This is a genomic window from Dechloromonas agitata is5 (assembly GCF_000519045.1).
Classification (GTDB): Bacteria; Pseudomonadota; Gammaproteobacteria; order Burkholderiales; family Rhodocyclaceae; genus Azonexus; species Azonexus agitatus.
This window is the reverse complement of sequence record NZ_KI912532.1, coordinates 620956-677577: the sequence shown is the minus strand read 5'-3', so window position 1 is coordinate 677577 and position 56622 is coordinate 620956. Positions and strand designations below refer to the sequence as shown.

Here is a 56622-nt window from a genome sequence, read left to right as displayed (position 1 = left end):
GCGCCTGGCCGAGGAGGCCATCGCCCACCTCGGCCTGGGCGGCGTGCGCTGGCTGCCGGCCGGCCAGCCGCCACACCGTGGCGTGCCGCAGGTGACCGCCGGCCAGCGTCTCGACATGGTGCGCCGGGCAACGGCCGGCAACCCCTGCTTCACGGTCGATCCCGCTGAGGTGGAAGCTGCTGCGCCAAGCTACACGGTCCATACCCTGGAACGCCTGCGCCGTGAACTGGGCGAGGCACAGCCGCTTGTCCTGCTGGTCGGGGCCGATGCTTTCGCCGGGCTCGCTGCCTGGCATCGCTGGCGCGACCTGTTCGCCCTGGCCCATATTGCCGTTTCGCACCGCCCCGGTTTTCCGGTGGAAACGGCCAGCCTGCCGCACGAGCTGGCGACTGAATTCGCCGATCGCCGGCTGGCCGATGTCTCGGCACTGCGCGCGGCGCCGGCCGGCGGCATCGTCACTTTCGCGATGACCCAACTCGCCATCTCGGCGACGCAGATCCGCAAGCTGCTGGCCAACGGCCTGTCGGCCCGTTATTTGCTGCCGGATGACGTTCTCGACTATATTCAAACCCATTCCCTTTACAGAAATCCCTGATGGACATCCGCAAGCTGCAAAAAATCGTCGTCAACGCCCTCGAAGACATCAAGGGCAAAGACATTGAAGTCATCAACACCACCAAGCTGACCTCGCTGTTCGATCGCCTGGTCATCGCGACTGGCGACTCCAACCGCCAGGTCAAGGCACTGGCGCGCAACGTGCAGGACAAGGTGCGCGAAGCCGGCGCCGAGATCGTCTCGGTCGAAGGCGAGGATGCCGGCGAATGGGTGCTGGTCGACATCGGTGACGTGGTCGTCCATGTCATGCAGCCTTCGGTGCGCGCCTATTACAATCTCGAAGAGCTGTGGCAGGTCACGCCGGCCCAGCGTCGCAAGCAGCAGGCGGAGCAGGCCGCCGCCGAATGAAGCTGGCGATACTGGCGGTTGGTCATCGCCAGCCCGGCTGGGTCAGCGAGGGCTGCGCCGAGTATCTCAAGCGCATGCCGCGCGAACTGGCGGCCAGCGTCACCGAGATCAAGCCGGAGCCACGCGGTTCGAAGACCCGCGAACAATTGCTGGCGGCCGAAAGGGCTCGTCTGCGCGAGGCCATGCCGGGCAGTTGCCGCCTTGTCGTGCTCGACGAGAAGGGCGACGACCTGACCACCCTGCAACTCGCCAAGCGGCTGGAAACCTGGATGCAGGACGGCCGCGATGTGGCCTTGCTGATCGGCGGCGCCGACGGGCTGGACGAGGAGTTCAAGCAGCAGGCCGACGACCGGCTGCGCCTGTCCAGCCTGACCCTGCCGCACGGCATGGCCCGGCTGCTATTATGCGAACAGCTTTACCGCGCCGTCAGCGTCCTGAAAAACCATCCGTACCATCGAGAGGGATGATGCGCCTCTATCTTGCTTCCCGCAGCCCCCGCCGCCGTGAACTCCTGCACCAGATCGGCATCGATTTCGACACCGTCGTCTTCCGTCACGGCATGCGCGCCGACCTGGAGACCGATGAAACGGCGCTGGTCAACGAAGATCCGGTCGCGTACGTCGAACGCATCGCCCGCAGCAAGGCGGCGCATGGCCTGAAGATCGTCGAGGAGCGCCGCCTGCCGATGCGGCCGGTGCTGGCCGCCGATACCACCCTCGAGTTCGACGGCGAGATCATCGGCAAGCCGGTCGATATGGCCGATGCAACGCACATCCTGAAGCGCCTTTCCGGGCGGACGCACCGCGTGCTGACAGGCGTTGCAATCAATCATCTGGGCCGCATCGAGTACGTGCTGTCGACCAGTGAGGTGCGTTTCCGTGCCATCGATGACGAGGAAATCCGTCATTACGTGATGAGCGGCGAGCCGATGGACAAGGCCGGGGCCTACGGCATCCAGGGCCGGGCCGGGCTGTTCGTCGAGCACCTCACCGGCAGTTTTACCGGCGTCATGGGCCTGCCGGTCTGTGAAACCGGCGAACTGCTCAAGAAGTTCGGCTTCCGACCGCTCTGATCAGCGCCGCAGCCTGTGCCGCGCCATTGGGCGTCGGCAGCGGCGGGGCTGGTGACTGCCACAGGTGTTCGAGCGCCTTGCCGAGGCGACCCGCATGCAGGTTGTCCTCGGCGATTTCCGCACAGCGCGCATTCTGTGTCAGCCATTCAATCAGGCAATCCTGCTCCGGCCAGTCCACTCGGCGCTGGTAGAGGACCGGTGTGCCATTGCAGGCGGCTTCGGTGAAGGTGCCATAGCCCGGCTTGGTGATCACGGCATCGACCGAGCGCAGCAGGTCGGTGAAGCTCAGTCCGAAGGACTCGAAGGCCAAGGCATCGGGGTGCCGACATTGCCAGGCTTCGGCCACCAGCCAGCGAATGCCGGGCAGGCGGGGCCAGTGGTCGACCGGCAGAAGGTGGGCAATGCCGCCCATGGCGATGAGTACGGCCTTGTCCTGACCCAGCCCCAGATCATGCTTCTGGCCAAGCGCGGCAATCGGGCCGACGGGGGCGATGTTGTCGAGACTTTCCATGGCCATGCTCGGCGTCACGCGCAGGAAATGCCGGGCTGAGCGGTAGGCGTCCTGTATCTGCTCGTGGATGGGCAGAGCCCAGGATTCGCTGCCGAAATAGTGGGCGAACAGATCGGCCCAGTTCAAAGAGCACAGCGAAACCGCCGGGATGCCGGCCTCTGCCGCACCGGCCAGCGGCAGGTAGCTGACGTTGGTCAACACAACGTCCGGTCGCAATTCGTCCAGAAAAGCGCTTTCGCCGGCTACCCGGTTCGTCCAGCCGGCATGGGCTGCACGGTAGGCCAGGGCGCTTGCACCGCGGTCGATGCGGGTGGCATCGACCATCACGAAGCCGAAGTCGGTACTGCCGTGCAGCAGCTCGAACGGGACGTGTATGCGCTGGCGTAGCTTGGCTGGCGGCAGCCCGCTACGCACCGTCAGGCGCAATTCGGGCAGATTGGCCGCCAGGGCATTGAGCACCGGCGCGGTAATCGCGAGGTGCCCGTAGCCGTAGCTGAAGATGTCGACAAAAAGATGCACTCAGCGGTGCTTGAAAGCCGGTTTGCGCTTCTCGACGAAGGCGGCCATGCCTTCTTTCTGGTCCTCGACGGCGAAGGCCGCGTGGAAGACGCGGCGCTCGAAGAGCAGGCCTTCGTTGAGGCTCGATTCGAAGGCGCGGTTGACCGATTCCTTGATCATCATGACCACCGGCAGCGAGAAGCCGGCGATGGTCTGCGCTGCCTTCAGGGTTTCATCCAATAGCTGGTCAGCCGGGTAGATGCGGGCGACCAGCCCCGCCTTCTCGGCTTCCGGCGCGTCCATCATGCGGGCGCTCAGGCACATATCCATGGCTTTGGCCTTGCCCACCGCGCGCGGCAGGCGTTGCGTGCCACCGGCGCCGGGCAAGGTGCCGAGGCGGATTTCCGGCTGGCCGAATTTGGCGGTATCGGCGGCGAAGATCATGTCGCACATCATCGCCATCTCGCAGCCGCCGCCCAGGGCGAAGCCGGAGACGGCGGCGATCACCGGCTTGCGGGCCGTCTTGATGCGTTCCCAGTTGCGGGTGATGAAGTCGGTCTTGTAGGCATGCAGGTAGTCGAAGTCCTTCATGAAGCCGATATCGGCGCCGGCGGCAAAGGCCTTTTCATTGCCGGTGATGACGATGCAGCCGATGTTCTCGTCGGCTTCGAAGGCGTCGATGGCGGCGCCGATACCGTCGACGACCTCGTTGTTCAGGGCGTTCATCGCCTCCGGGCGGTTGATGCGGATCAGGCCGACGCGGCCGTGAATTTCAGTGAGGACGACAGTGCTCATGCGGGTTCTCCTGTATTGCGGGCAAGCGGTTGTGCCGGTCATTCTACGGTTTGGGGTTTGTCCGGCAGGCGACAGTTGACGTTAACGTTAACCTGCTATCCTGTCACCCAAAATCAACACCACAGAGGAGACGAGATGACCTACGCCATCGAAGCCCAGCCGCTCTGGCAGCCCAATCCGAATACCGTCGGCGACACCCGCATGGCCATGTTCATGCAGGCCATGGGCCATGGCCGCTATGCCGATCTCTGGCAATGGTCGATCGACCAGCCGGAAGCCTTCTGGTCCAGGCTGTGGGACTTTTGCGGTGCGGTCGGGGACAAGGGGCAAACGGTGCTGCGCGATGGCGACAAGATGCCCGGTGCCCGCTGGTTCCCCGAGGCGCGGCTGAATTATGCCGAGAACCTGCTGCAGCGGCGCGAGGGCGAGGCCTTGGTCTTCTGGGGGGAAGACCAGGTCAAGCGCCGGATGAGCCGGGCCGAGTTGTATGCCGAGGTGGCGCGCTTCCAGCGCTTCCTGGTTGACGCTGGCGTCGGCGAAGGCGACCGGGTGGCCGGCTACCTGCCCAACCTGCCGGAAACCTTGATCGCCATGCTCGCCACGACGGCACTGGGCGCCATCTGGTCGTCAGCCTCGCCGGATTTCGGCGTGCAGGGTGTGCTGGACCGTTTCGGCCAGATCGCGCCCAAGGTGCTGGTCTGCGTCGATGGCTACTGGTACAACGGCAAGCCGGTCGACTGTCTGCCGAAGAATGCCGAAGTCGTCGCCCAGATGCCTTCTCTGGTCAAGACGGTTGTCGTTCCCTACCTTGCTTCCCGGCCGGCACTGGAGGGCATCGCCGGAGCGGTGCATTGGCAGGACATTGCGTTGCCCGCGCCGGGGGCCGAGGTCAGCATCCGGCGCGTGGCCTTCGATCACCCGTTGTTCATCATGTATTCCAGCGGCACCACGGGCGTGCCGAAGTGCATCGTCCATTGCCACGGTGGTGCGCTGCTGCAGCACCTCAAGGAGCACCAGCTGCACAGCGACGTGCGCCCCGGCGACCGGCTGTTCTACTTCACCACCTGCGGCTGGATGATGTGGAACTGGCTGGTTTCCGGCCTGGCCTGCGGCGCCACGCTGCTGCTCTACGACGGCTCGCCCTTTGCCGACCAGGGCAAGGTGCTGTTCGATCTGGCGCAGGCCGAAAAGATGACCCATTTCGGCACCTCGGCCAAGTTCATCGACGCCGCTGCCAAGATGGGTCTGACGCCGGGCAAGACGCATGACCTTTCCGCCCTGCGTGCCGTGTTCTCGACCGGCAGCCCGCTGTCGCCGGAAGGCTTCGACTGGGTCTATCGCGAAATCAAGCAGGACATCCTGCTGGCGTCGATCTCCGGTGGCACCGACATCATTTCCTGCTTCGTGCTCGGCAACCCGGTGCTGCCGGTCTATCGCGGCGAAATCCAGTGCCGCGGGCTGGGCATGGCGGTCGATGTGTTCGACGACGACGGCAAGCCGGTGCGTTCGGAGAAGGGCGAGCTGGTATGCACCAAGCCCTTCCCGGTCATGCCGGTCGGTTTCTGGAACGACCCGGACGGCGCCAAGTACCGTGCCGCCTATTTCGAGCGTTTCCCGAACGTCTGGTGCCACGGAGATTTCTCGGAGCTCACCGCGCACGACGGCATGATCATTTACGGCCGTTCGGACGCGACGCTGAATCCGGGCGGTGTGCGCATCGGCACGGCGGAAATCTACCGCCAGGTCGAAAAACTGCCGGAAATCCTCGAGTCACTGGTCATCGGGCAGGATTGGCCGCCGGGCAGGAACGACGACGTGCGCGTCGTGCTTTTCGTCAAGCTGCAGGAGGGGCATACGCTCGATGCGGGATTGATCGACCGGGTCAAGAAGCAGATCCGCGACAACACCACGCCACGCCATGTGCCGGCCCGGGTCGTCCAGGTGCAGGATATTCCGCGCACCAAGTCCGGCAAGATCGTCGAACTGGCCGTGCGCAACGTCGTGCATGACCGGCCGGTGAAGAATGTCGAGGCCTTGGCCAACCCCGAGGCGCTGGCTTTCTTCCGCAGCCGCCAGGAGCTGGCGGAGTAGGGCCGGGGTCGACTAGACCCGACGCTACTAGGGGCCGAGCCGGGAGCCGATCAGCGGCATCCGGCCGGCCAGATTCCGGCCGAGGCCGAGCAGGGAGGCGAGTCCCCCGGTGATGCGCCGGCTGGCTTCCGGGCTTTCGATCCAGCGGTAGAAGAGCATCGCGGCGAGCAGGCTGGCGCCCCATGACAAGCCGAGGCCAAGTCCCGTGGCGAGCGGCGAGTCGTAACCGGCCTGGGCGTACAGCGCATTGGCCAGTAGCAGCACGGGGAAGTGCACCAGAAAGATCGAGTATGAAATCTGGCCGAGGAAAGCGAGCGGCCGGACATCCGGCCAGCGTTCGAGCAGGCCGGAGCGCCGTCCGAAACCGAGGAGCAGGGCGACGGTCAACGCCAGCAGGATGCGCAGGCGGAAATCGACGATCAGGGCCGCGACGGTGACGCAGACCATGACGCCCAGCCAGGCCGACATCTGCCGGCGTTCAGAAGCCCACCAGGCGGCGGCACCGAGACCGTAGGAGCCGAAGAAATAGATCGCCCAGTTATCCCAGGTGGCATCGCGGTTGAACCAGAACAGCGAGGCAGTGGCGACGGCGAGCACCAGCGCCGGCGCGACGAGGCGCCGCCGGCCGGCCCAGAGCAGGATGGCCATCAGCGCAAACAGCTGGAAATCGATGGCAATGTACCAGACGCCGGCCGACAGCGCATCGATGCCGAGCAGGCCGTGTAGCAGGGCGGCATGGGCCAGCCATTGCTTGAAGGTGGCGCGGGCGGGAATGGCCTCGTCGTCCAGCCAGCGATCGGCAATGGCGGCGGCAATGATGGCCAGGCCGATGGCAGCCAGGTAAGGCACGACCAGGCGCAGGTAGCGCTTCCAGATCAGGGGCAGGGGGGATGCCGACAGGGCCTGGCCCTGCGCCGCCAGGCCCCGGGCCGCCAGGAAGCCGGCGATCACCAGGAACACCTGGACTGCCATGCGCCCGTAGGCGAACAGCCAGTCGAAGACGGCGGGGAAATGGTGGCGCGCCGATTCGGCCAAGGGGCCGTAGGATGAAAAATGGTGGGTCAGCACCAGCAGTGCCGCGATTGCCTTGAGGGCGTCGATCAGCAGCATACGATTCGAATTGTTGCGCATAGGGGCGGTTGCTTGCCTGGGTGCCGGGCACCCAGGCGGGGGCGGTTTCTGGCGATCTTGTCCTAGTAGAAACGCGCGACGAAGGATTTGGTGTACAAGGCCGGCAAATCAATCCAGACACGATGGCCGCTGCCGGGGGCGATGTCGACCGCTTCGCCGGCTGCGTTCTCCATGCGGCCGATACGCTGAACGTGGTTGCCGGCCGGATGCACGCATTCCACGGTATCACCCAGCGCGAAGCGGTTCTTGACAGCAATTTCCATCAGGCCACGGTCCGGATCGAAGGCGACCGCATCGCCGACGTACTGGCTTTTGTCCGATTCGGAGTGGCCGCGCAGGTAATTCTGGTAGTCGGCATCGTGGTGGCGCTGGTAGAAACCGTCCGTGTACCCGCGATTGGCCAGGTTCTCCAGTTCGCCGAGCAGGCGGGCATCGAAGGGGCGGCCGGCCACGGCGTCGTCGATGGCCTGGCGATAGGCCTGGCAGGTGCGGGCGACGTAGTAGGGGCTCTTGGTGCGACCCTCGATCTTCAACGAATCGACGCCGATCTCCACCAGGCGATGGACATGTTCGATGGCACGCAAGTCCTTCGAGTTCATGATGTAGGTGCCGTGCTCGTCTTCCTCGATGGGCATCAGTTCCCCGGGGCGCTCCTTCTCCTCAAGCAGGATTTCGGCATCGCGGTCCATGAACTGCACGGGCTGCGCGGCCGGGGTGTGCACCTTGTAGTCCCAGCGGCAGGAATTGGTACAGGTGCCCTGGTTGGGGTCGCGATGGTTGAAATAGCCGGAGAGCAGGCAGCGGCCGGAATAGGCGATGCACAGCGCGCCATGGACGAAGACTTCGAGTTCGATATCCGGGCATTGCTGGCGGATTTCGGCCACTTCGTCGAGCGACAGTTCGCGCGACAGGATGATGCGCGTGAGCCCCAGCTTCTTCCAGAAGCGAACGGCGGCCCAGTTGACGGTGTTCGATTGCACCGAGAGGTGGACGGCCTGCTCGGGCCAGGCCTCACGCACCATGTCGATCAGGCCGGGGTCGGACATGATCAGCGCATCCGGCTGCAAGGCGATGACCGGCGCCATGTCGTCGAGGTAGGTGGCGAGCTTGGCATTGTGCGGGAAGATGTTGCTGACGACGAAGAACTGCTTGCCGCGGACATGGGCCTCGGCGATGCCTTCGCCGAGCTTTTCCAGCGTGCCGAACTCGTTATTGCGGACGCGCAGGCTGTAGCGCGGCTGGCCGGCGTAGATCGCGTCGGCGCCGAAATCAAAGGCGGTGCGCATCATGTCGAGCGAGCCGGCCGGGGCGAGAAGTTCGGGCGCCTTGCGCATAGTAGAATCCAAGAAAAACCGCGAATTGTAGAGCGTATGACCGAAGAAATCCTGATCAATTTCACGCCGCAGGAGACCCGCGTTGCCGTCATGCAACAGGGGGTTGTCCAAGAGCTGCATATCGAGCGGACGGCCAGCCGCGGTCTGGTCGGCAATGTTTATCTGGGCCGCATCTGCCGCATCCTGCCCGGTATGCAATCGGCCTTTATTGAAATCGGTTTGGAGCGCACCGCCTTCCTGCACGTCGCCGATATCTGGCAGCCGCGCGAGACGGCTACCGAACGGCCGATCGAGAAGATCCTGGCCGAAGGGCAGAGCATCGTCGTGCAGGTGGTCAAGGATCCGATCGGTACCAAGGGGGCGCGCCTGTCGACGCAGATTTCCATCGCCGGTCGCATGCTGGTCTATCTGCCGCAGGAAAAGCATATCGGCATCTCGCAGCGCATCGAGTCCGAAGCCGAACGCGAGGCGCTGCGCGAGAAGCTGACCAAACTGATGCCGGAAGACGAGAAGGGTGGCTTCATCGTTCGCACCATGGCCGAGAACGCCAGCGAGGCGGAGTTTGCCACCGACATCGCCTACCTCAAGAAAACCTGGGCCGACATCCGCGACAAGGCCCGCGTATCCGGGCCGCCGACCCTGCTTTACCAGGAACTGTCGCTGGGTCAGCGGGTGCTGCGCGACTTCGTCAATCCGGAAACGACGCACATCTTCATCGACTCCCGGGAGAACTTCCAGAAGCTGACGACCTTCGCCGAGGAATACACGCCGGCCGTGCTGCCCTTGCTCGAACACTACACCGGGCAGCGCCCGCTGTTCGATCTGCACGGCGTCGAGGAGGAAATCCAGAAGGCGCTGGCACGCCGCGTCGACCTGAAGTCCGGCGGTTACCTGATCATGGATCAGACCGAGGCGATGACCACCATTGACGTCAACACCGGCGGCTTCGTCGGCGTGCGCAACTTCGACGACACCATTTTCAAGACCAACCTGGAAGCGGCGGTCACCATCGCCCGCCAGCTCCGGCTGCGGAACCTGGGCGGCATCATCATTGTCGATTTCATCGACATGGAAAACGAAGAGCACAAGAAGGCGGTGCTCGATGAGTTCAACAAGGCACTGGCCAGCGACCATACCCGCCTGACCGTCAATGGTTTCACGGCGCTCGGTCTGGTCGAGATGACCCGCAAGCGCACCCGCGAATCGCTCGCTCACGTGCTGTGCCAACCCTGCCCGACCTGCGGCGGTCGCGGTGAAGTCAAGACGGCGCGCACGGTGGCCTACGAAATCCTGCGCGAACTGTTGCGCGAAGCGCGTCAGTTCAATGCTCGCGAATATCGCATCCTGGCCGGCCCGGCGGTTGTCGATCTCTTCCTTGACGAGGAATCGCAATCGCTGGCCATGCTCTCCGATTTCATCGGCAAATCGGTGTCGCTGCAATCAGAGCCGAGTTACTCACCGGAGCAATACGACATTGTGTTGATGTAATACCCCCCACCAACAGAGGAGACAAACCATGAAAACAGAACCCGAATTCGACAGTCTGGTGCCGGCGCAAAGCTTCGACCGGCGCAGCTTCCTGGCGACCAGCCTGGGCGTCGGTTTTGCCGTCGCCACCCAGCCGGTCATCGCCCAGACGGCGATCAGGACCGATGAGATCGGTCTGCTTGCCGGGGAAATCAAGGTGCCGGTCAAGGATGGCGAGCTGGTCGCCTATCGGGCGGCTCCGGGCGGTTTGAGCAAGCCGCCGGTTATTTTGGTCGTGTCGGAAATTTTCGGTGCCCACGAGTACATTCGCGACACCTGCCGTCGCCTGGCCAAGCTCGGCTACTGCGCCATCGCCCCCGACCTGTTTGCTCGCCAGGGCGATCCGCGGCAGATTGCCAGCATTCCGGAAATCCTCGAAAAAATCACCAACAAGACGCCCGACGCGCAGGTGATGAGCGATCTCGATGCCTGCGTCGCCTGGGCTGCCGCCCAGGGCGCCGATACCCGCCGGCTGGCGGTGACCGGGTTTTGCTGGGGCGGTCGCATCACCTGGTTGTACTGCGCCCACAACCCTGCCGTGAAGGCTGGCGTCGCCTGGTACGGCCGCCTGGTCGGCACGGTCAATGCGGTAACGCCGAAGCATCCCACCGAACTGGTCGGTGAGTTGAAGGCGCCGGTGCTGGGTCTCTATGGCGGACTGGATACCGGTATTCCGCTGGAAACGGTCGAGGCCATGGAGCAGGCCCTGCAGCAAGGCAGTGCTGCCGCGAAAGCCTCCGAAATCCACGTTTACGACAACGCGCCGCATGCCTTCCATGCCGATTACCGGCCGAGTTACCGCAAGGCGGAGGCCGAGGACGGCTGGCAACGCATGCTCGCCTGGTTCCGTAAAAACGGCGTCTGAATGCGGGGTGGAGGGGCGAAAACAACGCCCTTCGTGCTAACCTTCGCGCCTCACCCTGATCCTGTTTCATCATGACCACAGAAACCACCCCCGAGAAAGCCGTCGATCCGCGTGCCCTGCTCAAGGACCTGCAGGCCCGTTTTGACGTTTTCCGCTCGTTCAGCCCGCTCGCCATCGGTATCGACAAGCAGGTTTTCGCCCAGTTGCCGGATGTCAGCAAGAAGGCCCTCCGCCTGGCCATGCGCAGCCATACCATCTCGACGCGTTACCTGAAGGAAATGGAAAAGGGGACGGTGCGCCTCAATCTCGATGGGACGCCGGCTGGCGAAGTGACCGACGAGAATCGTCAGCACGCCGCCGAATTGCTGCGCGAGCGTTTCAAGAAGCAGGCTGAGCAGCGCAAGGCTGCTGCTGCCGAGGCCAAGGCCGAACAGCGTCGCCAGGAAAAGCTGACGGCCCTGGCCGAGAAATTCAGCCGGAAATAGGTAATGGCGAGGTAATAGCGCCCGGCAAATGCAAAAAGGCCAGTCGATCGACTGGCCTTTTTGCTGGCATGCTGTGGTTGCGGGGGCAGGACTTGAACCTGCGACCTTCGGGTTATGAGCCCGACGAGCTGCCAACTGCTCCACCCCGCGTCCGGTGGTGATTCGTCGAAACGAACCGGGTACTACTGAAGCAAAAAGCCCCGGCAAAAGCCGAGGCCAGTGCTTGAATTCTGGTGGGTCGTCACAGATTCGAACTGTGGACCTACGGATTAAGAGTCCGCTGCTCTACCAGCTGAGCTAACGACCCAGAATCCTTTGATAATGGTGGGTCGGGCGAGATTCGAACTCGCGACCAACGGATTAAAAGTCCGCTGCTCTACCGACTGAGCTACCGACCCGCTCAAAGGAGCGCGAATTATATAGACCACCCCGGGGGGCGTCAACGAAAACGTCAGATGTTTGCGATTGGCTTAGGTTCGCAAGCCAAGGCGTCGGCAGATTTCGGTCGTCAAACTCGCTTGGTTCATGGCATAAAAATGCAGCCCCGGCGCCCCGCCCTTGAGCAGGCGCTCGCACAGCTCGGTCACCACGTCGAGGCCGAAGGCGCGGATCGAGTCGCTGTCGTCGCCGAAGCTCTCGAATTTCTTGCGCATCCAGCGCGGCAGTTCGGCCCCGCAGGCATCGGAGAAGCGGGCCAGCTTGGTAAAGCCGGCGATGGGCATGATGCCCGGGACGATGGGGATATCGACGCCGAGTGTCCGGGCTTCGTCGACGAAGTGGAAATAGGCGTCGGCGTTGTAGAAATATTGCGTGATGGCCGAATTGGCACCGGCTTTGACCTTACGGGCGAAGGCTTCGAGATCGTCCTGCGGGCTGCGGGCCTGCGGGTGCCATTCCGGGTAGGCGGCAACCTCGATGCTGAACCAGTCGCCGGTTTCGGCCCGGATGAATTCGACCAGTTCGTTGGCGTAGCGAAATTCGCCGGCTTCGGCCATGCCGGAAGGCAGGTCGCCACGCAGGGCGACAGTGCGCTTGATGCCGGCGGCTTTGTATTCAGCAAGGATTTCGCGGATCGATTCGCGGGATGAGCCGATGCAAGACAGATGCGGTGCGGCGTCGAAGCCTTCGGCGGCGATTTCCTTGACCACGGCGAAGGTGCGTTCGCGGGTCGAGCCGCCGGCACCGTAGGTGACCGAGAAGAACTGGGGCTGCAGCTTGGCCAGTTCGGCCCGGACCCCGCGCAGCTTTTCGATGCCTTCCGGGGTCTGGGGCGGGAAAAATTCGATGGAGATTTCGGGTTTCATTTATTCAACCAGATGAAAAATTCGCGGTTGCCGTCACCGCCGGTAATCGGGCTGTCCAGCCAGGCGCGGACGGTCAGGCCGAGCTGCTGGGCGCAATCGTGCAGCTTGCGCTCGACCTCATGGTAGAGCGCCGGGTCGCGGACGATGCCGCCGCGGCCGATGTTGCCGGGGCCGACTTCGAACTGCGGCTTGACGAGCAGCAGCATGTCGCCGCTAGGCGCAAGCAGTGCCGGCAACTGCGGCAGGATCAGGGTCAGCGAAATGAAGGAGACGTCGCCGACGATCAGGTCGAAGCCGCCTTCCGGAAAGGCGGCGCCGAGGTCGGCGACGCTCAGGGCACGGCAGTTGATGCCTTCCAGGCAGGTGACGGCAGGATCGGCGCGCAGTTGGGCATGTAACTGATCATGCCCGACATCAACCCCGACGACGTATTTGGCGCCGTTCTGCAACAGGCAGTCGGTAAAGCCACCGGTCGACTGGCCGACATCGAGACAGACCTTGCCGCTGGCGCTCAGCCCGGTATGGGCCAGGGCACCGGCCAGTTTCTGGCCGCCGCGTGAGACATAGTGGGCGTCCGGGTCGGCAGCGACGATCAGCGGCGTGTCATCCGGCAGGTCCATCGCCGGCTTGCTGATCGGGCCGCCGGCCCAGCTGACGCGGCCTTGCTTGATCAGCCATTGTGCCGCCGTCCGCGATGGCGCCAGTTTCTGGGCAACGAGCAGGGCATCCGCCCGCGATACGCCAGCCGGCCGTTCGTAAGACGGCTCGCGAACCGGGCGCGGCTTTTTCTGCCGCGCGTGGAAGGAGTTCATGCTCATATTGGTTGCTAGTTGGTAGTTGCCAGTTGTTAGCAAAAGCGGGAGGCGCTTTTGACTTCCCGCTAATGACAAGGGACTGGCAACTAACAACGGCCTTAGTAGCGGTAGTGGTCGGTCTTGTACGGGCCATTGACCGGCACGCCGATGTAGCTGGCCTGAGCCTCGGTCAGCGTCGTCAGCTCGGCGTTCAGCGTCTTCAACTGCAGGCGGGCGACCTTTTCGTCGAGGTGCTTCGGCAGCGTGTAGACACCCACCGGGTAGTCGGCGGTCTTGGTAAACAGCTCGATCTGGGCGATGGTCTGGTTAGCGAACGACGAGGACATCACGTAGGACGGGTGGCCGGTGGCACAGCCGAGGTTCACCAGGCGGCCCTTGGCGAGCAGGATGATGCGGTTGCCCGACGGCAGGGTGATGTGGTCGACCTGCGGCTTGATCTCTTCCCACGGGTAGCCTTCGATCGACGCGACGTTGATCTCGGAATCGAAGTGGCCGATGTTGCAGACGATGGCGTTGTGCTTCATCTTGACCAGGTGGTGGTGGTCGATGACGTGGTAGTTGCCGGTGGCGGTGACGAAGATGTCGGCCTTGTCGCAGGCGTAATCCATGGTCACGACGCGGTAGCCTTCCATCGCGGCCTGCAGGGCGCAGATCGGGTCGATTTCGGTGATCCACACCTGGGCCGACAGGGCGCGCAGGGCCTGGGCGGAACCCTTGCCCACGTCGCCGTAGCCGCAGACGACGGCGATCTTGCCGGCGACCATGACGTCGGTGGCGCGTTTGATGCCGTCGACCAGCGATTCGCGGCAGCCGTACAGGTTGTCGAACTTGGACTTGGTGACCGAGTCATTGACATTGATGGCCGGGAACTTGAGTTCGCCACGTTCGTGCATCTGGTACAGGCGGTGCACGCCGGTGGTGGTTTCTTCGGTGACGCCCTTGATCTTTTCCAGACGAGTCGAGTACCAGGTCGGGTCGGTCTTCAGCTTGGCCTTGATCGAGGCGAAGAGCACGGTGGCTTCTTCGCTGTCCGGATTGTCGAGCACCGACAGATCCTTCTCGGCGCGGGCGCCCAAGTGCAGCAGCAGGGTGGCATCGCCGCCGTCGTCGAGGATCATGTTCGAGTAGCCGCCGTCGGTCCATTCGAAGATGCGGTGGGTGTAATCCCAGTATTCCGGCAACGATTCGCCCTTGACGGCGAAGACCGGGATGCCGGCGGCGGCGATGGCGGCGGCGGCGTGGTCCTGGGTCGAGAAGATGTTGCACGAGGCCCAGCGGACTTCGGCGCCGAGCGCGGTCAGCGTCTCGATCAGCACTGCGGTCTGGATGGTCATGTGCAGCGAACCGGTGATGCGCGCACCCTTCAGCGGCTGGGTCTTCGCGAACTCCTCGCGAATGGCCATCAGGCCCGGCATTTCGGTTTCGGCAATGCGGATTTCCTTGCGACCCCAGTCGGCAAGGCTCAGATCGGCAACAACGTAGTCATTGAATTCAGCCACAGTAAGCTCCTAAGTAACTGTGACCGGGGAGGGGGACGGCGTGAAAGCTCACCGGTAACCCCTGCGCCCGGCAGGGTTGAACAGTGAGCGCCGTTTAGAACCGAGCCTGAGAGAAATATCCCCTGCAGCGCCCCTCGGTAGGTTGCGGATTATAAACCGTTTTTCGGCCGGAAATCAGCCATTGTCGCCAGCCCAGTACTGGTCGATATCCTTGATGCCCCACTTGGCGGCATCCTCACGCCCGGCGATCTTTTCCGCGCTGCGGGCCAGATCGATGATTTCCGGCTGGATGTAGGCCTGTGACTTGGTCGAGAAAAACACCTTGACCTTGGGTTTGAGCAGCGATTGCTCGCCCTGCTCAATGACCACGCCGAGTTTGCCGGAGGCCAGCTTGACCAGCGAACCGATCGGGTAGATGCCGAGGCTCTTGACGAAGGCCTGGAAGACCAGCGGATCGAAATGCCCTTTCCATTCGGCCATGCGCTTGATCGACTCGGCCGGATCCCAGCCGGCCTTGTACGGACGGTTGGAAGTCACCGCGTCATAGACGTCGCAGACAGCCCCCATCTTGGCAAACAGGCTCATCGTCTCGCTGTTCAGCCCCTTCGGGTAACCGCTGCCGTCAATCTTTTCGTGGTGATGCAGGCAGACGTCCTTGGTGATATCGCTGACGCTGCTGCCTTCGAGCAGCAGTTTGTGGCCTTCCTCGGGGTGGGTCTTGACCAGGTCGAATTCCTCGTCAGTCAGCTTGCCGGGTTTGTTCAGCACGTCGAGCGGGATCATCGCCTTGCCCAGGTCGTGCAACAGCCCGGCCATGCCGGCTTCGCGGACTTGCGTTTCGTCGAGGCCAAGCTGGCGGGCCAGCGCAATCATCAGGGCGCAAACGGCGACCGAATGCATGAAGGTGTAGTCGTCGGCTGTCTTGAGCCGGGCCAGGCTGATCAGGGCGCCCGGATTGCGCATGACCGAATTCGATATTTCCTCGACCAATGGCGCGGCGGCCTCGGCTTCGATCGCCCTGCCCATGCGCGCTTCCTGGAACATCGACACCACGGCTTCCTTGCCCTTGGCGACGATTTTTGTGGCCCGCTTGATTTCATCGCTGAATGTCGCCCGTTCCTGCACGACGGGCGGTTCTGGCGGGATTTCCAGGGCGGTCAGGGCGGCCTGGCTCCCTTCTGCGTGGGAGGCGGCAACGTCAATCCCTTTGGAAATGTCGATCCATACCTCCCGGATCGAGCTTTCGGCGATCAGGGTCAGGTCGTTGGGGTCGGTCAGAACAAACTTGGTTCGCCAGAACGGGTGGTCCAGCCATGCACCGCAAAAACCTTCCAGATGCATGCCGAGCGTGAGTTGTTCAACAGGAATTTTCTTCAGCATATTTGCCGATTTTAACGAAAAAGGGAGCCGAAATGGCTCCCCTTTTTCAAATCTTCACAGTGCCAAGCAAGTGTTACAGCCTGGCAGCCGTGCTACCGGTTTGTTGTGTGCTTACAGTCCGGCGTCGCCGCGTAGCAGCGCCGCCCGGTCGGTGCTTTCCCAGGTAAATTCCGGCTCGTCGCGGCCGAAATGGCCGTAGGCGGCAGTTTTCTGGTAGATCGGGCGGAGCAGGTTGAGCATGTTGACGATGCCCTTCGGACGCAGGTCGAAATGCTTCTTGACCAGTGCGGTCAGGGTTTCGTTGCTGACCTTGCCGGTGCCGAAGGTCTCGACCATGATCGAGGTGGGGTGGGCGACGCCGATGGCGTACGACACCTGTACCAGGCACTTGGAGGCTAGGCCGGCGGCGACGATGTTCTTGGCGACGTAGCGGCCGGCGTAGGCGGCGGAACGGTCGACCTTGGACGGGTCCTTGCCGGAGAAGGCGCCACCACCGTGCGGTGCGGCCCCGCCGTAGGTGTCGACGATGATCTTGCGGCCGGTCAGGCCGCAGTCGCCCTGCGGGCCGCCGACGACGAAGCGGCCGGTCGGGTTGACCAGATACTTGATATCGCCCTTGATCAGTTCCTTCGGCAGCACCGGCTTGATGATCTGCTCGATGGTCGCCTCGCGCAGGTCTTCCAGGCTGATGTCCGGTGAGTGCTGGGTCGACAGGACGACGGTATCGATCGAGTCCGGCTTGCCATCGACGTAGCGGATGGTGACCTGCGACTTGGCGTCGGGGCGCGCCCACGGCAGGCGGCCATCCTTGCGCAGCATGGCCTGGCGCTCGACGAGGCGGTGCGACAGGTAGATCGGCAGCGGCATCAGCGACGGGGTTTCGTCGCAGGCGTAGCCGAACATCAGGCCTTGGTCGCCGGCACCCTGGTCGAGGTTGTCGTCGTAGGCCTTATTCACGCCCTGCGCGATGTCCGGGCTCTGCTTGTCGTAGGCGACGAGCACGGCGCAACCCTTGTAGTCGATGCCGTATTCGGTGTTGTCGTAGCCAATGCGCTTGATGGTGTCGCGGGCGACCTGGATGTAGTCGACGTTGGCGTTGGTGGTGATTTCACCGGCTAGCACGACCAGGCCGGTGTTGCAAAGGGTTTCGGCGGCGACGCGCGAATGCGGATCCTGCGCCAGGATGGCGTCGAGGATGGCATCGGAAATCTGGTCGGCGACCTTGTCGGGATGGCCTTCGGAAACGGATTCCGAAGTGAAGAGATAATCGCTCAAAGCATGCTCCAGTGGTCCTATGATCCGGCGTTACCTGCCTTGGACCACGAGCGGGCGACGCTTTAGCAGAATTTGTGAATCGCCCCGCAAGTTGTCTGTTTAACTCGGCGATCGGATAATAGTAATCTTTTCTCAGGGGGAATCAACCCCCGGAGCTTCATGGTTTTTCTCTTCCGCCTGCTTTCCCTGTTGCCGCTAAGCCTGTTGCACGCCCTGGGCGGTGCCCTCGGCCGGCTGGTCTATTGGCTGTCGCCGACCTATCGCCGGCATTTGCAGGAAAACATGGCGCAGGCCGGTATCGATGCTGCCCTGCACGGTGCCGTGGCCGCCGAAACCGGCAAGCAGATGATCGAATTGGCGCGCATCTGGATGCGTCCGCTGGAAGAGGCGGTGCCGCTGGTCGCCGAAGTCACCGGCTGGGAGCATGTCGAGGCGGCTCGCCAGGCTGGCCAGGGCATCGTTTTCCTGACGCCGCACCTCGGCTGTTTCGAGATTACGGCCCAGTATCTGTCCTCGTTTGGCGACATCACGGTGCTCTACCGCGAGCCCAAATCGGCCGCCGCCAATGAACTGATCCTGATGGGGCGCAAGCGCGCGCATCTGCATCTGGCGCCGGCTGATCTGTCCGGTGTGCGAGCGCTGATCAAGGCGCTGAAGAAGGGCGAGATGGTCGGCATGCTGCCCGACCAGGCGCCGAAGACCGGCGAGGGTGTCTGGCTCAAGTTCTTTGGACGCTACGCCTACACCATGACGCTGGCGGCCCGACTGACCGAGACGGGCGCCATGTCGCTGCTCACCTGGGGTGAGCGCCTGCCGGGCGGGCGTGGCTACCGTATCCATTTCCTGCCGCCACAGACGCCGTTGTCGGGGACGACTGTCGAGCGGGCACAGCAGATCAATCATGAGGTCGAAACCTTGATCCGCCAGTGTCCGACCCAGTACCTGTGGGGCTACAACCGTTACAAGCGGCCGGGTGGCGCTGAGCCACCGCCGGTGGAGTAAAGCGTGAAGATTGCATTGACCTGGCTGCTGGTCGGCTTCCTGTGGCTGTTGCACTGGCTGCCGCTGCCTGTCCTGCGTGTGCTGGGGGCGGGGCTTGGCCGCTTGCTCTATGCCGTGGGCCGCGAGCGGCGCAAGGTCGCACTGACCAACCTGCGCCTGTGTTTCCCGGAGAAGACGGAAACCGAACGTGAGGACATCGCCCGTCGGCATTTTGTCGCCTTCGCACAAGCCGTACTTGACCGCACCCTGGGCTGGTGGGCGTCGAGAGAGCGGCTGGAGCGGATCATCCGCATCCATGGCGTCGAGCATCTGAAAGATCCGGCTGGCCGGCCGGTGATCATGCTGACGCCGCACTTTGTTGGCCTCGACGCGGGTGGTACGGTGGTATCGATGCACGTCGTTGGCTGCAGCGTCTTTTCCATGCAGAAGAACCCCGTGCTCAACAAGCTGCTTTATGATGGCCGGATGCGGTTCAACAAGGCAGTGTTGCTGTCGCGCCAGGATGGCATGCGCAAGATCGTCAAGGCGATGAAGGAGGGGCACCCCTTCTACTATCTGCCGGACATGGATTTCGGGCCCAAGGAGTCGATTTTCGTGCCTTTCTTTGGCGTTCAGGCAGCGACCATCCCGGCGTTGTCGCGCCTGGTGCGACTGACCGGTGCGCGTGTCGTGCCGGTGATTTGCCGCCAGGTCGCGGATGGCTACGAGATCGAGGTCATGCCGGCTTGGGAAAACTTCCCCGGCGACAGCGTCGAGGCAGATACGGCTCAGATGAACCGCTTTATCGAATCGCAGGTGCTGCGCATGCCGGAGCAGTACTTCTGGTTGCACAAACGCTTCAAGACCCGGCCACCCGGAGAACAGAGGTTTTACAAATGAACAACAACCTGAAGGTGGATATTCGCCCGATCACGCCGCCCGATGTGCCGGCCATCGCCGCGCTGGCCCGTGAAATCTGGCAGGCGACCTACCCTGGCATCATCACCCAGGAGCAGATCGACTTCATGCTTGAGCAGCGTTACGGCCATGAGCGCCTGTACGACGATCTGGAAGACCTGCACAAATGGCTCGACCAGGCTTTCCATGACGGGCGCCGTGTCGGTTTCGCCTTCAGTGAAATCTACAAGGGCGAGTTCAAGCTCGACAAGCTCTACATCCATCCCGATGTGCAGCGCCGAGGTGTCGGCGGGCAATTGATCGCCCATGTTGCCGAGCGGGCGAAGCGTGAGGGTTATCCCTGTCTCATCCTGCAGGTGAACAAGCGCAACGTGAATGCCATCAACTCGTACAAGAAGTATGGCTTCGAGGTGCGCACAGTCACCGTCGATGACATCGGCGGCGGCTACGTGATGGATGATTACGTGATGGAGAAGAAACTTTAAGATTTTGGGCCAAAGTGCTGTCTCTGCTATGATTTTCCGAGTCAAACAGCGGAGCGGCACGTGATATTCAAATTCTCCAAGATGCACGGTCTGGGCAATGATTTCGTTGTCCTCGACGGCGTGCGCCAACAGGTTTCCCTGAGCCCGGAACAGCTGGTTTATCTGGCCGACCGCCATTTTGGCGTCGGCTGCGACCAGATTCTGCTGGTCGAGACGCCGAGCCAGCCCGGCGTTGATTTCCGCTACCGCATCTTCAATGCCGATGGTGGCGAGGTCGAGCAATGCGGCAATGGCGCCCGCTGCTTCGTACGTTTCGTGCACGACCAGGGACTGACCGACAAGCGGCAGATCCGCGTCGAGACCCTCAAGGGCATCATCGAACCGCGCCTCGAAGCCGATGGCAATGTCACCGTCGATATGGGCGAGCCGCGCTTCCTCCCGGCCGAAATTCCCTTCCTGGCCGACGACGACGTGATCATCCATCTGCTCGACGTGGCGGACGAGACGCTGGAAACCACGGTGGTGTCGATGGGTAACCCGCATGCCGTGCAGGTGGTTGACGATGTCGATACCCACCCGGTCGGCGAGCACGGCCCGTTGATCGAACGACACCCACGTTTCCCGAAGCGGGTCAACGCCGGCTTCATGCAGATCATCGACCGCCATGCCATCAAGCTCCGCGTCTATGAGCGCGGCTCGGGCGAAACCCTGGCCTGTGGCACCGGCGCCTGTGCGGCGGCAGTGGCCGGCATCCGCCGTGGCTTGCTCGATTCGCCGGTGCGGGTCATGACGCGCGGCGGCGACCTGAACATCGCCTGGGGCGGCCCGGGGCGTCCGGTCCTGATGACTGGCCCGGCGGTTACCGTATTCACTGGAGAAATTGAATTATGAGCGCCATGTTTCCCGAAGAAATTGCGGACTACCTGAAGAACAATCCAAGCTTCTTCGAGCAGTACGCCGACCTGATGGCGCAGATTTTCGTGCCGCATCCGCACGGCGGGCGCGCTGTGTCGCTGGCCGAGCGCCAGATGCTGACCCTGCGCGAGAAAAACCGCGCGACCGAATCCAAGCTGGCCGAGTTGATCGCCTTCGGCGAGGAAAACGACGCAATCAGCGAAAAGGTACATCGTCTGGCGGTGGCCCTGATCGCGGCCGAGACCTTCCAGGCCGTCATCCACCTGCTCAATTTCCACCTGCGCGACGATTTCTCGGTGCCGCACGTTGCGCTACGCCTGTGGGACAAGCCGGAAGGTGTCGAGGATCTGCCGGAATTCGCCGCAGTAAGCGAAGAACTGCAGGTTTTTGCCGAAACCCTGGCCCGCCCGTACTGCGGCTCGACGGCTGGTTTCGGTACGGCTTCGTGGTTCGGCGAGCATGCCGCACACATCCGTTCGCAGGCGCTGATCGCCCTGCGCAACGGCGGCGGCACGATCGGCATGATCGCGCTGGGCAGCGAAGACAACCAGCGCTTCTATGCCGACATGGGCACCCTGTATCTCGAACGTCTGGGCGAGATGGTTTCCGCCGCACTGGCCCGGGTGACCAAGAGCGTGCTGTGACCGATCCGGCGGCCGATTCCCCGCTGGCTGCCTACCTGGCCGAGTTGTCGGATCAGCGGCGGATGTCGCCGCACACCATCAGCAATTACCGGCGTGACCTGGAGAAGCTGCTGGCCTTGTCGGGTGATATCCCGTTGGCCAGTTTGCAGGTGCATCACATCCGGCGCTTCGTCGCCCAGTTGCATGGCCGGGGGCTGTCCGGCCGCTCATTGGCCCGTTTGCTCTCTGCCTGGCGTGGCTTCTTCCTGTGGCTCGGCGAGCGCGGGCTGGTGAAAGCCAATCCCTGCGATGGCATCCGGCCGCCCAAGTCGCCGCGTCTGCTGCCCAAGGCGCTGTCAGTGGACGAAACGGCCCGTCTGCTGGACGCGGTGGAGGATGGCGATCCCGTTCAGGCGGCGCGCGATCTGGCGATGTTCGAGTTGTTCTATTCCTCCGGCCTGCGCCTGGCCGAACTGGTCGCCCTCGATTGCGATGTGCTCGATACCGTCCTGCACGAGGGTGAAATCCGCGTCCTCGGCAAGCGCAGCAAGTTGCGTCTGGTGCCGGTGGGCAGCAAGGCGCGCGAGGCGCTCGCCGTCTGGGCCGCCATGCGGGGCGAATTAGCCTTGCCGGGCGAGAGGGCGCTCTTCGTTGGCGTGCGCGGGGGGCGGATCAGCCCGCGCATGGTCGAGTCCCGGCTGGAACGGCGCGCCCAGCGACTGGGGTTGCCGACCCACGTCCATCCGCACATGCTGCGCCATTCCTTCGCTTCGCATGTCCTGCAATCCTCAGGCGACCTGCGCGCGGTACAGGAAATGCTCGGCCATGCCAGCATCGCGTCGACGCAGGTTTATACCCATCTCGATTTCCAGCATCTGGCCAAGGTCTACGACGCCGCGCATCCGCGGGCCAAGGCCAAGCCGCGTGGGTGACTTTGGCTGGAGCGGGAAAGGCGGGAGAATGAAACTTCGTCACCTCTCAGGAGCTCCCTCATGGCTGCAACCTCGCAACGCGCGCTGATTGTCATCGATCTGCAAAACGACTATTTCCCGGACGGCAAATTCCCGTTGTGGAATACCGAGGCGGTGCTTGGCCAGGTCGAATCGGCCATTGCCCGGGCGCGGGCGCAAGGGGTGGCGGTCATCCTGGTGCAGCACATTGCGGATGCCCCGAACGGCGCGGCACCGTTTTTCAATGCCGGAACGCGCGGTGTCGAACTGCACCCCCGCATCCTCGCCGCCGCGCCGGATGCCGTGGTGGTGACCAAGGCGCAGGCTGACAGTTTTCTGAATACCACGCTGGAAGAAAAGCTGGCCGCACTTGGTGTTGAGGAACTGCTGATCTGCGGCATGATGACTCAGAACTGCGTCACCCATACCGCCATCTCGAAAGCGGCTGAAAAATACCGGGTGGCGGTGCTGGGCGACTGCTGCGCATCGGTGAGCCAGATGATCCATGTGATCGCCTTGAAGGCCCTGGCGGCGCGTGTCCCGGTCGTGGAATCGGCCGGTGTTCTGTAGCGTGGTGGCAGGCAAGAGCAAAATTCCCGAAAAATCAAGGCTTCGTTGACGATTTTTCCACCAGCCTCTATGATTCACGGTTTCGAAAAATCGCCGGATTCAAGGAGTTTTCATGGCCATCAACCGTAACCGCCGTTCTTCCCTGGAACGCCGCTGCGTTTCCAAGTCCACCAAGCGCCTGTTCAAGGGCGACGGCAAGACCATGTTCAAGACCATGTACGCTGCCGAGTGCCACCAGCGCAACCGCAAGGCCCTGGGCGCCTAAGCGTTAAAAGGTTTCAGCGGGCCCCGGTTGCTGCAAGGTAACCGGGGCTTTGTACTTCTGATTTCAGGAAAAACATGGCTCAGCTGATTTTGCTGCCGGGCAAGGAACGCTCCTCCTTCAAGCGCCATCCGTGGCTGTTCGCCGGCTCGGTCGGCCGGCTGGAAGGGCGGGCGCGGCCGGGCGATACCGTCGAGGTGCTGTCCGACGACCTGAAGGTGCTGGGGCGGGCGGCCTATAGCCCGCGTTCGCAGATTCGGGCGCGCTTCTGGACATTCGACCCGGAAGAGTCGGTCGACGATGCCTTCTTCAAGCGCCGCATCGCCGCTGCGGTCGCGCGTCGCCAGGCCTTGCCGGAGCTGAAGGGGCAGCAGGGTCTGCGCCTGATTCACGCCGAATCGGACGGCCTGCCAGGCATCGTCGCCGACCAGTACGGGGACACGGTGGTCGTGCAATTGACGTCGGCCGGTGCCGACAAATGGCGCAAGGCCATCGTCGCCGGGCTGGTCAAGGCGACCGGCTGTGCCCGCATCTATGAGCGCTCTGACTCCGACGTGCGCGGCCTGGAAGGCCTGGAGCCGACGACCGGCTGGTTGTACGGTGAGCCGACGACCGCGGGGTTGAGCATCGACGAGAATGGTGTGCAGCTGGCGGTCGACGTCGTCGGTGGCCACAAGACCGGTTTCTATCTCGACCAGCGCGACAACCGCGCCTGGTTGCGCAGCGTGGCGGCCGGCAAGGACATCCTGAACTGCTTCTGCTACACCGGCGGGTTCTCGCTACAGGCGTTGGCCGGTGGCGCGGCGCATGTGCTGTCCATCGATTCGTCCGGTCCGGCGCTGGCCCAGGCGCGGGCTAACCTGGGGCTCAATCCGCAGTTACCGGCCGAGCGTGCCGAGTGGCTGGAGGCCGACGTCTTCCAGGCCCTGCGCGATTTTCGCAAGGCCGGGCGGACGTTCGACCTGATTGTTCTCGATCCGCCCAAGTTTGCTCCGTCGGCGGCGCATGCCGATCGTGCCGCACGCGCCTACAAGGATGTCAACCTGCTCGGCTTTCGCCTGCTCAAGCCGGGTGGCCTGCTGATGACCTACTCCTGCTCGGGCGGCATCGGGCTGGAACTGTTCCAGAAGATCGTCGCCGGTGCGGCGCTGGATGCCGGGCGCGAGGCGCGCATCGTGCGCCGCCTGTCCGGCACGGCTGATCATCCGGTAGCCTTGAACTTTCCGGAAGGCGAATATCTCAAAGGCCTGCTCGTCCAGGTCGACTGATCCCTTTTTCCCGTGAATCCGCTGCGTCACCTTCTTCTCGTTGTCGCTCTTGTCCTTGGTCAGTTGCTGACCGGGGTGCATGCCGTCGAGCATGCGGCGAGCCGGGAGGAGGGGCTGCCGACGCACACCTGCCAGCTTTGTCTGGCGGCACACGACCTCAGCGCCGCGCTGCCTTCGGTCGCCAGCTTGCCGCCAGTCGTGCTGCCTGCCTGGCTGCCGGAATACCTGACTTCGCCCGGTCGGGCGGACTGGCCGTCGCCCGTCGCCTGCCAGCGCGGTCCGCCCCGCACCTGAAAATTGCCTCTTGTTTCCGAGTGGATGCGACCGGATGGTGGCGTCCGCTCGTCATGCAATTTTCAGGAGTATTCCATGCAAAAACGTATTGCCATGGCTGCCATGCTGGCTGCCACCTTTGGCGCGCAGGCCGCCGATCATTCCGAACTCGCTGCCATCCGTGCCCAGATCGACGACATGAAGCGGGCCTACGAGCAGCGCATCGCCGCTCTCGAACAGAAACTTGCCCAGGCCGAATCCCGCCCGGCAGCCAAGCCGGCACCTGCTACGGTGCAGTCCGAGCGTACCGACAGCCGCCGCCCGGCGGCCGGCCCGGCGAGCGGTTTCAACCCCGAGGTTTCGCTGATCCTGCAAGGCCAGTACAAGAACATGAAGGATGTCCCGGAGCGCGGCATCACCGGGTTCTGGCCGGCCGGTGGCCACGATCACGGCGAGGGGGCGATCGAGGGCATCAGCAAGCGCGGTTTCTCGGTCGATCACACTGAGCTGGTGCTGGCCGCCAATATCGACCCTTACTGGCGCGGCCAGGCCATCATTGCCGCTATCGATGGCACGGCGGAGGTTGAGGAGGCCTGGTTCCAGTCGCTTGGCCTTGGTCACGGCATTGGCCTGAAGGGCGGCCGTTTCCGTTCCGGTATCGGCTATCTGAACGAGCAGCATCCGCATATGTGGGATTTTGCCGATGCGCCGCTGATGTACCGTGCGCTGTTCGGCAATCACGGCAGTTACACCAACGACGGCGTGCAGCTGAAATGGCTGGCGCCGACCGATACCTTCATCGAACTGGGGGCCGAAATGGGGCGTGGCGCCAATTTCCCGGGCACCGACCGCAACAAGAACGGCAGCGGTGCAGCGGCCGTGTTTGCGCATGTCGGTGGCGAAGTCGGTGTTTCGAACAGTTGGCGGGCCGGAGTTTCCTACCTGACGACGCAGGCCAAGTCGCGTGCCGCCCATTTTGCGGGTACCGTGGATGACGAAGTCGAGGGGCTGTTCGATGGTCGATCGCAGAACTTCATCGCTGATCTTGTCTGGAAATGGGCGCCGAACGGCAATCCGAAATACCAGAATTTCAAGTTCCAGACCGAGTATTTCCAGCGCCGTGAAAAGGGCGATCTGACCTGCGCAACCCCCGAAGGTGCTGCTGCGACGGTTGCGTGCGATGGCATGCTATCCGCCTACCGTACCCGTCAGTCCGGCTGGTATGCCCAGGGTGTCTATCAATTCACACCGAACTGGCGGGCCGGCTTGCGCTACGAGCAGCTGGACAGCGGCCGGCGGGATTTCGGTGACAACGCAGCCTATCTGGTTGTCGACAGCTATCGTCCGAAGAAGGCCTCGGCGATGATCGATTACAGCTGGAGCGAGTTTTCGCGTGTCCGTCTGCAGTACGCCCAGGACAAGTCGATGTTCGGCATCACCGACAATCAGGTGACGGTGCAGTACATCATGAGTCTCGGTGCCCACGGCGCCCACAAGTTCTAGGAGGCTGCATGAGACATTTCGTATTTTCCCTGTTCACCCTGCTGCTGGCATGCGGGGCGCAGGCTGAACTGCGGGTCTTCGCCACGGTGCCGGAGTGGGCCGCGCTGGCCCGCGAACTCGGCGGTGACCGGGTCAAGGTCTACAGTGCGACCAGCGCATTCCAGGACCCGCATCGCATCGAGGCCAAGCCTTCCCTGCTCGCCCAGGCGCGGCAGGCGAACCTGGTTGTCGCGGCCGGTGCGGAATTGGAGGTTGGCTGGCTGCCGTTGGTTTTGCGCGATTCGGGCAATGCCGCGATCCAGCCCGGGCGACCGGGGTATTTCGAGGCGGCGGCCTGTGTCGATCGTCTCGAGGTACCGAGCGTCGTCGATCGGGCGCACGGTGATGTGCATGCCGCCGGCAATCCACACATCCACCTCGATCCGCACCGGGTACAGAAGGTGGCCGAGGCACTGGCGGCCCGCCTGGCCGAGGTTGACGCGCCGAACGCCGCCACCTACCAGGCCAACCTGAAGGCCTTTTCCGGCAAGTGGCAGGCCGCCATTGCCCGCTGGGAGCGTGAGGGCGCGCCCCTGAAAGGAGTCGGCGTGCTGGTGCATCATGCCAGCTTCACCTACCTGACCCACTGGCTGGGCATGAAGGAGTTGGGCACGCTTGAACCGAAACCGGGCATTGAACCGACCAGCGGCCAGTTGAGCGGGCTGCTCGCCCGCCAGCAGGCGGCGCCGGCCCGTATGGTGTTGCGCACGGCCTACAACCCGGAGGGACCAAGCCAGTGGATCGCCGGCAAGAGCGGCACGCCGGCCGTGCTGTTGCCTTACACGGTGGGCGGCACGCCAGCGGCCAAGGATCTGGTTGGCCTGTTCGACGACACGCTGCAACGTCTGCTGCAGGCGGTTCGGTGAGCGTCCTGCTGCATCTGGAGGGCCTGGTGGCCGGCTGGCAGCAGCCGGCCACCAGGCCGGTCGAGCTGTCCCTGGCGGCTGGCGAGATCGTCGGCCTGACCGGCCCGAATGGCGTTGGCAAGAGCACCGTGCTGGCCGCCATTGCTGGCCGCGCCCGCGTGTTTTCCGGTCGCCTGACGCGCCCGGCCGGGCTGCGCCTCGCCCTGCAGACGCAGGACGTTCCGCCGGTCGTCGGTGTGCCCTTGTCCGGCCGCGAATTGCTCGCCCTGACCGGGGCCAGTCCGATCGGCCTGCCGCCCTGGCTGGCCGACCGCCTCGACCAGCGACTCGATCGCCTGTCCGGCGGCCAGCGCCACTACCTGGCGCTGTGGGCAGTTCTCGACACGCCGGCCGACCTGGTTCTGCTCGACGAGCCAACCAACAATCTCGACCGGGCTGGCGTCGCCCACCTCGCTCGCCACCTGCGCGATCTGGCGGCCGGCGGGCGCGGCATCCTGGTCGTCAGCCACGATGCCGGCTTCGTCGCGGCAGCCTGCGACCGTGTCGTCACCCTGGAGCCCTGCGATGTGGAATGAGCTGTTTCTGCTGCCTTTCCTGACCGGCCTGGCGTTGGCCATCGTTCTGCCCTTGCTCGGCGCCTACCTGCGCTTGCGCGACGAATGGCTCGCCGCGCTTTCCTATGCCCACATCGCCGCGGCTGGCGCCTTGCTCGCCTTGGTATCCAGTCTGCCGCCCGCTGCCGGTGGCATCGGCACCGCGCTGGCGGCAGGCGCCGGCAAGCGGTTTTTCGCCGCCCGCCTGAGTGGCGGCGCAAGCTATGCCCTGCTCCTGCTCGGTAGTTGGTCGGTCGCCGTCCTGCTGGCTGCCAACCATCCGCTGGCCGAGCGCCTGGGGCATGCCCTGTTCGATGGCCAGCTCTATTTTGCCGATGGGGCTACCCTGGCCCTGGTTGCCATCGGGGGGGCCATCTCGCTGCTGGCGCTGCGCGCCTTGTCGCGCAGTTTGCTGCTGGCCCATCTCTACCCGGATTTCTTCCGCATTCGCGGCCTGCGCGCCTGGCCCATACAACTTGGCTTCGATGTGCTGGCGGCCCTATGCCTCGCCCTCGCGACCATGAGTCTCGGCGTGATGGGGGCCTTCGCCCTCGTTTTCATCCCGCCCTGGCTGGCTTTCCGGCGGGCGGCCAGTTGGCGGGGCGGCTTGTGGCGCGCGCTGGTCATCGGTCTGGCCGCCTACCTCGGTGCCTTTGGCGTGGCCTTGTGGCTGGATCAACCCTTCGGGCCGATTCTTGCCCTCCTGCTCGTCGGGATCGGCTTGATCATTGCATGAAGCGGGGCGGCATGCTAAAAGTTCGACTCTGCATGCGGAGTAGTCATGGTTTTTTCGTTTTTCAAGAAGCAGCCCAACAAGATGCCCGAGCGTCCGGCCGCCAAGCCGCGCCCGGTTACGCCGGTATCCGAGGCCAAGCCGCAGCAGACGGAAGCCGAAGAGCAATCCAGGCCCTTGCCGGAGCCGTTGCCAGACCTTGAGTTCACGGCCAGCCGTCCCCTCGCCGAGGCACCCGCCGAGAGCCGTCCACCGGCACCGGTTGCTGCTGCCGCACCGACCCCGGTGGTACCCGCAGACGATTTCACCTTCGACGATTTCGACAGCCAGTTCACCAACTCCAGCGTCATGGGCATCGATGTCGATCATGACGTCGACCCGCTGCAGGCCTGCGTCGAGCAGGTCGTCGTCCTCTATGCCAATGGTCAGGATGGTGCCGCCCGTTCGCTGCTTGAGACCTTTGTCCGCTCCTACCACGGCGTAGAAGGCAAGCGTTTCTGGCTGCTGCTTTTTGATTTGCTGCAGATCAGCGGCGACCGCGCCGCCTTTGAGAAACTCGGCGTCGACTATGCCGAGGCCTGCGAAACCTCGCCGCCGACCTGGTCGACGCATCTGCCCGCAACCCAGCCGATGGCCGGGGGGCTCGGCCCCAACAAGATTTTCCTGCAAGGGGTGCTGACCTCGGAAAGCGCGTTACCGGTCGCCGAACTGACCCGCCTGGTCGGCCAGAAGGCCGATGTCTGCGTCGATTGCACCAAGCTGATCGGTTGCGATGACGAGGTGGCTGCCCAGTTGGCCGACCTGTTGACCAGGGCGCGCAAGCTGCGGCTGGGTGTCAGCCTGCTCGGTGTCGAGCCTTTCATGGAGCGCCTGAATAGCCGCCTGGTGGCTGGTGACTCCAGTCATGAAGCGAGCTGGCGCCTGCTGCTTGAATTGCTGCAGCGGCATGGAACACAGGAGCAATTCGAGGAGCGGGCGGTCGATTACGCCATCACCTTCGAACTGTCGCCGCCCTCCTGGGAGCCCTTGCCGGCCGCGCCGGCCATGGCGGCTGCCGGGGGCAACGGGAAGCAGGACGATGCCCATTACTTGGTGGGCGAACTGAAAGGCTGCCGCTTCGAGGATTTGCCGCAGATCGTCGAGGGCATGGCGCAGCCGGTGCTCGATTTCTCCCGGGTCACGCGCCTCGATTTCATTTCGGCCGGGCAACTGGTCAATCGCTTGGCGCCGATCAAGGCGGCCGGGCGCGAAGTTGTCATCCGCAGTCCGAACCATCTCGTTGCCGAGCTGATGGCCGTCGTCGGTCTCAACAAGCAGGCACGCATCATCGTTCCCAAGTCTTAAGGTAGAAACATGGAGCAATATCACGGCACCACGATCCTGTCGGTGCGCCGGGGCAATCGCGTCGCGATGGGTGGCGACGGCCAGGTCACGCTCGGCAACATCGTCGTCAAGGCCACCGCCAAGAAGGTGCGCCGCCTCTATCAGGGGCGCATCCTGGCCGGTTTTGCTGGCGGCACGGCCGATGCCTTTACGCTGTTCGAGCGTTTCGAGGCCAAGCTGGAGAAGCACCAGGGCAATCTGGTGCGCTCGGCCGTCGAGCTGGCCAAGGACTGGCGTTCCGACCGCGCCCTGCGCCGCCTGGAGGCCATGCTGTCGGTCGCTGACCGTGAATCCTCGCTGATCATCACCGGCAACGGCGATGTGCTGGAGCCGGAGCAGGGTATCGTCGCCATCGGTTCGGGGGGGACCTATGCGCAGGCTGCAGCCCGCGCCTTGCTCGAAAACACCGAGTTGCCGCCGCTCGACATCGTCACCAAGTCGTTGGAAATTGCCGGCGACCTGTGCATCTACACCAACCGCAACTTCACGCTGGAGACGCTGGAATGACGACCATGACGCCGAAGGAGATCGTCTCCGAACTCGACAAGCACATCGTCGGCCAGAACAACGCCAAGAAGGCCGTGGCCATTGCCCTGCGCAACCGCTGGCGGCGCGCCCAGGTGGCCGAGCCGTTGCGCCAGGAAATCACCCCCAAGAACATCCTGATGATCGGCCCGACCGGCGTCGGCAAGACCGAGATCGCCCGCCGCCTGGCCCGCCTGGCCAATGCGCCCTTCATCAAGGTCGAGGCAACCAAGTTCACCGAGGTCGGTTACGTCGGCCGCGATGTCGAGACCATCATCCGCGACCTGGTCGAGATGGCCATCAAGTCGGGGCGGGAACGGGCCATGAAGGGCATGCGTGCCCGGGCCGAGGATGCCGCCGAGGAGCGCGTGCTCGATGCCCTGCTGCCGCCAGCCCGCAGTCCCGGTTTCTTCGCCGAGAACAATGCGGCGGGCGGCGAGGAGAACGCTACCCGTCAGAAGTTCCGTAAGAAGCTGCGTGAGGGTGAACTGGACGACAAGGAAATCGACATTGACGTTGCCATGCCGGCGATGCAGGCGGAAATCTTCGCACCGCCCGGCATGGAGGAACTGACCCAGCAGATCCAGGGCATGTTCCAGAACATGGGCGGCGGCAAGAAGAAGTCGCGCAAGCTGAAGATCAAGGAAGCGCTCAAGCTGCTCACCGACGAGGAAGCGGCCAAACTGGTCAATGACGAGGAAGTGAAGCTGGAGGCAGTCAAGGCCGTCGAGCAGAACGGCATCGTCTTCCTCGACGAGATCGACAAGGTGACCGGGCGCTCCGATGCACAAGGTGCCGACGTGTCTCGCCAGGGCGTGCAGCGCGACCTGCTGCCGCTGGTCGAAGGGACGACGGTATCGACCAAGTACGGCATGATCCGCACCGATCACATCCTGTTCATCGCCTCGGGCGCTTTTCATCTCTCCAAGCCGTCCGACCTGATCCCCGAACTGCAGGGCCGTTTTCCCATCCGCGTCGAACTGGATTCGCTGTCGGTGGCTGATTTCGAGTGCATCCTGACCCAGACCGATGCCTGCCTGACTAAGCAGTATCAGGCTTTGCTGGAGACGGAAGGCGTTGCCGTCGAATTTGCCGATGACGGCATCCGCCGCATGGCGGAGATCGCCTATCAGGTGAACGAAAAGACCGAAAACATCGGCGCCCGCCGCCTGCACACGGTGATGGAGAAACTGCTCGAGGAAGTCTCCTTCGAGGCCGGCAAGATCGGGCTCGACAAGGTGGTGGTCGATGCCGCCTATGTCAATGAGAAACTCGGCGAAGTCGCGGCCGACGAGGACTTGTCGCGCTACGTGCTGTAATTTGCGGCGGCCGGGCTAGGGGAAGCCCCTACAGTCCGGCCGGCGGCACCCCGCTACAATCCGGCCACTTCTATTCCCCAGAAAGCGCCCATTGGACGAGCAAAGCCTGAGCTTCCGCCTGCTGGCCATCCTGTTTCCCATTTTCGGCATCGTTGCGGCCGGCTATTTCTATGGTCGCAAGCACAAGCCGGAAATGGCGGTCGCCAACCGGCTGAACATGGATGTTTTCGTGCCAGCCCTGGTTTTTGCAGCAATGGCCGGCAAATCCTTCGATCTGGCAGCCTACGCGCCCTTGGCGCTGGGCGGTTTCCTGCTCCTTGCGGCCTGCGGTCTACTGGCCTGGCCCATCTCGCGCCTGATCGGCATGCAGCCGAAAACCCTGGTGCCGCCGATGCTGTTCAACAACTCCGGCAACATCGGCCTGCCGCTCGCCGTGCTGGCCTGGGGCGAGGATGCGTTGCCGGCCGCGGTCATCCTGTTTATGGTCGAGAACACCTTGCACTTTTCCTTTGGCGCCCGCCTGCTCGATCCGACGACGCGCTTGTTGACGCTCTGGCGCATCCCGGTTGTCGCCGCCGCCATCGCCGGGCTGGCTGTGGCCTTGCTGAAGATTCCGGTATGGCAGCCGCTGGTCATCGCGATCAAGATGCTGGGCGACGTATCGGTGCCGCTGCTGCTCTTCTCGCTCGGCGTCCGGATGACCGATGTCAATTTCCGCGAATGGCAGGTAGCCGTCGGGAGTGCCCTGCTACGACCGCTCGCCGGCATGGCTATCGCCTATGGTGTGATCGCCCTGCTCGGGCTGCAGGGGCGCGATGCAGCCATGCTGCTGGTGTTCGGCGCCTTGCCGCCGGCTGTGCTCAATTTCCTGTTTGCCGAACGCTACAAGCAGGAGCCGCAGCGTGTGGCGTCCATCGTGCTGATCGGCAACCTGGCGGCGCTGATCTTCCTGCCGCTCGCCCTGGCGCTCGTTCTTTAGCGGCTGAAACGGTCCATTTGCCGGCGGTCGCGCTTGGTCGGCCGACCGTGAATGTCGGCAGCCGGCTCGACCTCGAACTTGCGGCGCATCTGCTCGGCCTCGCGCGCTGCGCGGCTCTCCGCCGTTTCCTCGTAGAGCAGACGCGCCTCGCTGGCCGGACCGCGTTTTTCGGAAAGGGCCAGGACGATGACTTCCCAGCGCGTATCGCCGTTGAAGATGTCGAGCCGATCACCGGCCTTGATCTCGCGCGCCGGCTTGGTCGGTGCGCCATTCAACTTGATCTTGCCGCCACTGACGGCATCGGTGGCCAGGGAGCGCGTCTTGAAGAAACGCGCCGCCCACAGCCACTTGTCGAGCCGGATGCCGCTCACTGCGGAAGGATGGATTCGCCGGCGTAGAGTTGTTCGACGGTTTCGCGCTGGCGAATGACATGCACGGCATCGCCATCGACCATCACTTCGACCGCACGCGGCCGGGTGTTGTAGTTGGAGGCCATCGCCATGCCGTAGGCGCCGGCCGACATGACGGCCAGCAGGTCGCCCGGCTGGACGCAGAGCGGACGGGCCTGGCCGAGGAAATCGCCCGTTTCGCAGACCGGACCGACCACGTCGTAGTCACGGGTCGCCCCGTCGCGCGGTTCGACCGGCTCGATGTCGTGCCAGGCTTCGTACAGCGCCGGGCGCATCAGGTCGTTCATTGCGGCGTCGATGATGGCGAAATTCTTGCCTTCGCCTTCCTTCAGGAACTCGATGCGGGTCAGCAGCAGGCCGGCATTGCCGACCAGGCGCCGGCCCGGTTCGAGCACGACCTGCAGGCCGCGGCCCTGGAGCTTGTCGAGCAGCGGGTTCAGGTAGGAGGCAACGGTGGGTTGCACCTGCTCGGCCTTGTACTTGATACCCAGGCCGCCGCCAAGATCGATGTGGTGCAGCGTGATGCCTTCATCGGCCAACTGGTCGATCAGGGCGAGGATGCGCTCCAGTGCCTCGACAAAGGGCGACGGATCGAGCAACTGCGAACCGATGTGGCAGTCGATGCCGGCCACCGCGATATGGGGCAGGGCGGCGGCACGGCGATAGAGATCGAGTGCATGCTCGTAGGCGACGCCGAACTTGGCCTCCTTGAGGCCGGTCGAGATGTAGGGGTGGGTCTTCGGATCGACGTTCGGATTGACGCGCAGGCTGATCGGTGCCTGCTTGCCGCACTGGCCGGCGACTTCGTTCAGGCGCTCCAGTTCCGGGATCGACTCGATGTTGAAGCAGAAAATCCCGGCATCCAGTGCCAGCTTCATTTCCGCAGCCGTCTTGCCAACGCCCGAGAAGACCACCTTTTTCGGGTCGGCGCCCGCCGCCAGCACGCGCTGCAATTCGCCGCCGGAGACGATGTCGAAGCCGGCACCAAGGCGGGCGAACAGGTTCAGGATGGCGAGGTTGGAATTGGCCTTGACGGCATAGCAGACCAGCGCGTCCTGGCCGGCCGGGTGCGCGGTCAACACATCCTGGAATTCGCGCAGCGAAGCGGTCAGTGCGGCCCGCGAATAAACGTAGGCCGGCGTGCCGAATCGTTCGGCGATGGCGGACAGGGCAACGGATTCGACGTGCAGGACGCCGTTCTTCAGGGCAAAGGAACTCATGGCTTCGGGGTCTGGGTGTCCGTGCTAACATCCTGGCCAGTTTTGACCGGCTGGACCTTGGTCGACGGAGCGGGTTTCGGGTTGCCGAACAGCGGTTCCGGCGCCGGGCCGGACGGTCGTTCGAGCGGGCCTTTCATGCCACAGGCGGCAAGGCCTAGAGTGATCAGTAAGGCAGCGATTCTGGACATGTTCGGGGCGCTGTCGGCGAAGAGCGGGATGGTAGCACACCATGGAAGACAGCGAATTCAACACTCTGGCCGGCCAGACCCTGGCGCGGATCGAGGCGGCCCTTGAGGCCAGTGAGGCGGATATCGACTTCGAATTGGCCCCGGGCGGCATTCTGGAAATCGAATTTGCCGACGGGAGCAAGATCATCATCAATCGCCATGGCGTTTCCCAAGAGATCTGGGTTGCGGCCAAGGCAGGCGGCTTTCATTTCCGCTGGGATGGTGCTGCCTGGCGAGATACCCGCGACAACGCCGAACTGCTGGCCAAACTCTCCACCCTCGCCAGCCAGCAGGCAGGCGAGGCCATTTCGCTCGCCTGATCAGTCGCTGGGCGGTGTGCTGAGGTCAGGCTTGGGTAGTGGGCTGGTGTCGGGCGCCTCGCCTTCGCCGTCCGGCTGCGTGCGGACGTTCTCAGCGTAAACATACGTCCGTTCGCGTCCTTCGCCGTAGGCGACCAGTCCTTCCGGCATGGACGGCAATTGGACCGGAACATCCTTCAGGGCACGCCCCATATAGCCGATCCAGATGGGTAGTGCCGCGGCACCGCCGGTTTCCCGGTCGCCCAGTTTGCGCGGCTGATCGAAGCCGATCCAGGCGCAGCCGGCGACTGTCATCTGGTAGCCGCAGAACCAGGCATCGACATATTCGTTGGTCGTTCCCGTCTTGCCGGCCAGATCCTGACGCTTCAGGAGGGCCGAGGCCTTGGCGGCCGTACCGTAAATGGTCACATCGCGCAGCATGGAGTCCATCATGAAGGCGTTGCGCGGGTCGATGCTGCGAATTGTCTCGTTGCCGGCCTCGATTTCAGCCGAGCGGGCGACGACCTGATCGCGTTCGTCGCGGATTTCGCGCACGACGAAGGGATTCACCTTGTAACCGCCGTTGGCGAATACGGCGTAACCGGTCACCATCTGCCAAGGCGTGACCGAGCCGGCACCCAGTGCCATGGTCAGGTAGGGGGGGTGCTTGGCGGGGTCGAAACCGAAGCGGCCGGCGTAGTCCTGGGCGTAATGCGTACCGATCGACTGCAGGATGCGGATCGACACCATGTTTTTTGACTTGGCCAGCGCCGTCCGCAACTTCATCGGCCCTTCGTACTTGCCGTCGTAGTTATGCGGCTCCCAGGCCTGGGAGCCGGTCTGGCTGGCCGGGATGACGATCGGTTCGTCGGCGATGACGCTGCCCGGGTTGTAGCCCTTTTCGAGCGATGCGGAGTAGATGAAGGGTTTGAAGCTGGAACCTGGCTGGCGCCAGGCCTGGGTGACGTGGTTGAACTTGTTGCGGTTGAAATCGAAGCCGCCGACTAACGCCCGGATGGCGCCATCCCGCGGATCGACGGCGACGAAGGCGGATTCGACTTCCGGCAGCTGGCTGATCTGCCAGCTGCCCTTGTCGTCCTTGAGCAGGCGAACGATGGCGCCACGCTTCAGACGCTTGTTGGGCGGCGCCTTGTCGTCCAGCATGCGGGCTGCGAATTTGATCGCATCGCCGGTCAGCGTCACGACTTCTCCACCCTTGCGGTAAACCTTGATCTGCTTGGCATCGGCCGCCAGGACCAACGCGGGAATCAGGTCGCCGGCATCGGGAAATTCCTGCAGCGCTTCGTCGATGGCCTCGTCCTGGTCGGACTGGATATCCTTCATGTCGAGATAGGATTCGGCGCCGCGATAGCCGTGGCGCCGGTCGTAATCCATCACGCCCTTGCGCAGGCTGAGGTAGGCCGCTTCCTGCTCAGCCTTGATGATGGTCGTGTAGACCTTCATGCCGCGCGAGTAGACTTCTTCCGGAAAGCGCTCGGCGGTAATCTGCCGGGCCATTTCCGCGACGTATTCGGCATGTACCGCATAGCCCGCCAGTTCGCGCTTGACGACCAGCGGTTCCTTCAATGCAGCGGCATGCTGCGTGTCGTTGATGTAGCCGAGCTCGTGCATGCGCCGCAAGACATATTGCTGCCGGATCCGGGCCCGGTTCGGATTGACGACTGGGTTGTAGGCCGATGGCGCCTTGGGTAGGCCGGCCAGCATGGCAGCCTCGGCAATGGAAATATCCTTGAGCGGCTTGCCGAAATAGATCTGAGCGGCGGCGGCAAAGCCGTAGGCGCGCTGGCCGAGGAAGATCTGGTTGATGTACAACTCGAATATCTGGTCCTTGCTCAGGTTGCTCTCGATCTTGAAAGACAGCAGTGCCTCGTACAACTTGCGGGTGTAGGTTTTTTCACCGGTCAGGAAGAAGTTGCGTGCCACCTGCTGGGTGATAGTCGATGCGCCCTGCCGCTTGCCGCCACCGATCAGGTTGGCTCCGGCTGCCCGCAGGATGCCGGTGTAGTCGATGCCGCCATGTTGATAGAAGCGATCATCCTCGGCAGCCAGGATGGCATTCTTGAGGACGGTAGGAACGTCCTGGAAGGCGACCACGGCCCGGCGTTCCTCGCCGTATTCGCCAATCAAAAAACCGTCCGAGGTATACACGCGTAGCGGAATCTTTGGTCGGTAATCCGTCAGTACCTCGAGCGAGGGCAGGTTCGGATAGGTCAGGATCAGGACGATTAGCACCATGGCCACCCCGATTGCTGCCAGCCCGAAAAGGAATATGACAGGATAGAGAATCAGGCGTAGCGTAAGGGGCAGTGAAGGCACGATCAGCGTGGGGTGAAATTGACGTTGTGGCGATTATACGCCGGGCCATTTTCCGGTCGTGAAAATGCTTTACATGCCTATAGGTTGTTGCTAGCATCTGAAGTGAATTATTGGTTGTTTTTGTAACTTCGTAATCCGTAAGGACTTTTTGGGGGTCTGGTGGGCTTCGATATCTCGGCGTTGTTAAATCCTAAGGCACGCTCCCTGTTCGGCCTGGACATCAGTTCCTCTGCCGTCAAAATGGTTGAGCTGACTGCCAATGGGAAAGACGGCTATCGCGTTGAGCGCTACACCATCGAGGTGTTGCCCAAGGATGCGGTGTCCGATGGCAATATCGCTAACTTGGACGGGGTCGTTGATTGCGTCAAGCGTGCCTGGAAGCGCATGGGCACTTCGACACGCAACGTGGCCATGGCGCTCCCGGGGTCTGCGGTCATTACGAAAAAGATCATCGTCCCGGCAGGCTTGCGCGAGGAAGAACTCGAGGGGCAGGTTGAGACAGAAGCCAATCAGTACATTCCCTTCGCCATCGACGAAGTCAATCTGGATTATCAGGTCTTGGGTCCGGCGCCGGCTGTACCAGACGAACTCGAGGTGCTGATCGCGGCGTCCAAGAAGGAGCGCGTCGAGGATCGTGTGGCGGTTGCTGATGCGGCAGGGCTGAAGGCCGTTGTTATCGATGTCGAATCCTTCGCCTCACTGGCTGCGTTCGAGTTGATCGAGCGCCAGTTGCCCGAGGCAGGCAAGAATCAGGTCGTCGCACTGATCGATGCCGGGGCCAACGCGATGAATCTGACGGTTTTACGTAACGGCCAGCAGGTTTATGCCCGAGAGCAGGCTTTCGGTGGCGGCCAACTGACGCAGGATATCGCGCGACACTACGGCATGAGCATCGAGGATGCCGAAGCCGCCAAGCGGGCGGGTAATTTGCCTGAAGGTTACGAGGTCGAGTTGCTCAATCCGTTCATGGAAAACCTGGCGCTGGAAGTGTCGCGTGCCTTGCAGTTCTTCTTTACGTCGACCCAGTACAACCAGGTCGATCACATTGTTCTGGCGGGTGGTTGTGCCGTCATTCCCGGCATCGATGAAGTGGTCGCCACCCGGACACAGGTCAATACCCTGATCGCCAATCCCTTCGCCAACATGGTGTTGTCCGATCGTGTTCGCGCCAAGAGCCTGCTGGCTGACGCCTCCTCGCTGATGGTGGCGTGCGGCCTGGCACTGCGGAGGTTCGATCCATCATGATTCGCATTAACCTCCTCCCGCATCGCGAGGAAGCCAAGAAAGCCCGGCGTGAACAGTTCATGGTTCTTGCCGGCCTTGTGTTTGTGCTTGCCGCACTCGTCGTTTTCGCCGGCTACACGCTGATCGGCAATGCGATCAGCAACCAGGAGAACTCCAACGAATTTCTCAAGCGGGAAATCGCCGTCCTGGACAAGCAGCTGGATCAGATCAAGCGTCTGAAGGAGCAGACACAGGCTTTGCTGGCACGCAAGCAGGTCATTGAAAATCTGCAGCGTGACCGTGGTGAAACAGTTTATCTGCTGAACGAACTGGTCAGGCAGGTACCGGAGGGTATCTATCTGAAGTCGTTGAAACAGGACGGGCTGAAGGTCGGCGTTGTCGGTCATGCCCAGTCGAATGCCCGGATTTCCGCTCTGATGCGCAATCTGGAAGCATCGCCATGGCTTGAGCAGCCGCAGTTGGTCGAGAGCAAGGCGGTGGTCGTCAACGGGCGCCGTGTCTACGAGTTCGGCATGAACTTCGTACTGACCCGGGTTAAGCCAGATGACGTGAAGGAGAAAAAGTAGTGAACGCGAAATCCATCTCCTTGCCGAAAGTGGACTTCCAGTCCATCGCGGATGATTTCCGGTTCATGAACCCGAATGATCCGGGTGCGTGGCCGCTGATACCCAAGATAACGGTTCTGGTCGGGTTGTTCGTCGCCATCGTCGCTGCCGGTTGGTGGTTTGTCTGGAGCGATCAATTACTTGATCTCGAAACCAAGGAGCGGGAAGAGGAGACGCTCAAGCAGCAGTATCTCGACAAGAAGCGTCAGGCCGTCAATCTTGACCTCTACGTGCAACAGTTGGCGGAAATTGATCGCTCATTCGGCGCGCTGCTCAAGCAGCTGCCGGACAAGTCCGAAATCGAGGCGCTGCTGATCGAGATCAACCAGGCCGGCCTGGGTCGTGGCCTGCAGTTTGAATTGTTCAAGCCGGGACAGGAGCAAATCAAGGACTTCTATGCCGAGTTGCCGATTGCCGTCAAGATCAACGGGGGCTATCACGATTTCGGGGCATTCGCGGCTGATATCGCCAAGCTGCCGCGCATTGTGACTCTGAACAACATATCCATAGCGCCCATCAAGGATGGGGGGCAATTGTCTCTCGATGCGACAACCAAGACCTTCCGGTATCTCGATGAAGAAGAGGTGGCCCGGCAGAAGAAAGCTGAGCAAGAGAAGAAGGCTGCGCAAGGAGCGAAAAAGTGAAACGTCTATTGCTCATTGCTTTCTGTGGTGCGCTGGGGGCATGCACGGGTGGAGATCACGAAGATCTCAAACAATGGATGGCCGACAACACCAAGGATATGCGGGGAAGCGTTCCGAAGTTACCTGATGTCAAACCCTACGAGCCTGTTCCTTATGAAATGGACGGGACGCTTGATCCCTTCAAACCAAACAAGATCGAGCCGGAGTCGAGGTACAAGCAACTGGCCGGCAAGGGCGGTGCGTTCATGCCAGATTTCGAAGCACGAGAGATTCGCAATAGCTTGCTGGAGAAGTACCCGATCGAGTCGCTGAAAATGATCGGTTTCATGAATGTCAACCGGAAACCGATGGCTGTCATTCAAGTTGAAGACAAGATCAAGCAGGTCAAGGTGGGGGATTACATGGGGCTCGACTTTGGCATGGTGACCCAGGTCACGGATACCGAAGTGCAGTTGCGGGAATTGATACAGGATTCTGCCGGAGACTGGACTGAACGCAAGAGTTCGCTCTACCTGCAGAGCAAGGAGGGAAGCAAGAAATGAAATTCATCAAACACGCAATGGCCGCTTTTGTAGTGTGTCTTGCTTTGTCGCCAAGCGTTCGCGCCGAGGCGCAGCCTTCAAATGCGATTGAGGCCGTCAATGTAGCTCAGCAAGGAAATGATATTTCGTTGCGCATCGACATGAAGGAACCGCTGGCATCTCCTCCGCCAGGCTTCAGTGTTGCCAACCCGGCCAAAATTGCTCTGGATTTTCAATCGACAGCCAATGCGCTGGGGAAAAATAGTCAGGTAATCAACCAAGGTGATTTGCGCAGCCTGAATGTTGTCCAGGTGGGTGACCGTACTCGCTTGGTTCTGAACCTGGTGAAAAATCTCAATTTCAAGACGAGGCTTGAGGGAAAGTCGCTGTATGTGACTCTGTCCCCCGTTGAGCGCGTTTCCGATACGACAGCAACCCGTTCAACTCGTTTCGCCGAAGAGAGCCTCGTGGGAACGAGGCATTCGGTGAATGACGTGATGTTTCGTCGTGGTAAGGATGGCGAGGGACGCATCATCGTCGATTTGAGTGATTCCGGGACGGGGATTGATATTCGGCAACAGGGCTCGAATCTGATCGTCGATTTCATGAAAACGACTGTGCCGGATCGTTTGCGCCGTAAATTGGATGTCACAGATTTCGCGACGCCGGTAACTGCCGTGGAAACCCGCGCCAACGGAGATAACGTACGCATGGTAATCACCCCGAAGGGCTTGTGGGAGCACAATGCCTACCAGAGTGACAACCAGTTCATCGTCGAAGTGAAGCGTATTGTCGAGGATCCGAACAAGCTCGTTCAGGGAGCCAAGGTTGGCTATCAAGGGCCGCGAGTCAGCATCAATTACCAGAATGGGGATGTGCGTGCCCTGTTGCGCCTGATGGCCGAAGAGTTGGGATTGAATGCGGTTATCAGTGAAACCGTAACTGGAACAACGACTCTGGTTCTGAAGGATGTTCCTGCCGATCAAGTGATCGACATCATCTTCCAGCAGAAGGGGCTGGATATGCGCAAGAAAGGCAATATCATCATGATTGCTCCTCGTGATGAAATTGCGACTCGTGAAAAACTTGAGTTTGAATCGAAGCAACAGATCAATGAATTGGAGCCGCTCAAACTGGAGCAGTTCCAGCTGAACTACCAGAAATCAGCTGATGTGGCGCGCCTGCTGGCTGGTTTGCCACCACTGGGACCCGGAGGGATGCCGGTTCCTGCTACGCCGGGCGTAAACGTCGCTGCCCAACGGATCCTGAGTAAGCGAGGCAGCGCAGTAGCCGATCCTCAATCGAATATCCTGTTTGTGAACGATATCCCGAGCAAGTTGGAGGAAATTCGATCCTTTATCGGGGCAATCGATATCGGTGCGCGTCAAGTCTTGATCGAGGCGCGTGTGGTTGAGGCCAGCGATAGTTTCAACAGGAGTCTCGGCGCAAAGCTTAATTTCTTGAATCAAAAGACCAATGTCCTTGGTGGAAGCGGCTGGAATATCACCGGTGGTAGGGTAACCCCATCGACGAGTACTTCGTCTACCTCGAATGGGACGACGACAACCAGCTTCACTCCCGCAACACAGGCGACGCCGCAGACCATCGGGGTGAATTTGCCTGCCTTTTCCTCATCGGGAGGCACCTTGGCCTTGTCGCTCTTCAATTCCAATCTGACCAAGTTCCTCAATCTTGAATTGGCCGCATTGGAATCGGATGGTATTGGAAAGATAATTTCCAGCCCGCGCGTCATTACGGCAAATAACGTGAAGGCCAAGATCGAGGATGGCACCGAAGTGCCCTATATCACGGCCAGCTCGTCGGGCGGTACAACAACCACGACTGTTAACTTCAAGCCAGCCAAACTTTCGTTGGAGGTCGTGCCGCAGATTACCCCCGAGGGTTCCGTCAGAATGGCGTTGATTGTCAAGAAGGAGGAGCCGGATTGGACCAAGGCGGTGAGCGCAAACGGTTACCTCAATCCACCAATCAAGAGTTCAGTGGTTGAGACTAATGTTCTCGTCGAGAACGGTGGCACCGTCGTGATTGGTGGAGTTTTCATGACCAAAACGGAAAATACGGTCGAGAAGGTTCCGTTCCTTGGTGATATTCCCTTCCTTGGCTGGCTGTTTAAGGTCAAGGGGGATAAAGGCGAACGCCGCGAACTTCTGGTCTTCATCACTCCACGCGTGATATCCGACAAGATGCGCATTGATTGATGCAACCCTGAATCCTTGAAAAGGCCGGCCTAGTGCCGGCTTTTTTTGTCTCAATCGCACACTCGGCTAGAATTCGGTCGTGGAAGAACATCGAAACATATATCTGGTCGGTCTGATGGGGGCTGGCAAGACGACAGTTGGGCGGATGCTGGCCAAGCGGCTCGGGCGTCAGTTTCTCGATTCCGATCATGAAATCGTCGAGCGTACGGGCGTCCCGATTCCGACGATTTTCGAGATTGAGGGAGAGGAAGGGTTTCGGCGTCGTGAGGCGCAGACCATCCATGACCTGACCGGCGGTTCTGACTTGGTGCTGGCGACGGGGGGCGGAGTTGTCATGAATCCGGATAACCGGAGTCGCCTGCACGATACGGGGTGGGTTGTTTACCTGAATGTGCCGCCGAGGTTGTTGTATGAACGTACCCGCCATGACCGGAATCGCCCCTTGCTGCAGGTCGGTGATCCATTGGCGAAGCTGGAGGAGCTACATGCTGCACGAGATCCGTTGTATCGTGAGACAGCCCACCTGGTGGTTGATGGCTCCCATCTGGTGGCGGCCGGCATCGTTCAGCATCTAATGAGGGAATTCAACCGCTTATGCAAAGCATGATCGAAACGCTGGAGGTCGCTCTGGGTGAGCGTTCCTACCCCATACATATCGGCCCTGACCTGCTGGCAAGGGCGGATCTGCTGTTGCCGCATTTCAGTCAGAAGAAAGCGGTCGTGGTGACCAATGAAACGGTGGCGCCTCTCTATCTCCAGCGCTTGTGCGCAACCTTGTCCTCGGGGAGTGTTGAAGTACTGCCGGTCATCCTGCCGGATGGGGAGCAATTCAAGAACTGGGAGACCCTGAACCGGGTATTCGATGCCCTGCTGGGGGCCCTTTGTGAAAGAAACACGACGTTGATTGCCTTGGGAGGTGGGGTAATTGGCGATATGGGCGGTTTCGCGGCAGCCTGCTATCAGCGGGGTATGCCTTTCATCCAGGTGCCAACCACCTTGTTGTCGCAGGTGGATTCTTCCGTCGGCGGCAAGACGGCGATCAATCACCCGCTGGGCAAGAACATGATCGGCGCCTTCTATCAACCCAAATTGGTCCTTGCCGACATTTCGACGCTCGATACATTGCCGGATCGCGAACTGAAAGCCGGTCTGGCGGAAATCATCAAATATGGCTTGATTCGTGATCCGGAATTCTTCGACTGGCTGGAAATCAATCTCGATAAGCTGCTAAAGCGGGATCGGATGGCGATGGTTCATGCGGTGCAGCGCTCCTGTGCCAACAAGGCGGCGGTGGTGGCGGCCGACGAGCGGGAGAGTGGTGAGCGCGCCTTGCTCAACTTGGGGCATACCTTCGGCCATGCCATCGAGACCGGCTTGGGCTATGGTGAATGGTTACATGGCGAGGCGGTAGCGGCCGGCACGCTAATTGCTGCGGAACTCTCCTGTCGCCTGGGATGGATTGACGCCGGGACCGTGGCCCGTATCGAAAGGCTGTTCGTTCGGGCTGGTCTGCCGGTAATGGGACCCCACCTTGGCGTCAATCGCTATCTTGAGCTGATGAGTCACGACAAGAAAGTGCTGGATGGAAAGTTGCGTTTGGTGCTCTTGCAACGCATAGGCAAGGCCGTGGTCTCTGACGTGGCGACGGGGGCGCAAATTGCCGAAGCCATTGAGGTGCGATGCACCAAAATGGGGAATATCTGAGGTCTTGCCGGCGAGATTGGTGCGTTGCAGCATCTTGATTCAACAGGGGTTTGCCAGTATATTTAATGGTTGCCTCTAATTTTCGTACAGGCCGATTCGTCGAATATGACGCTCGGCTTTTTTCATCGTTGACCCTGATGCAGGAGGGTCATGTTCTTTGAAGGAATGCGTGTGATGGAACCGGCAGTACCTGAACGGCAGGGTTTGTACGACCCCGCCAACGAGCACGACGCTTGCGGCGTTGGCTTTGTCGCCCACGTCAAGGGCCAGAAGAGCCACAATATCGTCGAGCAGGGTTTGTTGATCCTGAAAAATCTGGATCACCGTGGTGCCGTCGGCGCCGACCCGTTGCAGGGCGATGGTGCCGGTCTCCTGATCCAGATCCCGGATCAGTTCTATCGTGAAGAAATGGCCAAGCAGGGCGTCGAATTGCCGCCGAGCGGCGAGTACGGCGTCGGCATGGTTTTCCTGCCGCAGGAAGCCGCTTCCCGCCATGCCTGCATCGAGGAAATCGAGCGCTCGGTCAAGGCCGAAGGACAGGTCATCCTGGGTTGGCGCGATGTACCAGTCAATCGCGACATGCCGATGTCGCCGACGGTCAAGGCCAAGGAACCCGTCATCAAGCAGGTTTTCGTCGGTCGTGGCCCGGATGTTTTCGTGACGGATGCGCTGGAACGGAAGTTGTACGTCATCCGTCGCCGCGCCGCCAATGCCATCAAGTCGCTGAAGCTCAAGCACGGCCAGGAATTCTACGTGCCGTCCTTCTCGGCCCGCACGGTTAACTACAAGGGCCTACTGCTGGCTGACCAGGTTGGTGTCTACTACCTCGACCTGCAGGACAAGCGCACCGTTTCTGCCCTGGCCCTGGTGCACCAGCGCTTCTCGACCAACACCTTCCCGACCTGGGATCTCGCCCACCCCTTCCGCTATATTGCCCACAACGGCGAAATCAACACCGTGCGCGGCAACGTTAACTGGTTCAAGGCGCGTGAGCAGGCGATTTCATCGCCCATCCTCGGCGAGGACCTGAAGAAGATCTGGCCGCTGCATTATCCCGGCCAGTCCGACTCGGCCTCGTTCGACAATGCGCTGGAACTGCTCGTCATGGGCGGTGGCTACTCGCTGGCCCAGGCCGTCATGCTGATGATCCCGGAAGCCTGGGAAAAGCATGCGCTGATGGACGAGAACCGTCGTGCCTTCTACGAATACCATGCCGCGATGATGGAGCCGTGGGACGGCCCGGCCGCCGTGGCCTTTACCGACGGCCGCCAGATCGGCGCCACGCTGGACCGTAACGGTCTGCGTCCGGCCCGCTACCTGGTAACCGACGATGACCTCGTGGTCATGGCTTCCGAATCCGGCGTGCTGCCGATTCCGGAAAAGAAGATCGTCAAGAAGTGGCGTCTCCAGCCGGGCAAGATGTTCCTGATCGACATGGAACAAGGTCGCATCATCGACGACAAGGAACTGAAGGATTCGCTGGCCAACGCCAAGCCGTATCGTGAGTGGATCGAAAAGATCCGTATCAAGCTCGATGAAGTACCGTCCGCTGAAGAGCAGTGCGTCGCCGCCCAGGCTTCGTTGCTCGATCGCCAGCAGGCCTTCGGCTACACCCAGGAAGACGTCAAGGTCATTCTCGAGCCGATGGTTCAGAGCGGCGAAGAAGCGACCGGCTCGATGGGTACCGACTCGGCGCTGCCGGTGCTGTCGGCCAAGAACAAGACGCTGTATGCCTATTTCAAGCAGCTGTTCGCCCAGGTGACTAACCCGCCGATCGACCCGATCCGCGAGGAACTGGTCATGTCGTTGGTGTCCTTCATCGGCCCCAAGCCGAACTTGCTCAACACCAACGATATCAATCCGCCGATCCGTCTCGAAGTGTCGCAGCCGGTTCTGACCTGCGCCGAGATTGAGAAGCTGCGCAATATCGAGAAATATACTTCGGGCAAGTTCCGCTCCTTCGAACTGGATATCTGCTATCCGGTCGCCTGGGGCAAGGATGGCATCGAAGCCCGCCTCGCTTCGCTGGCTGCCGATGCCGAAGACGCTGTGCGTTCGGGTGCCAACATCCTGATCGTCTCCGACCGCAAGGTCGATGCCGAGCACGTTGCCATCCCGGCCCTGCTGGCTACCTCGACCATTCACCAGCATCTGGTCAAGAAGGGCCTGCGCACCAGCACCGGTTTGGTCGTTGAGACCGGTTCCGCCCGTGAAGTGCATCACTTCGCCCTGCTCGGCGGCTATGGTGCCGAAGCCGTGCATCCGTACCTGGCCCTGGAAACGATCGAATCGCTGGCCAAGGGTGATGCCGAAAAGGCCGAGAAGTACGTCAAGAACTTCATCAAAGCCATCGGCAAGGGGCTCTGCAAGGTGATGTCCAAGATGGGCATTTCGACCTACATGTCCTACACCGGCGCCCAGATCTTCGAAGCGATCGGCCTGCAGAAGGAATTCGTCGAGAAGTACTTCACTGGCACGCCGTCCAACATCGAGGGTATCGGTGTCTTCGAAGTCGCCGAAGAAGCCATCCGCCTGCACAACGAGGCCTTCTCGGCTGATCCGGTGCTCGCCAACATGCTCGACGCCGGCGGTGAATACGCCTTCCGTATCCGTGGCGAAGAGCACGTGTGGACGCCGGATTCGATCGCCAAACTGCAGCACTCGACTCGCTCCGGCAAGTACGAGACGTACAAGGAATACGCCAAACTGATCAACGATCAGACCAAGCGTCACCTGACCCTGCGTGGCCTGTTCGAGTTCAAGCCGCAAGGCGCGCCGATCCCGCTCGACGAAGTCGAACCGGCGAAGGAAATCGTCAAGCGTTTCGCTACCGGCGCGATGTCGCTCGGCTCGATCTCGACCGAAGCACACACCACGCTGGCTATCGCCATGAACCGTATCGGTGGCAAGTCGAATACCGGTGAAGGGGGTGAGGATGCCAAGCGTTTCATGCCGCTGAAGGCTGGTCAGACCCTGTCGGAAGTGGTCGGCAAGACGCGTATCGAGCGCGACTACACCTTCAAGGAAGGCGATTCGCTGCGTTCCGCCATCAAGCAGGTCGCTTCCGGCCGCTTTGGCGTGACCACTGAATACCTGGTCAATGCCGACCAGATCCAGATCAAGATGGCCCAAGGCGCCAAGCCGGGCGAAGGCGGCCAGCTGCCGGGCACCAAGGTTTCCGAGTACATCGGCAAGCTGCGTCACTCGGTGCCGGGCGTTACCCTGATCTCGCCGCCGCCGCACCACGACATCTACTCGATCGAGGATCTGGCCCAGCTAATCCATGACCTGAAGAACGCCAATTCCCAGGCTTCGATCTCGGTCAAGCTGGTGTCGGAAGTCGGCGTCGGTACGGTGGCTGCCGGTGTCGCCAAGGCCAAGGCCGATCACGTCGTGATTGCCGGCTTCGACGGTGGTACGGGCGCTTCGCCGGTATCCTCGATCAAGCATGCCGGTACGCCGTGGGAACTCGGTCTGTCCGAAACCCAGCAGACCTTGGTGCTGAACCGTCTGCGTTCGCGTATCCGTGTCCAGGTCGATGGCCAGATGAAGACCGGCCGCGACGTCGTCATCGGCGCCCTGCTCGGGGCCGACGAATTCGGCTTCGCCACCGCGCCGCTGGTTGTCGAAGGCTGCATCATGATGCGCAAGTGCCACCTGAACACCTGTCCGGTCGGCGTTGCCACCCAGGATCCGGTGCTCCGTCAGCGCTTCTCCGGCCAGCCTGAGCATGTCGTGAACTACTTCTTCTTCGTCGCTGAAGAAGCGCGCGAGATCATGGCCCAGCTCGGTATCCGCAAGTTCGACGATCTGGTTGGCCGGGCCGACCTGCTCGACATGCGTGCCGGTATCGACCACTGGAAGGCCAAGGGCCTGGATTTCTCCAAGGTCTTCTACCAGCCTGCCGTGCCGGCCGACGTGCCGCGTCGCCACACCGAAGGCCAGGATCATGGCCTGGAAAAGGCGCTCGATCACAAGCTGATCGAACAGGCCAAGCCGGCCCTCGAAAAGGGCCAGAAGGTCCAGATCGAGACGCGCATCATCAACGTCAACCGCACCTGTGGCACCATGCTGTCGGGCGAGGTTGCCCGTCGCTATGGCAATGCCGGCCTGCCGGACGACACCATCCACGTCAAGCTGACCGGCACCGCCGGCCAGGCTTTCGGCGCCTTCCTGGCGCGCGGCGTGACGCTGGAACTGACCGGCGAAGGCAACGATTACGTCGGTAAGGGTCTGTCGGGTGGTCGCATCATCATCAAGCCGAGCCCGGATTTCCGTGGCGATACCCAGCAGAACATCATTTGCGGCAACACCGTCATGTACGGTGCGACGGAAGGTGAATCGTTCTTCGCCGGCGTCGGTGGCGAGCGCTTCTGCGTGCGCAACTCCGGTGGCACGGCGGTCGTCGAAGGTGTCGGCGATCACGGTTGCGAATACATGACCGGTGGCACGGTCGTGGTTCTCGGCATGACCGGCCGCAACTTCGCCGCCGGTATGTCGGGCGGCATCGCCTACGTGCTGGACGAGGACGGTTCGTTCAAGAACCGCTGCAACCTAGCGCAGGTCGCGCTCGAAAAGGTGTTGCCGGCCAATCGTCAATCCACCGACGAGCCGATGCACTGCGGCATGGCTGACGAGACCCAGCTCAAGGAACTGATCACCCGTCACGCCGAATACACTGGCAGCCAGACCGCCAAGGCCATCCTGGCCAACTGGGATGCCTACCGCGAGAAGTTCGTCAAAGTCTATCCGCACGAGTACAAGCGGGCGCTCACCGAGCTGGCCGCTGCTGCACAGAAGGAGGCCGCATAATGGGCAAGCCGACTGGATTCCTCGAGTTCGAACGCCTGGAAGAAGGCTACGAACCGGTCGAGAAACGCCTGACGCACTACAAGGAGTTCGTCCAGACCTTGTCTGACGACCAGGCCAAGACGCAGGGTGCGCGCTGCATGGATTGCGGCATCCCGTTCTGCAACAACGGCTGCCCGGTGAACAACATCATTCCGGACTGGAACGATCTGGTTTACAAGGGCAACTGGAAGCAGGCCCTGGAAGTGCTGCACTCCACGAACAACTTCCCGGACTTTACCGGCCGTATCTGCCCGGCACCGTGTGAGGCTGCCTGTACGCTCGGCATCAATGCCGCGCCGGTGGGCATCAAGTCGATCGAGCATTTCATCATCGACAAGGGCTGGGAAATGGGCTGGGTCGTGCCGCAACCGGCCGCCGTCAAGACTGGCAAGAAGGTCGCCATCGTCGGTTCCGGCCCGGCCGGCCTGGCGGCTGCGCAGCAGCTGGCGCGCGTCGGCCACGACGTGACCGTGTTCGAAAAGTCCAGCCGCATCGGCGGCCTGCTCGGCTTCGGCATCCCCGACTTCAAGCTGAACAAGTCGGTGATCGACCGTCGCGTGGCGCAGATGGAAGCCGAGGGCGTTACCTTCAAGACCAAGGTCATCGTCGGTGACAAGGCCATCCCGGCCGGCATCAACAGCGATGCGACCGAGACGGTTTCCGCCGAACAGCTGAAGAAGGATTTCGACGCGGTGATCCTCGCCGCCGGTTCGGAAGTGCCGCGCGATTTGCCGGTGCCGGGCCGTGAGTTGAAGGGTGTTTACGCAGCGCTGGAATTCCTGATTCCGCAGAACAAGGAAGTTCAGCAGGGCATCAAGAACCCGATCAACGTCAAGGGCAAGCACGTCGTCGTGATCGGTGGCGGCGATACCGGTTCCGACTGCGTCGGCACCAGCTACCGTCACGGCGCGGCCTCGGTCACCCAGTTCGAACTGATGCCGGCCCCGCCGGAGCAGGAGAACAAGCCGCTGACCTGGCCGTACTGGCCGCTCAAGATGCGTACCTCCTCTTCCCACAAGGAAGGCGAGACCGTTCGCGAATTCGCCGTGGCGACCAAGTGCTTCATCGACGACGGCAAGGGCAACGTCAAGGCGTTGAAGGCCGTGCGGGTCGAATGGAAGGATGGGAAGATGGCGGAAGTCGCCGGTTCCGAGTTCGAACTGCCGTGCGATGCCGCCTTCCTGGCCATGGGCTTTACCAACCCGGTGGGCAGCCTGCTCGATGCCTTCGGTGTCGAAAAGGATGCCCGCAACAACGCCAAGGCGACGACCGACGGTGAGGGCTGCTACAAGACCAATGTCGACGGCGTCTACGCCGCCGGCGACGTGCGTCGCGGTCAATCGCTGGTCGTCTGGGCGATTCGCGAGGGCCGTCAGGCCGCGCGCGAAGTCGATGCCTTCCTGATGGGCTCGACGACCCTGCCGCGCTGATCGTCGTCTTGACCCGAAAAACCCGCTCGCTGCAAAGCCGGCGGGTTTTTTGTTGCCATGATCCGGCTCTGGCTGGGGGCTCCTGTTCAGCGCAAGCAGTGCCTTCGACAGTCTCGGGCAATCGTGTGAGAATGACGGATCATCACAGGGGGAAACAATGTCAGCTGAATTGCAACCTGCGCTGCAGGTGACCACGCCGCACGGCGCGCTCGACGGACACATGCTGCTGATCCTCGGCATCATGATTGTGACCGGCGTACTGGGCGGCATCGCCAATCTGTATCTGGCCGACCGCCAGGGTGAGCCCGGCCGGCGGGACTGGGTGAAATATCCCGTATTCGGCGTCGTCGCGGCGCTGACCGTGCCGATGTTCCTCAACATGATTTCCAGTACGCTGCTCGAAGGGGCGCGCACCAAGCCGATCGACTACTATGTCTTCGCTGGCTTCTGCCTGCTCTATGTCGTCGCTTCCCGCCGCCTGTTCGAGAACATCGTGCAGCGCCTGATGGGGCAGATCGACCAAGTGCGGCGCGATGTCGGCCAGATTCGCCAGCAACAGCGCGAGGAGCCGCTCCTTGCGCCACCGCGGAGCGAGGTCGAGCCGGCCAGGCCGGCTGAGCCGGATCCGCGCGAAGCCTTGTCCTACAACGATGTGGAGATATTGCGTGCGCTCGCCGACGGTAATTTCGTCTATGGCAACCTGGCATCGATTTGCGAAACGACCAGTCTGGCCCGCGAATTGGTCAGCCAGCGCCTGACCGTCATGAAAGCGATGGGGGTCATCGAGACCCGCATCAACGAAAAGAACGTCCTCCACTGGTTCGTTTCGGCGCGCGGCAAGGGCCTGCTCGCCGACATCCTGAGCGGCCAGGAGCAGAAGAAGATCGCCTGAACTGCCGGCAGCCACCGGCCTTAACCCGAAAAACCATCATGAATATCGTCATCCTCGCTGCCGGCCAAGGCAAGCGCATGCACTCCAATCTCCCCAAGGTTCTTCACCCGATCGCCGGCAAGCCACTGGCGCAACATGTGATCGACACGGCCCGCCGTCTTGATCCGGAAAAACTGATCGTCGTCTATGGCCATGGCGGCGAGATCGTCCGCTCCATGTTGCAGGCCGACGACATTGCCTGGGCCGAGCAGGCGCAGCAACTGGGCACCGGCCATGCGGTGGCGCAGGCCGTATCGCAACTGGGAACCGCCGGGCAGACCCTGGTGCTCTATGGCGACGTGCCGCTGACTACCGTGAATACCTTGAAGCGCCTGCTGCAGGCCGGCAAGGACGGCCTGTCGGTGCTCACCGTGAATCTCGACAACCCGACCGGCTATGGCCGCATCGTGCGCGATGCGGCGGGCAACATGGTCAGCATCGTCGAGGAGAAGGACGCAACGACCGAGCAGAAGGCAATCCGTGAGGTGAACACCGGCATCATGGCCATCCCGACGGCCCGCCTGGGTGAGTGGCTGGGCAAGCTGAAGAACGACAACGCCCAGGGCGAGTACTATCTGACCGATATCGTCGCGCTGGCGGTCGCCGAGGGCCTGCCGGTGCGTACCGCGCAGCCGGAAGGGGAATGGGAGGTGCTGGGCGTCAACAGCAAGGTGCAACTGGCCGAACTGGAGCGTCAGCACCAGCGCAACCTGGCTGACCAGTTGCTGGTCGCCGGTGTCCGCCTGGCCGACCCGGCCCGGATCGATGTGCGCGGTGAGCTGAGCCATGGTCGCGATGTCTCGATCGATGTCGGCTGCGTCTTCGAAGGCAAGGTCGAACTGGGCGATGCGGTCGAGGTCGGCCCCTACTGCGTGCTGAAGAACGTCAAGGTCGGTGCCGGTACGCGCATTGCCGCCTTCTGCCATTTCGAGGATGCGGTGATCGGCCCGGACGGCGTGCTCGGCCCTTATGCCCGCCTGCGGCCGGGCACCGAACTCGGCCCCGAAGTGCATATCGGCAACTTCGTCGAGGTCAAGAAGAGCAGGATCGCGGCGCAATCGAAGGCCAACCACCTGGCCTACATTGGCGACGCCGAGATCGGTCAGCGCGTCAATGTCGGCGCCGGTACCATCACCTGCAACTACGACGGTGCCAACAAGCACCTGACGGTGATCGAGGACGATGTCTTCATCGGTTCCGACACCCAGTTGGTGGCACCGGTGCGTGTCGGGCGTGGTGCCACGCTGGGCGCCGGTACGACGCTGACCAAGGATGCACCGCCGGAAACGCTCACCGTATCGCGTGCCAAGCAGCTGAGTCTGGCCGGCTGGCAACGACCGCAGAAGGTCAAGAAATAATGGATTGGGGATTCATCGCGTTCGCCGTGGCGTCGACGCTGTCGTTGGCAGCGGGTGGCGTGCTGCTCATTGCCGGCTACCTTGGCACCGTGCCGGCGGCCTTCAACGACGGCTTGAAGACCGGATTACCGGTGTTGTTGTTGCCGGTGATCGGACCGGTCTGGTTTGCGCTGAATCGCGGCCCGGCGTTTCGCCGCGCCGCCCTCCAGCTGATCGTCGGTTTGCTGTTGGTCGCCATCGCCGGCGGCCTGATCCTGGGGCTGGGGCCCCACTTTGCGGAAAAACTGGTTGCCGAAGCCATCGAGGCCGCCAGGAACCGCTGATTCATCGCTGATTTTCATTTGTTCAGGGAGAACAAGATGTCGAAATACACAACCGAGGCGCTTCGTTCCGTTGCCCTGGTCGGCCACGGCGCCGCCGGCAAGACCAGCCTGGCCGAGGCACTGTTGTTTGCGACCGGCGCCATCACCGCCAAGGGCAGCGTTGAAAAAGGCAACACCGTGGGCGATTCCGATGTCCAGGAAAAGGAAGCCGGCCACTCCCTGACGTCGGCCGTGATGAACTTCGGCTATGAAGAGACGCACGTTCACCTGATCGACACACCGGGGTATCCCGATTTCGCCGGCCAGGCCATCGCGGCGCTGGCCGGGGTCGATACGGCGCTGATCGTGATCAACGCCCAGACCGGCATCGAACTGATGACCGAGCGCATGATGCGCTACGCTTCTGAGCGCAAGCTGTGCCGGATGATCGTCATCAACAAGATCGATGCCGACAACCTCGATTTGCCGGGGCTGGTTGCCGATATTCGCGAGCGCTTCGGCAAGCAGTGCATGCTGCTCGACCTGCCGGCCCACGGCGCGGCCGATGTCGTCGAAGTGCTCGAACACGACAGCGGCGATGCCGATTTCGCCTCGGTGGCCGCCGCGCACCGCGCGCTGATCGACCAGATCGTCGAGGAAGACGAAGACCTGCTCGCCCAGTACCTGGAGGATGGTGCCGACCCGAGCACCGCCGACCTGCATGCGCCCTTCGAGAAAGCGCTGCGCGAGGGGCATCTGATCCCCATCCTGTTTACTTCGGCCAGGACCGGTGCCGGCATCAAGGAACTGCTGCACGTGCTGGCCTCCCTGGCGCCGAATCCGGCCGAAGGCAACCCGCCGCCCTTCTACAAGGGGGAACCGGGGGGCGCGACGGAAGCCTTCCAGGCCGTGCCGGATGCCGACAAGCATGTGTTGGCCCATGTCTTCAAGGTCGTCGCCGACCCCTACATGGGCAAGATCGGCGTCTTCCGGGTGCATCAGGGTACGGTGAAGAAGGACATGCAGCTTTTCGTCGGCGACGGCAAGCGGCCGATCAAGGTGGCCCATCTCTACCAATTGCTGGGCAAGGACACGGTGGAGGTCGAGGAACTGCTGCCGGGCGACATCGGTGCCATCGCCAAGGTCGATGAAATCGAGTTCGACAGCGTGTTGCACGATTCGCACGATGAAGACCACATCCACCTCGTGCCGCTCGAATTTCCCAAGCCGATGGCTGGCCTGGCCGTCGAAACGAAGAAGAAGGGGGACGAGCAGCGTCTGTTCGACATCCTCGGCAAGCTGGCCATGGAAGACCCGACCTTCGTCGTCGAGCGCCATCCGACCAGCAATGAGACGGTCATCCGCGGCCTCGGTGAAATTCACCTCAAGGCCAAGCTGGCCAAGATGGCCGGCCAGTACAAGCTGGAAGTCGATACCCAGCCGCCGCGCATTCCCTACCGCGAAACCATCACCGGCCAGGCCGAGGCGATGTATCGTCACAAGAAGCAGTCGGGTGGTGCCGGGCAGTTCGGTGAGGTGCATCTGCGCATCGAACCGAAGGGGCGGGGCGAGGGTTTCGAGTTCGTCGATGCGGTGAAGGGTGGCGTGATCCCGGGGGTCTTCATGGCCGCCGTCGAGAAGGGCGTCCGGCAGGGCCTGGAAGGCGGCGTGGTCGCCGGTTACGAGGTCGAGGACGTCAAGGTCACCGTCCATGACGGCAAGACGCACGCCGTCGATGGCAAGGAGGTCGCCTTCACCATCGCCGCCCGTAAGGCGGTCATCGAGGCGGTGCGCAACGCCAAGCCCATCGTGCTGGAACCCATCGTCAATATCGAGATCGTCGTGCCGGAAAGCGCCATCGGCGACCTGACCGGCGACCTGGCCGGCCGGCGCGGCCACATCACCGGTACCGACGGGCGTGGCCATGGCATGGCGGCGATCACCGGGGAAGTGCCGCTGGCGGAACTCAATGACTACCAGTCGCGCCTGAAGTCACTGACTGGCGGCCAAGGCAGCTACACCATCGAGTTTGCCCGCTATTCCGCCGTACCGCCCAACGTGCAGCAACAAATGGCGAGCAAGTTCCAGCTGCACGACGAGGACGAGTAACAGAGCCTGCCGCAGAGGCGCGGCGGGCGTGGGGGAAGGCAGCGGAAAGGCCGACAGGGCTTTTCTCTGCGGACCTCGGCGTCCGTTCCGCCTCAGCGGTCAATCGATTTGCGGTTTCAGCGCGCCGGAAAAGCGACGGCGATGCCGGCCAGTACCTTTTCCAGCTCGTTTTCCAGGGCGGCCAGGCGTTCGGGCTGATCGGGGTGTGCCGCCTTGATCGCTTCTTCCAGGTGTTGGGCAACGAGTGACAGGTCGCGGGCGCCGATCGTGCCGCCCGTGCCCTTCAGGCTGTGCGCCATGCGGGCTGCCGCATCGCGTTCTCCGGCGGCGAGGGCCTGGCGGATGCGTTCCGGTTCGCCGATGAAGCGGGCGTGGAAGTCGCGCAAAACCTTTTCGTAGAGCGGCGCCTTGTTCAGCATGCGGCGCAGCCCATCCACCACGTTGATGCCGGCGATCGCCGGGAAGGCGGCCGGCACGGACGGCAGTCTGTCGGAGGTGTCGGCGGTCGTACCGGCGGCGGGCGGAATGGGCGGGGCGGCCAGCTTGCCACCACGTCGCTCGGCATGGTGCTGGATCGTCGCCAGCAGCTGATCGGGCTCGATCGGCTTGGTCAGGAAGCCGGTCATGCCGGCCTGACTCGCCCGTTGCCGCTCATCCTCGAGCGCGTGGGCGGTGAGCGCGATGATCGGGATGTCCGGGCGGACCGGGCCGCTGCGGATGCGGCGTGTCGCTTCCAGACCATCCATTTCCGGCATCTGGATGTCCATCAGGATCAGGTCGATGGCCGTCGCATTGGCGGCTAGGGCGTCGATGGCGAGGCGGCCGTTGTCGGCGAGCAGGACGGTGGCGCCCAGCGATTCGAGCAGGTCGCGGATGATCAGCTGGTTGGTTGGGACATCCTCGGCGACCAGCAGGTTGAGACCGGCGAGCGGCGCGGCCGCAACGGCATCGGGCGGGGCCTGGGTACAGCCGGCCTGGCCGTGCAGATGGCAGAGGAGTTCGCCGATGCGGGTCGAGGTGACCGGCTTTTCGATAATTTCGTCGAATACATCGAGTGAACCACGGGCGGCTGCGGCATGTGGGTTATCCGACGTGACCATGACCAGGCGGGTGCTGTCGCCGAGCTTGGAACGCAACATGCCGGCCAGGGCGAGGCCGTCGATGCCCGGCATGTTGAGATCGATCATGACGCAGTCGAAGGGATGGGCCTCGGTACGCAGGCGGGCCAGGGCGGCACTGCCCGAGTCGTCGGTTTCGACCGCGCAGCCATGTTTCTGCAACAGACGGCTGAGCACGGTGCGGGCGAGGCTCTGGTCGTCGACGACCAGCACCCGGTAGTTGATCGCCCGGCTGGTTTGCACGGCGCTCTGTCCGATGTCGAGCAGGATGCTGAACTGGAAGGTCGAGCCGACCTGCGGTGTGCTTTCGACCGTGATGCTGCCGCCCATCAGTTCGACCAGACGCTTGGTGATGACCAGGC

General features: G+C 62.3%; 54 protein-coding genes, 3 tRNA genes and 1 riboswitch (2 of these 58 cut by a window edge). Of the genes, 40 read left to right on the top strand and 17 right to left on the bottom strand.

Annotated features, from left to right (window positions below; all coding sequences use genetic code 11):
- The 4 genes in view from nadD to K420_RS0103345 are tightly spaced (each overlapping or abutting the next) and all read left to right on the top strand, a layout consistent with a single transcriptional unit that may run on beyond the window.
- Positions 1 to 595: the 3' portion of a nicotinate-nucleotide adenylyltransferase gene (nadD, locus tag K420_RS0103360; RefSeq protein WP_198293786.1), read on the top strand. Its footprint begins 71 nt before the window's first position; the window shows 595 of its 666 coding nt (coding positions 72-666); the start codon falls outside the window, past its left edge; its stop codon occupies positions 593 to 595.
- Positions 595 to 963, top strand: a complete 369-nt coding sequence (gene rsfS / locus K420_RS0103355; RefSeq protein ID WP_027456809.1) for a ribosome silencing factor — start codon at positions 595 to 597, stop codon at positions 961 to 963. Before nadD ends, rsfS begins: the two co-directional genes overlap by 1 nt.
- Positions 960 to 1430 (top strand): 23S rRNA (pseudouridine(1915)-N(3))-methyltransferase RlmH, encoded by a 471-nt coding sequence (gene rlmH / locus K420_RS0103350; RefSeq protein WP_027456808.1) that lies wholly within the window; start codon positions 960 to 962, stop codon positions 1428 to 1430. The genes rsfS and rlmH overlap by 4 nt, the downstream gene beginning before the upstream one ends.
- Positions 1430 to 2035, top strand: a complete 606-nt coding sequence (locus K420_RS0103345) for a Maf family protein (protein WP_027456807.1) — start codon at positions 1430 to 1432, stop codon at positions 2033 to 2035. Before rlmH ends, K420_RS0103345 begins: the two co-directional genes overlap by 1 nt.
- Here the strand turns inward: K420_RS0103345 and K420_RS17955 are convergent.
- On the bottom strand, positions 2007 to 3065 hold the full coding sequence (locus K420_RS17955; protein WP_035854455.1) for a glycosyltransferase family protein: 1059 nt from the start codon (positions 3063 to 3065) through the stop codon (positions 2007 to 2009). The genes K420_RS0103345 and K420_RS17955 overlap by 29 nt on opposite strands.
- Complete coding sequence (locus K420_RS0103335) at positions 3066 to 3839, bottom strand: enoyl-CoA hydratase (protein WP_027456806.1); 774 nt, start codon at positions 3837 to 3839, stop codon at positions 3066 to 3068.
- Positions 3840 to 3974: 135 nt separating this feature from the next.
- Between K420_RS0103335 and K420_RS0103330 the strand changes: the two genes are divergently transcribed.
- Positions 3975 to 5930, top strand: a complete 1956-nt coding sequence (locus K420_RS0103330) for an acetoacetate--CoA ligase (protein WP_027456805.1) — start codon at positions 3975 to 3977, stop codon at positions 5928 to 5930.
- Between the two features lie 27 nt (positions 5931 to 5957).
- On the opposite strand, the gene K420_RS0103325 is transcribed toward K420_RS0103330, so the two are convergent.
- A complete protein-coding gene (locus K420_RS0103325) occupies positions 5958 to 7061 on the bottom strand; it encodes an acyltransferase family protein (RefSeq protein WP_027456804.1) in 1104 nt (367 codons plus the stop codon).
- A 62-nt stretch (positions 7062 to 7123) separates the two neighbouring features.
- Complete coding sequence (gene trhP, locus K420_RS0103320; RefSeq protein ID WP_027456803.1) at positions 7124 to 8395, bottom strand: prephenate-dependent tRNA uridine(34) hydroxylase TrhP; 1272 nt, start codon at positions 8393 to 8395, stop codon at positions 7124 to 7126.
- Positions 8396 to 8431: 36 nt separating this feature from the next.
- Here trhP and rng point away from each other — a divergent pair, with 36 nt between their 5' ends.
- From rng to K420_RS0103305, 3 genes are all read left to right on the top strand, one after another.
- Positions 8432 to 9883, top strand: coding sequence for a ribonuclease G (gene rng, locus K420_RS0103315; protein WP_027456802.1), 1452 nt, complete (start codon positions 8432 to 8434; stop codon positions 9881 to 9883).
- Positions 9884 to 9911: 28 nt separating this feature from the next.
- A complete protein-coding gene (locus tag K420_RS0103310) occupies positions 9912 to 10787 on the top strand; it encodes a dienelactone hydrolase family protein (RefSeq protein WP_027456801.1) in 876 nt (291 codons plus the stop codon).
- 71 nt (positions 10788 to 10858) lie between these two features.
- Positions 10859 to 11272, top strand: a complete 414-nt coding sequence (locus tag K420_RS0103305; protein WP_035854452.1) for a ProQ/FINO family protein — start codon at positions 10859 to 10861, stop codon at positions 11270 to 11272.
- Between the two features lie 74 nt (positions 11273 to 11346).
- Here K420_RS0103305 and K420_RS0103300 read toward each other — a convergent pair.
- The 8 genes from K420_RS0103300 to metK form a co-directional block, all read right to left on the bottom strand.
- Positions 11347 to 11422: transfer RNA gene (locus K420_RS0103300), tRNA-Met, on the bottom strand.
- A gap of 81 nt (positions 11423 to 11503) precedes the next feature.
- Positions 11504 to 11579: transfer RNA gene (locus K420_RS0103295), tRNA-Lys, on the bottom strand.
- 15 nt (positions 11580 to 11594) lie between these two features.
- A tRNA-Lys gene (locus tag K420_RS0103290) sits at positions 11595 to 11670 on the bottom strand.
- A gap of 72 nt (positions 11671 to 11742) precedes the next feature.
- Positions 11743 to 12576 carry a methylenetetrahydrofolate reductase [NAD(P)H] gene (metF, locus tag K420_RS0103285; protein ID WP_027456799.1) on the bottom strand — a complete coding sequence of 278 codons (834 nt, stop codon included), beginning with the start codon at positions 12574 to 12576 and terminating at the stop codon, positions 11743 to 11745.
- The gene (locus K420_RS0103280) at positions 12573 to 13388 is read right to left on the bottom strand and encodes a TlyA family RNA methyltransferase (RefSeq protein ID WP_332308161.1); all 816 of its coding nucleotides are present in this window, start codon (positions 13386 to 13388) and stop codon (positions 12573 to 12575) included. Before K420_RS0103280 ends, metF begins: the two co-directional genes overlap by 4 nt.
- 101 nt (positions 13389 to 13489) lie before the next feature.
- On the bottom strand, positions 13490 to 14890 hold the full coding sequence (ahcY, locus tag K420_RS0103275) for an adenosylhomocysteinase (RefSeq protein ID WP_027456797.1): 1401 nt from the start codon (positions 14888 to 14890) through the stop codon (positions 13490 to 13492).
- 78 nt (positions 14891 to 14968) lie between these two features.
- Positions 14969 to 15032, bottom strand: a riboswitch (S-adenosyl-L-homocysteine riboswitch).
- Between the two features lie 32 nt (positions 15033 to 15064).
- Positions 15065 to 16270: an HD-GYP domain-containing protein gene (locus K420_RS0103270; protein ID WP_027456796.1), complete on the bottom strand. Its 1206-nt coding sequence runs from the start codon at positions 16268 to 16270 to the stop codon at positions 15065 to 15067.
- A gap of 111 nt (positions 16271 to 16381) precedes the next feature.
- Positions 16382 to 17545: a methionine adenosyltransferase gene (gene metK, locus K420_RS0103265; RefSeq protein ID WP_027456795.1), complete on the bottom strand. Its 1164-nt coding sequence runs from the start codon at positions 17543 to 17545 to the stop codon at positions 16382 to 16384.
- 159 nt (positions 17546 to 17704) lie between these two features.
- Here metK and K420_RS0103260 point away from each other — a divergent pair, with 159 nt between their 5' ends.
- The 18 genes from K420_RS0103260 to K420_RS0103175 all read left to right on the top strand — a co-directional run bounded on the left by K420_RS0103260 (position 17705) and on the right by K420_RS0103175 (position 32730).
- On the top strand, positions 17705 to 18547 hold the full coding sequence (locus K420_RS0103260) for a lysophospholipid acyltransferase family protein (RefSeq protein ID WP_027456794.1): 843 nt from the start codon (positions 17705 to 17707) through the stop codon (positions 18545 to 18547).
- Positions 18548 to 18550: 3 nt separating this feature from the next.
- Positions 18551 to 19426: a lysophospholipid acyltransferase family protein gene (locus K420_RS0103255; RefSeq protein ID WP_232422727.1), complete on the top strand. Its 876-nt coding sequence runs from the start codon at positions 18551 to 18553 to the stop codon at positions 19424 to 19426.
- Positions 19423 to 19929, top strand: a complete 507-nt coding sequence (locus K420_RS0103250; protein WP_035854449.1) for a GNAT family N-acetyltransferase — start codon at positions 19423 to 19425, stop codon at positions 19927 to 19929. The genes K420_RS0103255 and K420_RS0103250 overlap by 4 nt, the downstream gene beginning before the upstream one ends.
- 60 nt (positions 19930 to 19989) lie before the next feature.
- Entirely contained in the window at positions 19990 to 20820 is an 831-nt protein-coding gene (gene dapF / locus K420_RS0103245) for a diaminopimelate epimerase (RefSeq protein ID WP_027456791.1), read from the top strand.
- Positions 20817 to 21488, top strand: coding sequence for a DUF484 family protein (locus K420_RS0103240; protein ID WP_198293785.1), 672 nt, complete (start codon positions 20817 to 20819; stop codon positions 21486 to 21488). The genes dapF and K420_RS0103240 overlap by 4 nt, the downstream gene beginning before the upstream one ends.
- Complete coding sequence (gene xerC, locus K420_RS0103235; RefSeq protein ID WP_027456789.1) at positions 21485 to 22399, top strand: tyrosine recombinase XerC; 915 nt, start codon at positions 21485 to 21487, stop codon at positions 22397 to 22399. Before K420_RS0103240 ends, xerC begins: the two co-directional genes overlap by 4 nt.
- A 60-nt stretch (positions 22400 to 22459) precedes the next feature.
- Positions 22460 to 22987, top strand: coding sequence for a cysteine hydrolase family protein (locus K420_RS0103230; RefSeq protein WP_027456788.1), 528 nt, complete (start codon positions 22460 to 22462; stop codon positions 22985 to 22987).
- Between the two features lie 112 nt (positions 22988 to 23099).
- Positions 23100 to 23252: a hypothetical protein gene (locus K420_RS20375; RefSeq protein WP_157274975.1), complete on the top strand. Its 153-nt coding sequence runs from the start codon at positions 23100 to 23102 to the stop codon at positions 23250 to 23252.
- A gap of 74 nt (positions 23253 to 23326) precedes the next feature.
- A complete protein-coding gene (locus tag K420_RS0103220; RefSeq protein ID WP_027456787.1) occupies positions 23327 to 24517 on the top strand; it encodes a class I SAM-dependent rRNA methyltransferase in 1191 nt (396 codons plus the stop codon).
- Positions 24518 to 24529: 12 nt separating this feature from the next.
- Complete coding sequence (locus K420_RS0103215; RefSeq protein WP_157274973.1) at positions 24530 to 24811, top strand: hypothetical protein; 282 nt, start codon at positions 24530 to 24532, stop codon at positions 24809 to 24811.
- Between the two features lie 75 nt (positions 24812 to 24886).
- Positions 24887 to 26293, top strand: a complete 1407-nt coding sequence (locus K420_RS0103210) for a TonB-dependent receptor (protein ID WP_027456785.1) — start codon at positions 24887 to 24889, stop codon at positions 26291 to 26293.
- A gap of 8 nt (positions 26294 to 26301) precedes the next feature.
- Complete coding sequence (locus K420_RS0103205; protein ID WP_027456784.1) at positions 26302 to 27198, top strand: metal ABC transporter substrate-binding protein; 897 nt, start codon at positions 26302 to 26304, stop codon at positions 27196 to 27198.
- A complete protein-coding gene (locus K420_RS0103200; RefSeq protein ID WP_232422726.1) occupies positions 27195 to 27773 on the top strand; it encodes an ATP-binding cassette domain-containing protein in 579 nt (192 codons plus the stop codon). Before K420_RS0103205 ends, K420_RS0103200 begins: the two co-directional genes overlap by 4 nt.
- Complete coding sequence (locus tag K420_RS0103195) at positions 27763 to 28527, top strand: metal ABC transporter permease (RefSeq protein WP_035854447.1); 765 nt, start codon at positions 27763 to 27765, stop codon at positions 28525 to 28527. The genes K420_RS0103200 and K420_RS0103195 overlap by 11 nt, the downstream gene beginning before the upstream one ends.
- A gap of 45 nt (positions 28528 to 28572) precedes the next feature.
- Positions 28573 to 29868 (top strand): hypothetical protein, encoded by a 1296-nt coding sequence (locus K420_RS0103190; RefSeq protein ID WP_027456781.1) that lies wholly within the window; start codon positions 28573 to 28575, stop codon positions 29866 to 29868.
- A 9-nt stretch (positions 29869 to 29877) separates the two neighbouring features.
- A complete protein-coding gene (gene hslV, locus K420_RS0103185; RefSeq protein ID WP_027456780.1) occupies positions 29878 to 30414 on the top strand; it encodes an ATP-dependent protease subunit HslV in 537 nt (178 codons plus the stop codon).
- Positions 30411 to 31751, top strand: coding sequence for an ATP-dependent protease ATPase subunit HslU (gene hslU, locus K420_RS0103180; protein WP_027456779.1), 1341 nt, complete (start codon positions 30411 to 30413; stop codon positions 31749 to 31751). The genes hslV and hslU overlap by 4 nt, the downstream gene beginning before the upstream one ends.
- 91 nt (positions 31752 to 31842) lie before the next feature.
- A complete protein-coding gene (locus K420_RS0103175) occupies positions 31843 to 32730 on the top strand; it encodes an AEC family transporter (protein ID WP_027456778.1) in 888 nt (295 codons plus the stop codon).
- Here the strand turns inward: K420_RS0103175 and K420_RS0103170 are convergent.
- Genes K420_RS0103170 through lptM form a run of 3 tightly spaced genes read right to left on the bottom strand, consistent with a single transcriptional unit; the run spans position 32727 to position 34548 of the window.
- The gene (locus tag K420_RS0103170) at positions 32727 to 33092 is read right to left on the bottom strand and encodes an RNA-binding S4 domain-containing protein (protein WP_084019734.1); all 366 of its coding nucleotides are present in this window, start codon (positions 33090 to 33092) and stop codon (positions 32727 to 32729) included. The genes K420_RS0103175 and K420_RS0103170 overlap by 4 nt on opposite strands.
- A gap of 5 nt (positions 33093 to 33097) precedes the next feature.
- Positions 33098 to 34360 carry a diaminopimelate decarboxylase gene (lysA, locus tag K420_RS0103165; RefSeq protein ID WP_027456776.1) on the bottom strand — a complete coding sequence of 421 codons (1263 nt, stop codon included), beginning with the start codon at positions 34358 to 34360 and terminating at the stop codon, positions 33098 to 33100.
- Positions 34357 to 34548 (bottom strand): LPS translocon maturation chaperone LptM, encoded by a 192-nt coding sequence (lptM, locus tag K420_RS19995; protein WP_084019539.1) that lies wholly within the window; start codon positions 34546 to 34548, stop codon positions 34357 to 34359. The genes lysA and lptM overlap by 4 nt, the downstream gene beginning before the upstream one ends.
- A gap of 41 nt (positions 34549 to 34589) precedes the next feature.
- Between lptM and cyaY the strand changes: the two genes are divergently transcribed.
- A complete protein-coding gene (gene cyaY / locus K420_RS0103155) occupies positions 34590 to 34907 on the top strand; it encodes an iron donor protein CyaY (protein ID WP_027456775.1) in 318 nt (105 codons plus the stop codon).
- Here the strand turns inward: cyaY and K420_RS17950 are convergent, their stop codons facing one another.
- Positions 34908 to 37142 (bottom strand): penicillin-binding protein 1A, encoded by a 2235-nt coding sequence (locus K420_RS17950; protein ID WP_084019538.1) that lies wholly within the window; start codon positions 37140 to 37142, stop codon positions 34908 to 34910.
- A 240-nt stretch (positions 37143 to 37382) separates the two neighbouring features.
- On the opposite strand from K420_RS17950, the gene K420_RS0103145 reads away from it, so the two are divergent.
- From K420_RS0103145 to fusA, 13 genes are all read left to right on the top strand, one after another.
- Entirely contained in the window at positions 37383 to 38468 is a 1086-nt protein-coding gene (locus K420_RS0103145; RefSeq protein WP_084019537.1) for a pilus assembly protein PilM, read from the top strand.
- The gene (locus tag K420_RS0103140; protein ID WP_027456773.1) at positions 38465 to 39034 is read left to right on the top strand and encodes a PilN domain-containing protein; all 570 of its coding nucleotides are present in this window, start codon (positions 38465 to 38467) and stop codon (positions 39032 to 39034) included. Before K420_RS0103145 ends, K420_RS0103140 begins: the two co-directional genes overlap by 4 nt.
- Positions 39034 to 39717 (top strand): type IV pilus inner membrane component PilO, encoded by a 684-nt coding sequence (locus tag K420_RS0103135; RefSeq protein WP_027456772.1) that lies wholly within the window; start codon positions 39034 to 39036, stop codon positions 39715 to 39717. Before K420_RS0103140 ends, K420_RS0103135 begins: the two co-directional genes overlap by 1 nt.
- Positions 39714 to 40259, top strand: a complete 546-nt coding sequence (locus K420_RS0103130; protein ID WP_027456771.1) for a pilus assembly protein PilP — start codon at positions 39714 to 39716, stop codon at positions 40257 to 40259. The genes K420_RS0103135 and K420_RS0103130 overlap by 4 nt, the downstream gene beginning before the upstream one ends.
- Positions 40256 to 42457, top strand: a complete 2202-nt coding sequence (gene pilQ / locus K420_RS0103125) for a type IV pilus secretin PilQ (protein ID WP_027456770.1) — start codon at positions 40256 to 40258, stop codon at positions 42455 to 42457. The genes K420_RS0103130 and pilQ overlap by 4 nt, the downstream gene beginning before the upstream one ends.
- A gap of 79 nt (positions 42458 to 42536) precedes the next feature.
- A complete protein-coding gene (locus K420_RS0103120) occupies positions 42537 to 43064 on the top strand; it encodes a shikimate kinase (RefSeq protein WP_027456769.1) in 528 nt (175 codons plus the stop codon).
- A complete protein-coding gene (aroB, locus tag K420_RS0103115; RefSeq protein ID WP_027456768.1) occupies positions 43064 to 44161 on the top strand; it encodes a 3-dehydroquinate synthase in 1098 nt (365 codons plus the stop codon). Before K420_RS0103120 ends, aroB begins: the two co-directional genes overlap by 1 nt.
- 150 nt (positions 44162 to 44311) lie before the next feature.
- Complete coding sequence (gene gltB, locus K420_RS0103110; RefSeq protein WP_269746421.1) at positions 44312 to 48973, top strand: glutamate synthase large subunit; 4662 nt, start codon at positions 44312 to 44314, stop codon at positions 48971 to 48973.
- On the top strand, positions 48973 to 50442 hold the full coding sequence (locus tag K420_RS0103105) for a glutamate synthase subunit beta (RefSeq protein ID WP_027456766.1): 1470 nt from the start codon (positions 48973 to 48975) through the stop codon (positions 50440 to 50442). Before gltB ends, K420_RS0103105 begins: the two co-directional genes overlap by 1 nt.
- Positions 50443 to 50599: 157 nt before the next feature.
- Entirely contained in the window at positions 50600 to 51334 is a 735-nt protein-coding gene (locus K420_RS0103100; RefSeq protein WP_027456765.1) for a YEATS-associated helix-containing protein, read from the top strand.
- A 38-nt stretch (positions 51335 to 51372) separates the two neighbouring features.
- On the top strand, positions 51373 to 52731 hold the full coding sequence (gene glmU, locus K420_RS0103095; protein ID WP_027456764.1) for a bifunctional UDP-N-acetylglucosamine diphosphorylase/glucosamine-1-phosphate N-acetyltransferase GlmU: 1359 nt from the start codon (positions 51373 to 51375) through the stop codon (positions 52729 to 52731).
- Positions 52731 to 53054 (top strand): hypothetical protein, encoded by a 324-nt coding sequence (locus tag K420_RS0103090; protein WP_027456763.1) that lies wholly within the window; start codon positions 52731 to 52733, stop codon positions 53052 to 53054. The genes glmU and K420_RS0103090 overlap by 1 nt, the downstream gene beginning before the upstream one ends.
- A gap of 36 nt (positions 53055 to 53090) precedes the next feature.
- On the top strand, positions 53091 to 55142 hold the full coding sequence (gene fusA, locus K420_RS0103085) for an elongation factor G (protein ID WP_027456762.1): 2052 nt from the start codon (positions 53091 to 53093) through the stop codon (positions 55140 to 55142).
- Positions 55143 to 55258: 116 nt separating this feature from the next.
- Here fusA and K420_RS19545 read toward each other — a convergent pair whose 3' ends face one another.
- A protein-coding gene (locus tag K420_RS19545) for a response regulator (protein ID WP_051452930.1) crosses the window boundary here: on the bottom strand, positions 55259 to 56622 show its 3' portion. Its footprint extends 2302 nt past the window's final position; 1364 of the gene's 3666 nt are visible here — the last part of the coding sequence; the start codon falls outside the window, past its right edge — the gene reads right to left on this strand; its stop codon occupies positions 55259 to 55261.

What these genes read in the sequence shown, in the direction of transcription:
- K420_RS0103240 (WP_198293785.1), top strand. Translation starts at nt 20,817, where the DNA reads ATGAGCGCCATGTTTCCCGAAGAAATTGCGGACTACCTGAAGAACAAT.
- K420_RS0103280 (WP_332308161.1), bottom strand. Translation starts at nt 13,388, where the DNA reads ATGAACTCCTTCCACGCGCGGCAGAAAAAGCCGCGCCCGGTTCGCGAG.
- K420_RS0103140 (WP_027456773.1), top strand. Translation starts at nt 38,465, where the DNA reads ATGATTCGCATTAACCTCCTCCCGCATCGCGAGGAAGCCAAGAAAGCC.
- K420_RS0103205 (WP_027456784.1), top strand. Translation starts at nt 26,302, where the DNA reads ATGAGACATTTCGTATTTTCCCTGTTCACCCTGCTGCTGGCATGCGGG.
- K420_RS0103090 (WP_027456763.1), top strand. Translation starts at nt 52,731, where the DNA reads ATGGATTGGGGATTCATCGCGTTCGCCGTGGCGTCGACGCTGTCGTTG.
- K420_RS0103190 (WP_027456781.1), top strand. Translation starts at nt 28,573, where the DNA reads ATGGTTTTTTCGTTTTTCAAGAAGCAGCCCAACAAGATGCCCGAGCGT.
- glmU (WP_027456764.1), top strand. Translation starts at nt 51,373, where the DNA reads ATGAATATCGTCATCCTCGCTGCCGGCCAAGGCAAGCGCATGCACTCC.
- K420_RS0103210 (WP_027456785.1), top strand. Translation starts at nt 24,887, where the DNA reads ATGCAAAAACGTATTGCCATGGCTGCCATGCTGGCTGCCACCTTTGGC.
- K420_RS0103310 (WP_027456801.1), top strand. Translation starts at nt 9,912, where the DNA reads ATGAAAACAGAACCCGAATTCGACAGTCTGGTGCCGGCGCAAAGCTTC.
- metF (WP_027456799.1), bottom strand. Translation starts at nt 12,576, where the DNA reads ATGAAACCCGAAATCTCCATCGAATTTTTCCCGCCCCAGACCCCGGAA.
- trhP (WP_027456803.1), bottom strand. Translation starts at nt 8,395, where the DNA reads ATGCGCAAGGCGCCCGAACTTCTCGCCCCGGCCGGCTCGCTCGACATG.
- K420_RS0103100 (WP_027456765.1), top strand. Translation starts at nt 50,600, where the DNA reads ATGTCAGCTGAATTGCAACCTGCGCTGCAGGTGACCACGCCGCACGGC.
- K420_RS0103270 (WP_027456796.1), bottom strand. Translation starts at nt 16,270, where the DNA reads ATGCTGAAGAAAATTCCTGTTGAACAACTCACGCTCGGCATGCATCTG.
- cyaY (WP_027456775.1), top strand. Translation starts at nt 34,590, where the DNA reads ATGGAAGACAGCGAATTCAACACTCTGGCCGGCCAGACCCTGGCGCGG.
- rsfS (WP_027456809.1), top strand. Translation starts at nt 595, where the DNA reads ATGGACATCCGCAAGCTGCAAAAAATCGTCGTCAACGCCCTCGAAGAC.
- K420_RS0103105 (WP_027456766.1), top strand. Translation starts at nt 48,973, where the DNA reads ATGGGCAAGCCGACTGGATTCCTCGAGTTCGAACGCCTGGAAGAAGGC.
- K420_RS0103260 (WP_027456794.1), top strand. Translation starts at nt 17,705, where the DNA reads ATGGTTTTTCTCTTCCGCCTGCTTTCCCTGTTGCCGCTAAGCCTGTTG.
- fusA (WP_027456762.1), top strand. Translation starts at nt 53,091, where the DNA reads ATGTCGAAATACACAACCGAGGCGCTTCGTTCCGTTGCCCTGGTCGGC.
- K420_RS0103220 (WP_027456787.1), top strand. Translation starts at nt 23,327, where the DNA reads ATGGCTCAGCTGATTTTGCTGCCGGGCAAGGAACGCTCCTCCTTCAAG.
- gltB (WP_269746421.1), top strand. Translation starts at nt 44,312, where the DNA reads ATGTTCTTTGAAGGAATGCGTGTGATGGAACCGGCAGTACCTGAACGG.
- K420_RS0103345 (WP_027456807.1), top strand. Translation starts at nt 1,430, where the DNA reads ATGCGCCTCTATCTTGCTTCCCGCAGCCCCCGCCGCCGTGAACTCCTG.
- K420_RS0103325 (WP_027456804.1), bottom strand. Translation starts at nt 7,061, where the DNA reads ATGCGCAACAATTCGAATCGTATGCTGCTGATCGACGCCCTCAAGGCA.
- hslV (WP_027456780.1), top strand. Translation starts at nt 29,878, where the DNA reads ATGGAGCAATATCACGGCACCACGATCCTGTCGGTGCGCCGGGGCAAT.
- lptM (WP_084019539.1), bottom strand. Translation starts at nt 34,548, where the DNA reads ATGTCCAGAATCGCTGCCTTACTGATCACTCTAGGCCTTGCCGCCTGT.
- rng (WP_027456802.1), top strand. Translation starts at nt 8,432, where the DNA reads ATGACCGAAGAAATCCTGATCAATTTCACGCCGCAGGAGACCCGCGTT.
- K420_RS0103230 (WP_027456788.1), top strand. Translation starts at nt 22,460, where the DNA reads ATGGCTGCAACCTCGCAACGCGCGCTGATTGTCATCGATCTGCAAAAC.
- hslU (WP_027456779.1), top strand. Translation starts at nt 30,411, where the DNA reads ATGACGACCATGACGCCGAAGGAGATCGTCTCCGAACTCGACAAGCAC.
- K420_RS0103250 (WP_035854449.1), top strand. Translation starts at nt 19,423, where the DNA reads ATGAACAACAACCTGAAGGTGGATATTCGCCCGATCACGCCGCCCGAT.
- K420_RS0103335 (WP_027456806.1), bottom strand. Translation starts at nt 3,839, where the DNA reads ATGAGCACTGTCGTCCTCACTGAAATTCACGGCCGCGTCGGCCTGATC.
- rlmH (WP_027456808.1), top strand. Translation starts at nt 960, where the DNA reads ATGAAGCTGGCGATACTGGCGGTTGGTCATCGCCAGCCCGGCTGGGTC.
- K420_RS0103305 (WP_035854452.1), top strand. Translation starts at nt 10,859, where the DNA reads ATGACCACAGAAACCACCCCCGAGAAAGCCGTCGATCCGCGTGCCCTG.
- K420_RS0103330 (WP_027456805.1), top strand. Translation starts at nt 3,975, where the DNA reads ATGACCTACGCCATCGAAGCCCAGCCGCTCTGGCAGCCCAATCCGAAT.
- pilQ (WP_027456770.1), top strand. Translation starts at nt 40,256, where the DNA reads ATGAAATTCATCAAACACGCAATGGCCGCTTTTGTAGTGTGTCTTGCT.
- lysA (WP_027456776.1), bottom strand. Translation starts at nt 34,360, where the DNA reads ATGAGTTCCTTTGCCCTGAAGAACGGCGTCCTGCACGTCGAATCCGTT.
- K420_RS20375 (WP_157274975.1), top strand. Translation starts at nt 23,100, where the DNA reads ATGGCCATCAACCGTAACCGCCGTTCTTCCCTGGAACGCCGCTGCGTT.
- K420_RS0103195 (WP_035854447.1), top strand. Translation starts at nt 27,763, where the DNA reads ATGTGGAATGAGCTGTTTCTGCTGCCTTTCCTGACCGGCCTGGCGTTG.
- K420_RS17950 (WP_084019538.1), bottom strand. Translation starts at nt 37,142, where the DNA reads ATGGTGCTAATCGTCCTGATCCTGACCTATCCGAACCTGCCCTCGCTC.